We start from the raw sequence: 48,148 nt of genomic DNA on the forward strand, positions 1-48,148 counted from the left end.
GGGGTTGGAGAAGGTCGCCGCCCGGTTGCTGGCGGATCTGGATCCGGATGGGGTGGCCCCCGATGAGCGGGAGGCCCGCCACGACGAGGTGCGGTTGGTCTCGCGCCGTGACGGGACGCTGTGGATGACCGCGGTGATCGCCGACGCCGTCGGGGCGGAGATCCTCCGGGAGGGGTTCGACGCCGGGTCGACCCCCGCCGGGCCGGACGACGACCGGACCCTGGCCCAACGCCGGGCCGCGGCGTTGGTGGAGGCCTTCACGCCCCCACCCTGGATCGACCCCGAACGACAACGAAGACCCGGCAGACGACCCCGCATTCCCACCTGAACACGGGGATGCTCCGATCTCCGAAGCATCCCCGACCGGTGCGACGCTCCCGCGCACCGATCGACAAGAGCGCCGTCCTCAGCTGAGCGCCGCGAGCCGGTTATCGACGTGCGCTGACTCGGCTCGAGGATTCGCGTTCGTCCGTGTCGTGCCCCGAACCGCCACGGTCGGTCTTGCGATCCGACTCGTTGTGGTCGGACTCGTTGTGGTCGGACTCGTTGCGGTCGGAGAGGGCGCGCTCGGATCGGTTGTCCGCCGAATCGTCGCGGTTCGAGTCGGGGCGGTCGGAGTCGGGGCGGTCGGAGTCGGGGCGGTCGGAGTCGCGACGGGCCGAGTCGCGACGGGCCGAGTCGCGACGGTCGGAGTCACCGCGGTCCGACGCGCTGGGCTCCGACCCGTCGCGGTCCGACCCGTCGCGGTCCGACCCGTCGGGCTCGTACCGGTCGCGCTCCGCGCTGCGGTCGGACTCCGCGCTGCGGTCGGACTCCGCGCTGCGGTCGGACTCCGCGCTGCGGTCGGACTCCGCGCTGCGGTCGGACTCCGCGCTGCGGTCGGACTCCTCGCCGCGGTCGGGCTGCGCGGTGCGGTCGGGCTGCGCGGTGCGGTCGGGCTGCGCGGTGCGGTCGGGCTGCGCGGTGCGGTCGGGCTGCGCGGTGCGGTCGGGCTGCGCGCCGTCGTCGGACACCGACCGGTCCTCGGACGCGTCGTGATCCGACGTCGCGTCCAGCGACGCGTCCCGCTCGGCGGCGCGTACCCACCGAGCGATGTCCCGGGACGACACGTCCCGCGACGGCTCGGCCTCGCGCCACTCCGACGGACCGGACACCTGCTCCTCGGTCTCCGACGAGTCGGTCGACCGGTCCTCCGCCGTGGAGGTGTCAGGGCTCGCCCGCTCCGGGGCCGCGGGGGCCCGGCCGTGCTCGAGGGTCCACGCCCGGAACCGCACCGTGCTGGGCTGCGCGAGGACCGCGTCCCGGTGGAGGCCGACCTTCAGGTAGCTCTGCTGGCCCGGATAGAGGGTGCCGCCGCTCGGGTGCTCGTCGTCCACGACGGAACGGCCGTCCCGCCAGACACTGACGCCGGCCTTGTCGGGGTCGGCGGAGAAGCGCACCCGCACCCGCAGCTCGCTCCACTCGCCGACCGGCGCCGGTCCGAGGGCGCGGGAGAAGGTGCGCGGGCCCGAAGGGTGGCCCTCGCCGCCGTGCAGGACGAGCTCGCCGTCGCTCACCCGCAGGTCGAGGGGCCCCTGCCCCGGTCCGTCGTTCTCCCACCGGGCGATGACCTGACGGGTCCCGGGGATCGCGGGGAAGGCGCCGTCGAGCCGGACCGCGACGGTCACGTCGTGCTGGTCGCCCTCGTGCACGGCGGGAAGGTCGGGCTCGAGCTCGCTGCGCTGTCCGCGGCCGTTCAGGTGGAACGCCACCTCGCCGCCGTCCACGCTCGGCCGGGCGGCGCCCACCGTGTTCCACGGTGTGCGTAGGAAGGCGGCCGGCCCGTCGGGGCGCCACACCGTCGGCGCGGGAGGCTCCGCCACCGGCGACGGTTCGACGGCCGGCGCGGCGACGGCCTCGGAGGGCGTGCGGGTGCTCTCGGCCGGCACGGGGGACACCGGGGGACCGCCGCCCTGTGCCCCGGGCGACCCGCCGGGGCGGGCCTGCGGCTGGTCCTCCGGGGCGTCCCGCGACCACGGCCCCGTCGTGCCGGCGACCGCGATCCCGCCGGCCAGGGCGCCGACGGCGACGGCGGAGATCGCGCGGTTCCGCACCACGCCCGGTGGCCGACGGTGCGATCGACTGCCGGCCGCGGGCAGCTCCGGCCGGGTGCCGGCACCGGTGTCGCGATGGCGTCCCATGATCGTGCCGTCGGCCCCCCGGATGCTCGTGCGCAGTCATCAGGAGCGTTGCCGGGAGGCCGTCGAGGAAACGCCCTACCGGCGAGCTTGCTGCCCGCGACCCAGCGGATTGCGCCGCCTGCGCCGCGACATCGGGCGGGGGTTTAGCAGGGAGCTCCGGCAGGCAACACGGCCCCGCCACGCGGTGGACACCCCGGCCGCGCCGGATGCAGCACGGCCGCTGGAGGTGACGTCGGTGTCACGTGGACGACGGATCGGGCAGGGCGGGTCGGGCCTCACCACGGCGCTCGGGGTGTTCAGCCTCGCGCTGGGGTCCGCACAGGTGATCAGCCCGGGCGGGCTCTCGCGGGTGATCGGCGTGCAGGGCAGCAGCCCGGTCGTGCAGACGGCCCAGCGCGTGCTCGGCGTGCGGGAGATCGTCCAGGGCACCGGCATCCTGGCCTCCTCGCAGCCCCGCGGCTGGGTGTGGAGCCGCGTGGCCGGCGACGTCCTCGACGTCGGACTCTTCCTGGCCGCGGCCCGGGCCACGGGCCACGACCGCCGCCGCATCGCGATCACCCTCGCCGCGCTGACCGGTGTCGGCGCCGCCGACCTCGTCGCGGCCCTGCAGCAGAGCGGCGGGGGCCAGACCGACACCGGCCTCTCCGCCCGCGCGTCGATCACCGTCAACAAGGCCCCCGACGAGGTGTACCGGCAGTGGCGCGACCTCGAGCGCCTGCCCGAGTTCATGGCGCACCTGCGTTCGGTGCAGGCCGCCACGGACGGGCGCTCGCACTGGGTCGCCGAGGGCCCGGCGGGCCGGACCGTGGAGTGGGACGCGGAGATCGTCGAGGACCGGCCCGGCGAGCAGGTCTCCTGGCGCTCGGTCCCCGGTGCGGACGTCGACAACCACGGCTCGGTCCGGTTCACCACCGCGCCCGGCGGGCGCGGTACCGAGGTCCACGTCGAGCTGCGCTACCGGCCGCCCGGGGGGCCGTCGCCACGCTGCTCGGCGAGGAGCCGAACCAGCAGCTGCGTGACGACCTGCGCCGTTTCAAGCAGGTCCTCGAGATCGGCGAGGTCGTCCGTTCCGAGGGCAGCCCCACCGGCCAGAGCACCCGCCAGCAGGTCGCCCAGCGGCCGGCCCAGCCGCAACGATAGGAGACCGGACGATGCGAGCGACCTGTTGGACCGGCAAGCACTCGGTGTCGGTGGAGACCGTCCCCGACCCGCAGATCCTCAACAGCCGCGACGCGATCGTGAAGATCACGTCGACGGCGATCTGCGGGTCGGACCTGCACCTCTACAACGGCTTCATCCCGACCATGCGCAAGGGCGACATCCTCGGCCACGAGTTCATGGGCGAGGTCGTCGAGGTCGGGAAGGGCGTGCGGGACCTGGCCGTCGACGACCGGGTGGTCATCCCGTTCCCCATCGCCTGCGGTGTGTGCGGGGCGTGCGAGCGCGGACTCACCGCCTCGTGCGAGAACTCCAACCCCAACGCCGGCATCGCCGAGAAGCTCATGGGCCACTCGCCCGCGGCGCTGTTCGGCTACTCCCACATGCTCGGCGGCTATCCCGGCGGCCAGGCCGAGTACGCGCGCGTACCGTTCGCCGACTTCGGGGCACTCAAGGTCGAGTCGGACCTGTCGGACGAGAAGGTCCTGTTCCTGTCCGACATCTTCCCCACCGGCTACATGGGCGCCGACATGGCCGAGGTGGCGTACGGCGACGTCGTCGCGGTCTGGGGCGCGGGCCCGGTCGGGCAGTTCGCCGTCGCGAGCGCGTTCCTGCTCGGCGCCGAGCGGGTCGTCGTCATCGACCGGTTCGACGACCGCCTCGAGCTGGCGCGTCGGCACACCGGCGCCGAGACGCTGAACTACGAGCGGGTCTCCGTGCCCGAGGCGCTGAAGGAGATGACCGGGGGCCGCGGACCGGACAAGTGCATCGACGCCGTGGGCATGGAGGGCCACCACGCCAACCCCGCGCTGCACGCCTACGACCGCGCCAAGCAGGCCACGATGCTCGAGACCGAACGCCCGCACGCGCTGCGCGAGGCCGTCATGACCTGCGCCAACGGCGGCATCGTCTCGGTCATCGGCGTCTACGGCGGGTTCACCGACAAGTTCCCGATGGGCGCGTTCATGAACCGGTACCTGACGATGCGCGCGGGTCAGTGCCACGTGCACCGCTACATGCCGAAGCTCCTCGACCACATCCGCCACGGGGACATCGACCCGAGCTTCGTCATCACCCACCGCATGTCGCTCGAGGACGCCGCCGAGGGCTACCGCAAGTTCGTGGAGAAGGAGGACGACTGCGAGAAGGTCGTGCTCACGCCCTGAGCGACGCTCAGACCCGTGGCGGTGACTCGACCACCGGCAGGCCGACGGCCTGGGCGAGACCGAGCATGCCCAGCAGCTCGGCGCAGTCCTCGACCCCGGTCGAGCGCGACGCGATGACCCGCGCGGCCATGAGCTGCTCGTGACGGTGCGACTCCACCGCCGACTCGTGGGCGTCGGTGACCCGGTTCGTGGGGCGTCCGGTGACGGGGTGGCGCGGGGACGGGTCGGGCATGACGGCTCCCTGGGGGTGGCGAGCACCGGCGTGGATCGCGCCGAGGAGCGCGCATCCCTTCCGTGGGTCCCAGAGGCGACATCCGGGGCTCTGCCCCGGGCCGGGTCGTCCGGGACGTTACTCCGTCCCCGGTCGGTACGCCGCCGGCCGGGTGGGCTCACTCCGCACGACGAGCAGCGCCACGTCGTCGCGGAGCCGGCCGCCCTGGAACTCGGAGACCGCGGCGAGGACGCCGTCGGCGATCCGGTCGGCCGACGCGCCGGCGAGGGACGCGAGCAGGTCCGCGAGCCGGTCGTCGCCGAACCAGCCCTCGGGTCCGCGGGCCTCGACCACACCGTCGGTGTAGAGCAGCAGCGCGTCGCCGGGCGCGAGCCGCACCTCGGTCTCGGCGAGGTCGACGTCGGGGAAGACCCCGACGAGCCGGCCGGGCACGTCGACCCACTCGACGCGGTCGCCGCGCAGGACGAGTCCCGGCGGGTGACCCCCGTTGACGAGCCTGATGGTGGCGCCCTCCGGGTGCACCGTCATCGCCGCGTGGGCCAGCGTCGCGAAGCGGCTGCGGGCGCCGCCGTGGTGACGCAGCACGGCGGCGTTGACGCGCCGCACCACCTCTGCCGGCGCGAGCCCGTGGCCCACCTCGGCGTGCACGGTGTGCCGGATGAGCGCGGTGAGGGCGGCCGCCTCGGGTCCCTTGCCGCAGACGTCGGCCACGGTGAGCGCCCACCGCCCGCGCTCGGCGTCCTCGTGCACGTCGTAGAGGTCACCGCCGACGTAGACGTCGGCGAGGTCCGGGCTCGGCGGGCGATAGCGCCCGGCGCAGGCGACGCCCGGGACCATGGGCAGCGCGTGCGGCAGCAGCGCGTTCTGCAGCGTGCGGGCGATCAGTCGCTGCTGCTCGTAGAGCGCGGCGTTGTCGAGGGCCAGGGCGGCGGTGGCGGCGAGCTGGCCGACGAAGGTCAGGTCCTCGTCGACGAAGTGCTCGCCGGACTCGGCCTGCACCAGCGTCAACGCCCCGAGGCTGCGCCCGCGCACCAGCAGCGGCACCACGATCGCCGAGCGCATCCCGATCGCCCGGATGAGCTCGAGGTGGGTCTCGTCGACGGCGTTCTCGACGAGCAGCTCGTCGGGCACCTCGTGCATCACGACCGGCACCCCGGTGCGGGCCACCTCGACCGCACCGCCCGGGGCGTCCGGATTCGGCGGGTAGCGCTGCTCGAGCCGCTCGACGAACTCCACCTTCGCCGGGTCGAGGTGCGCCACGGTGACCTTCTCGACGCGGGACCCGCGCACGAGGTGCACCGCGGACCAGTCGGCGACGCCCTTGACGGCGAGGTCCGCGAGCTGGCGCAGGCGTTCCTCCACCGACAGCGGCGCCTCCATGAGCCGGCTGGCCTGCGCCAGGAACGCCATGCGGTCGCGTTCGCGCTCGGCCGCCGCGCGCGCCTGGTGCTCGGCGGTGTACAGGCGGGCGCGGTCGAGGGCCTGGGCGCACAGCGCGGCGACGGCGACGAGGAACTCGCGGTCGTCGGGGTCGAACGCGCGGGGCCGGTGGAACCTGAAGACGACGGCGCCAAGGTCGCGGTCGTCGACGCGCAGCGGCAGGCAGGCGCAGGCCTCGTGACCCTCGGACACGCCGACCGGCGCCATCTCCGGGTACCGCGCCCGCCACTGCGCGGCGTCCTCCAACCACACGGGCTCGCCGGTGAGGACCGCGTCCGACATCGGCCGTCCGCGGCGCAGCGGCACCCGCGCGTACCGGTCGGCGGTGCGCCCGGGCACGCCGTTGTGGTGCAGCACCTCGAGGACGTCGGAGCCCTCGCCGCGGCGGTAGGCGGCGCACGCGTCCGCGCCGATCAGCGCCGCGGCCGTCGTGGCCGTCAGGCGGCCGATCTCCTCCGGGGTGGCGGCGGAGGAGAGCTGCTCGGTGAGCTGCTGGAAGCCCGCGGCCCGGGCACGGTCCCGGTCGTCCTCGGCGCGCAGCAGGAGCCCTGCGTCGCCCAGCGGGGAGCACCGGACGCCGGCGGCCCCGATCGGCTCGCCGGTGCGGCGGGCGGTGTCGAGGGCGTCGAGGAGCTCCGGCACCACGGTGCCGCGCAGGGGCCGCCCGACCGCGACCGCGCTGCCCAGGAGCGGCGCTCCGCGCGGGTCGAGCGCCTCGACGACGTGATCGGCGCCGGAGGTGACGGCGACGGCGCCGGGAACCACGTCCAGTAGCTCCCGGGCGGCGACGTGCACTCCAGGGAGTCTAGGCGCCGCGTGACACGCCGCACACCTCGCCTCGGATCGTGACCGGCCGTGGTCACGAGGCTGCGACGGCCCGGGGCACCTCCCGGCCGCGCAGTGACGCGCCGCGCGTCTCCGGGGTGAAGCGCAGGGCGATCATCCCGACCACGAACGCGACCATCATCGTGTAGGCGGGGACGAGGTTGCTCCCGGTGACCGTGATCAGCCCCTCGTTGATCGCGGGCGCGGTGCCGCCGAAGAGGGCGGTGGCCACGTTGTAGGACGTCGCGAACCCCGCGTAGCGCACGTGGGTGGGGAACATCGCGGGGAACATCGCCGAGATCGTCCCCAGCTGCAGCACGTAGACCAGGCCGAGCACGGCGAAGCCGATGATCGCGCCCACGAAACCCTGCGCCATCAGCAGGTACATCGGGACGACCAGGACGAACAGGCCCACCAACGACACCCACCACACCGGCTTGCGACCCACCCGGTCCGACGCGAGCCCCGCCAGCGGCAGGAACACGATCATCGCCGCCTGCCCGACGGCGATCAGCACGTCGGTGGACACCGAGCCCATGCCCAGCGTCTCCTGCAGGTAGGTCGGCGTGTAGGCCAGCAGCGTGTAGTTCGCGACGTTGAGCGCGATCGTCAGGCCGCCGAGCGCCAGCAGCGGTCGGCGGTACTCGCGCAGCAGGGTCCGCAGGCCGGCGCCCGCGCTGCTCTCGAGCCCGTCGGAGGCCTCGAGCTCGCGGAAGACGGGGGTGTCCTGCAGGCGCCGGCGCAGGTAGAGGCCGACGAGCCCGAGCGGGGCGGACACGAGGAACGGGATGCGCCAGCCCCACTCCGCCATGGCCTCGCTGCCGACGACCTGCTCGGTGAGCGCGACGACGACGATGGCCAGCGTGAACCCGGAGATCGTGCCGACCTCGAGGAAGCTGCCGTAGAAGCCGCGGCGCCGGTCCGGGGCGTACTCGGCCATGAAGGTGGCCGCCCCGCCGTACTCGCCCCCGGTGGAGAACCCCTGCACCATGCGCAGCAGCACCAGCAGGATCGGGGCGAGCACGCCCACCGACGCAGCGGTGGGCAGCAGACCGATGCCGACGGTCGCCGCCGTCACCAGGAAGATCGTCAGAGTGAGGACGAAGCGGCGCCCCCGCCGGTCGCCGACGGCGCCCCAGAAGACGCCGCCCAGGGGTCGCAGCACGAACGACACCGCGAACACGAGCAGCGCCGAGAGGGTCTGGTACTCGCCGGGGAAGAAGTTCGCCCCGATCTCGGTGGCGACGTAGGCGTAGACGCCGTAGTCGAACCACTCGGCCGCGTTGCCGATGGCCGAGGCGCCGATGGCCCGGCGCAGCACCTTCGGCGGCGGTCCTCCGTCCGGGGTCGACGCGGGAGGGGCGTCCTGCGGCTCGGACACGACGGCCCCCGGTGTCTCGGCGACGAGCGGTCGCCGCTAGCTGCCCGAACGCGCCGCCGGAAAATCTTGCGGTCACCTGTCGATCCGGGCGTCCCCCCGTTCGACCCGGGGGTGAGAGGGTCCGGACGAGGACCCTGACGAGGCAGGGAGACGACGATGAAGTACATGCTGATCATGCGGGCCACCGACGAGGGCTGGGCGTCGCTCGAGAACGCCGACATGGACGAGATGCTCGAGACGATGGGCCGGTTCAACGACGAGCTGATCCGCGCCGGCGTGCTGCTCGCCGCCGAGGGGCTGGAGGACGCGGCCGAGACGGTGGTCGTGGACCACTCCTCCGAGCCACCCGTGGTCACCGACGGCCCCTACGGGGAGACCCACGAGCTCTTCGGCGGCTTCTACATCCTCAACGTCTCCTCCAAGGAGGAGGCCGTCGAGTGGGCCAAGCGGATGCCCGGGCAGGGCAAGGGCTTCAAGACCGAGATCCGCCGCGTCCCCTCGATCGACGAGTTCCCGCAGGACAACGAGTACGTCCAACGGGAGCGGGCGTGGCGCGAGGCCACCGGCCAGCTCTGAGCCGGGTCCGCTCTCCCGATGGCCGAGCACACCGGCCGTGAGGCCGTCGCCGCCGTGTGGCGGATCGACTCCGCGCGCATCGTCGGCGCCCTCGCGCGCTACACCGGCGACTTCGCCCTGGCCGAGGACCTCGCTCAGGAGGCGCTGGCCGAGGCCCTCGTGAGCTGGCCGCGCGACGGGGTGCCCCACAACCCGGCGGGCTGGCTGCTCACCACGGGGCGGCGGCGCGCCATCGACGCCTTCCGCCGGCGTTCCGCCCTCGACGACCGGTACGCCGCCCTCGCCCGGGACCTGGGCGAGGGCGGCGTGGTCACCGGCGCGATCACCGGCGCGGACCCGCGCGAGGAGGCGGGCGACGTGCTCTGGGACCCGGACCAGATCGACGACGACGTCCTCGCGCTGATCTTCACCTCGTGCCATCCGGTGCTCTCCCGCGAGGCGCGCGTGGCGCTCACGCTGCGGGTGGTGGGCGGGCTGACTAGCGACGAGATCGCCCGGGCGTTCCTCGTCCCCACCGCCACCGTGCAGGCGCGGATCACCCGGGCGAAGAAGACGCTCGCGGCGGCCCGGGTGCCGTTCGAGGTGCCACCGGCCGCTGACCGGGCCGAGCGTCTCGGCACGGTGCTCAGCGTGGTCTACCTGGTCTTCACCGAGGGGTCGTCGGCCACGTCCGGCGACCGGCTGCTGCGCCTCGACCTCGCGGCCGAGGCGCAGCGGCTCGCGCGCGTGCTGGCGCGGTTGGTGCCCGACGAGCCCGAGGTGCACGCGCTGGTGGCGCTCCTCGAGCTCACCGCGGCGCGCTTCCCCGCCCGCACCGGGCCCGACGGCGGGCCGGTCCTGCTCGAGCACCAGGACCGGCGCCGCTGGGACCGGGCGGCCATCGGGCGGGGACGCGCCGCGCTGGCCCGGGCCGAGCGGGCGGGCCGGGGTCTCGGCCCCTACGGCCTGCAGGCGGCGATCGCTGAGTGCCACGCGGTCGCCGCCTCGGTCGACGACACCGACTGGTCGCGCATCGTCGTGCTCTACGAGGCGCTCGGCCGGCTCGCCCCGTCGCCCGTCGTCGACCTCAACCGGGCGGTGGCCGTGGCGATGGCCGACGGCCCGGCGGCCGCGCTGGAGATCGTCGACGGGCTCGCCGACGCCCTGGCCGGCTCGCACCTGCTGCCGAGCGTGCGCGGCGAGCTCCTCGCGCGTCTCGGTCGTCCCGACGAGGCGCGCGAGGAGTTCGCGCGCGCCGTCGAGCGCTGCGCCAACGTCCGCGAGCGGGCCCTGCTCGAGGGCAAGATCGCGGCCCTGGGGTGATCAGGCGAAGTCGAGCAGCGGCTCGCGGTGCGCGGGCGGGTAGGGCGCCGGGCCCTGCCGGCGCGCGCGGGCCTCGAGCAGCGCGGTGTACTGCTCGCGGGGCGTCGGGCCGTGGTGGGCGTAGGCCTCGGCCGGGGTGGACACCACCGGCAGGACCGGCGGGGTGCCCCGCAGCACCGGCTCCACCACCGGCACCGTTCGCGGCGAGGCGGCGCGGAGCAGGGCCAGCTGCACGGCGGTGCTGCGTGCCACGACGCGGATCGCCGGGCGGGTCAGCGCGACGGCGAGGGCGTCGACGACCCGGGGCTGCGGCGTCCCGCCGAGACGGCGCATCCACCGGGGCAGGGTCGCGATCACCGCGCGGCGCGTCACCGCGGTGAACAGCCTCCGCAGCGGCGCGGGCAGCTCGGGCGGCAGCACGATCGTGTCGGCGTCGAGCAGGAAGTCCATCATGCTCTGCGCGCTCTCCGAGGCGATGAGCCGCGGGCGGTAGGCCTCGAAGTACGCGCGGACGCCGTCGCGGGAGCGGGGGACGTCGGCGGGGTCGATCGTCTGGAACTCGGCGGCCCGCGCGCACTCGGCCCAGTACTGCTCCTCCTCGACGGCGGTGAGCTTGCCCGGGCCGAAGACCTCGTAGGTGTAGAGGATCGAGTGCCACGCCGTGAGGTGGATCCACAGCTGCGAGTCGGGGTCGTTGGCGTCGTACTGCCGGCCGGTCACCGGGTCGACGCCGATCGCCCGCGCGTGAATCTTCATCAGGGTGTCCGCGGCCGCGAGTACGGACGCGGTGTCCCCGAACTTGATCGTCGCGAAGTACTGCATCGTGCGGTCGTAGCGCAGCCGCGGACGGGCCTTGACCTGTCCGGACTGCTCGACCGACGCGAGCAGGAACGGGTCGAGCTCCTCGATCACCACGGCCCGCAGGAAGCCGAGCGCGAGCGAGGTCGGGTACGACCACACCTTCCACGTGACGGACTCGGGCCCGAAGAACCCGTAGTCGGCGTGCTGCGCGTCCTTGCGCATCGACCGCACGACACCCATGCGGAGCTCCCCTCCGGTCAGCAGTGCGACGGAAGGTAACAGTTACCGCAGGTATGGGATACCTCGTGTCCGGTCAATCGCCGGGGAACCACCGCGACGGGTGATCCGGACGCGGATCAGGCGCGGCGGGGTGGCCCGCCGTCCCGCTCGCGCACGGCGATCGGGGCCCCGGCGAGGTCCTCCTCGTTGCACAGGATCGTCAGATCGAAGTACGGCGAGCCCTGGGTCTCGTCGTGGTCGAGGTGGACGGCGATGACGTCGGGCGCCTCACCGAGCCACTGCTCCACCTCGCGCAGCCAGGTCGCCGCACGCTCGAGGGCGCTGGGGAGGTCGTCGTCGAGGAACTGCACCGGCCGGTAGGGCACGCCGAGGATCTGGTCCCGGCCGCCCGGGCGGGGCAGGGCCGTCGCGACGCCGAGGTCGTCGAGCTCCAGGGGTGTCACACGCTCACTCACGCCGATGAGCTTCCAACCCCGGGTTCCGGGCCCGCAAGCGGACCCGCCGTCAGGGGTTCGGGAGGGGGAGGGGCGGCCGCGTTCCGGGAGGCGTTCCTGAGGGAGCGGTCAGGGGGTCCGCGACGTCGTGGCCAGTCCGACACCGAGGCCGACCATCGTCACGCCGCCGGCGGCACCGAGGGCGGCGAGGCGGCGGGGTGAGCGGGCGAACCACGCCCGGGCGGTGCCGGCGGACAGGGCCCAGACGCTGTCGAGCACCAGGCCGAGGGTGACGACGACCAGGCCGAGGGTGAGGATCTGGGCGCCGACCGCGCCGCCGGGGTCGGCGAACTGCGGCAGGAAGGCGACGAAGAAGAGCGCGCTCTTCGGGTTGAGGGCCCCGACGACGACGCCGTCGACGATGCAGCGCCGCCATCCGGGCAGGGCCTCGGGGCCCGGGGCCGCCAGCACGGCGGCGGCACGGTGGCGACGGCGGATCGCCGTGACCCCCAGGATCACCAGGTAGGCCGCGCCGGCGAGCTTGACGACGGTGAAGGCGACCGCCGACCGCTCGAGCACCGCGCCCAGGCCCACGGCCACGCCGACGACCTGCAGCCCGATCCCCGCCGTGTTGCCGATGACGGAGCACAGGGCCCGGCGGCGGCCCGCGATCAGCGCTCGCCCGATCGCGAAGACGACGCTGGGCCCGGGGACCGCGATGAACACCACCGCGGCGACGAAGAACGCGACGAGACGCTCGGACACGCGCGCAGCGTCTCCTCGCCGGCTCCGGGTGTCGAGCGGATTGCGTCAGGAGACCCGCGGACGTCCCCCACCCCCGTGACCGGCGACACCGCCGCCCCGGGGTCCCGCTCGGATGGGCGGGGGACCCCGGGGTGTTGATCCTGGTGCCGGGCCGCGACCACACCGGGCCGCGACCGGCACGTCCGGACGACGAGGTCCGGGAAGGAGGCGTCGTGCATCGCCACCCGAATCACGAGAGCCCAGTCCTGATCACCGGCGCGGCCCTCTCCCCCGCGGAGGAGTTCGCGGCCCGCCGGCGCCGCTACTCCCTGATCATGTCGATGCGCATCCCCTGCCTGGTCGCCGCCGGCGTCCTGGCCCTCGGGTTCGGCTGGACGATCGCCGCGGCCGTGCTCGTGGTCGTGTCCGTGCCGCTGCCGTGGATGGCGGTGCTCATCGCCAACGACGCCCCGCCGCGCAAGGCGGAGAACATCGCCAGGATGGGCGGCGACCGCGTCGTCGAGGCACGCCCGGTCCGCGCTCTCGAGCCGGCGGTCGTCATCGACGCACCGTCCGACCGAACGGCCTGACGCGTGGCCGGCGAGGGCACGGGCACGTGGGCGCAGATGCTCGCCCCGCAGCACCGCGGCGCGGTCGCGGTGCTCGCGGGCGGCACGCTCATGTTCGCGATCGACACCTACGTCACCGCGAGCCTGCTGCCCTCGGCGGTCGCCGAGATCGGCGGCCAGGCGTTCTACGCCTGGCCCACCACCCTCTTCCTGCTCGCCGCCGTCGTGGCGTCGTCGCTGACCAGCCGGGTGCTGGCGACCGTCCCGGCGGCGCGGGCGTACCTCGTCGCGCTCGCCGTGTTCGCCGCCGGCGCGCTCGTCGGCGCCCTCGCCCCGTCGATGGCCGTGTTCCTCCTGGGGCGCGCCGTCCAGGGCGCCGGTGGGGGCCTGCTCGCCGGCATGGGCTACGCCCTCATCCGCATCGCGCTGCCCCGGACGCTCTGGACCCGCGGCAGCGCCCTGATCGCCGCGATGTGGGGGGTCGCGCTGATCGTCGGCCCCGGGCTGGGCGGGCTGCTGGCCGCGGCCGGGCAGTGGCGCTGGGCGTTCGGCGCGCTGGTGGTCGGGAGCCTCGTGATCGGCGCCCTCGTGCCGGTGGCCCTGCACCGCGCCCGGTCGGACACCTCGCCCGGGCCGTTCCCGCTCGGCTCGGTCCTGCTCGTCGGCGCCGCGGCCGCCGTCCTCAGCGTCGCCGGACTCGCCGGCGACGTGCTCGTCGCGGGCGCGGGCCTGCTCGTCGCCCTGGCGCTGCTCGTCGGTTTCGTCGTCCACGAGCGCCGCACGCGCGCCGCCGTGCTCCCGCGCGCGACCTTCCGCCGCGGGTCGCCGCTGCGCTGGGTCTACGGCCTGAGCGCCGTGCTCGTCGGCGTGTCGGGGCTGGAGGCGTTCGTGCCGCTGGTCGGGCAGCAGGTCGCGGGCCTCTCGCCGGTGCTCGCCGGCTTCCTCGGTGTCGCGCTGGGCGCGGGCTGGGTGGCCGGGGAGATGGTCAGTGCCTCGGCGCACCGACCGCGGTGGCGGGTGCTCGCCGGGCCGGGGCTGCTCGCGGGCGGCACCGTGCTCGTCGCCGTCACGCTGGTCGCCCTCGACGGCCCCGCCGCCACGGTGCTGTGGGCCGTCGGCCTCGTGGCGGGCGGCCTCGGGATCGGGACGGCCTGGCCGCACCTGGCCGCGTCGGCCATCGGCGGCGCCGAGACCGGCGAGGGCGCCCCCGGCGACGACGCCCCTGACGAGGGCGAGGCCGACAAGGCCTCCGCCGCGGTGACGACGGTGCAGATGCTCGCGGTGTCGGTGGGCACCGCGCTGGGCGGGGTCGGCCTCGCCCTCGGCGGGACCGACCCCCTGGCCTCGGCGCGCTGGCTGTTCGCGGTGTTCGCGGTCGTCGCCGTCGTCGGTGCGCTCGCGGCCCGGCCGGCGGCGCGCGGGGTGCCGACGCGGGCCTGAGCTACTTCGTCCCCCAGACGACGAGCAGTTCGCACGGTCCGGTGAAGCCGTCCGCGTCCTCGTACCGCTGCAGCTCCGTGAGGATCTCGTCCCACGCCTCCTCCCTCTCCGACGGGGTGAGGCCGGCCAGCATCTGGTGCAACGCCCCGAACGACTCGCGCTCGAAGCGCACGCAGTCCGCCGCGGTCGACAGCCGCAGGGGCGCCGGCACGGCCTGCGCGCCGACGTCCCGGAAGCCCGCGAGGCGGAACGCCTCCTCGGCGATCCCCGGTGCGCCGAGCGTGAACGGACCGGGCTGCCCCGGCGCGGGCGCGGGGAGCTGGGCGCGGCGGCGGATGACCGACACCGGCACCGCGAAGAACGCGTTGCGGTCGGCGGTCGAGTACACGACGGCGGCGGCCCGGCCGCCGGCGCGCAGGGCCCGGTACTGCCCCGCGAGGGCGGTCGCCCGGTCGGGCAGGTAGATCAGCCCGAGCCGCGAGATCACCGCGTCGTACGCGGCCTCCTCGACGTCGAGGCGCTCGCCGTCGACCTCGCGGGTGGTCACGGTGCCGAGTCCGGCCGCGCGCGCGGCCGCCGCGGCGTGCTCCAGGATGGCCGGCGCGATGTCGGTCGCCAGCACCGATCCGGTCGGGCCGACGCGACGGGCGGCGGCGAGGCTCTGGCCGCCGGCGCCGGCGGCGACGTCGAGGACGGCGCTCCCGGTGGTGACGCGGGCGCGGTCGAGCATGAGGTCCGTGGCCTCGCCCAGCCACGTCTCGAGCGTCGGACCCCAGGCGTGCCACGCCGCGGCGGCGTCCTGCCACTGCGCACGTGTGGTCGTCTTGTACATCACGGGGTCGAAGGTGGTGGTCATCGGGTCCTCCCGCCTCGGGTTCGCTCTCCGGCAGAGAAGGCGCCAGATCGGGACGCGCACCCGCCAGGTCGCGGCACGCGGTTCCGCGCGACGGGGTGCTGCGGCACGATCCGGGCGCATGGCCTTCGTGGGCCGGACCCGAGCGCTGGGCCGTCTGTCCGCCGTGCTGGACGAGGCGGCGCACGGGCGCGCGCGCCTCGTGCTGGTCACGGGTGAGGCCGGGATCGGCAAGACCTCGCTTGTCGCCGAGGCGGTCTCGCGCCTCGGGTGGTCCACGGGCTGGGGGACGTGCGCCGACGCCGATCGCCGCCCGGCGTTCTGGCCCTGGACCGCGGCGCTGCGCGGGCTCGTGGCCGACGATCCGGACGCGGTCGCGGACCTCGCCGGCGCCGACGCCGACGAGCTCGCCCGGCTGGTGCCCGAGCTCGGGGAGGGCACGCACGACACGGCGCCCGAGGACGCCGGTCCCGCCCGGCTGCGGCTCTTCGACGCCGTCGCCGGCTTCCTCGAGCGGTGGGCGCGCCGGCATCCGTCGATGCTGGTGCTCGACGACCTGCAGTGGGCGGACACCTCGTCCCTGGCGTTGCTCGGGCACCTCGCGCGCCCACACCGGCCCGTGCCCCTCGTGGTCGTCGGCTGCTACCGCGACGACGAGCTCGGTGACGCGGTGGCGCGGGCGCTGGGCGACCTCGCGGGGTCGGCCGAGCCGGTGGCGCTCCGGGGTCTCGGCGCGGAGGAGGTCGACGCCCTCTTCCGGGCGGTCGCCGGTGATGCCGCCGCCGACCGGTGGGCCGCCGACGTCCACCGCCGCACCGCGGGCCACCCCTTCCTCGTGCGTCAGCTCGGCGCGGCGCTGGCCGAGGCGCCCGACGCCGCGCCGAGCCTGCCCGTGGCGGTCCGGGGGCTCGTGCTGCGCCGGGCCGCGCGGCTGTCACCGCCCTGCCGGGTCCTGGTCGACGTGGCCGCCGTGGCGGGCGGCGACCTCGTCCCCGACGTGCTCGGCGACGTGTGCGGGCGGACGCCGGCGGAGGTGACGGCGCTGGTCGAGGAGGGCGTCGCCGGCGGTGTGCTCGCCCGCCACGGCGAGCGGACGGTCCTCGCCCACGACCTCGTCCGCGAGGCGGTGATCGATGCGCTGACCCCGCAGCGTCGCCTCGCCCTGCACGGGCGTCTCGCCGATGCCCTGGAGCGGCGGGTCGGCGCGGGCGCGGCGGTGGTGCCCGCGGACCTCGCCCGCCACACCGCGGCCGCGGTCCCGGTGGAGGGCGGCGCGCGGGCGATGCGTTGGGCCCGCACGGCGGCCCGCGCCGACCGTGCACGGTTGGCCTTCTCCGAGGCCGGCGACCACCTCGCCCGGGCCCGCCACGCGGTGGAGGCCGCCGGGCCGGGCGGGATGGGCGGCGAGCTCGTCGATCTGCTGGCGGAGGAGGCCGACGCGCGGGCGCGGTCCGGGGCGCTCGAGGCCGCCCGCGCGTTGCTCGAGGACGCCGCGGCCCGGGCCCGCGCCCTGGACGACGCCGAGCGCCTGGCCCGCGTGGCCCTCGGCGTGCAGCGGCTGGGATCGCGCTTCGCCATGCCGCGCGACGCGGTCGTCACGACCCTCACGTCCGCCCGCGCGGCGCTCGCGGGCCGGGGCACGGCGCTGGAGGCCCGCCTGGTCGCGGCCCTCGCCCGCGAGCTGCGCCACTCGGTGCCCGCCCATCGGGCCGCGGCGCGCCCGCTGTCCGAGGAGGCCATCGCCCTCGCCCGCGCGGTCGGCGACGACGAGACCCTCGCCGACTGCCTGCTCGCCCGCCACGACGTGCTCTGGTCCCCGGGTCGCGGCGCCGAGCGTCTCGCGATCGTCCGCGAGCTCGCCGAGGTGACTGGCCACGATCCCGAACGACGGGCGGAGGCCCTGCTGCTGGCGGCCAACGCCGAGCTGGAGACGGGGTCGCCCGCGTTCCGGGCATCGGCGTCGGCCTACCTCGAGGCCACCGACCGGCTCGCCCAGCCACGTCACGGCTACCTCGCCCTGACCCGCCGGGCGGCGCTCGCGCTGGTCGACGGGCGCCTCGGCGACGCGGCGGCGCTGATCGACGCATCGGTGCGCGCGGGCGAGCGCATCGCCGAGCCGGACGTCGGCAACGTGCGGATGTCCCAGCTCCTCGGCCTGGTCCGCGCCCGGGGCGATCCGGGGGAGCTGCGGGCGACCGCCGCCGAGGCCGTGCGGTGGTGGGTCGGGGTCCCCGCGCACGCCCATGCCGTCGCCGCCGGGCTGCTGGCCCTGGCCGGCGAGCCCGACGACCTCGCCGCCGCCCGCCGCGAGCTCGACACCGTCCTCGCCCTCGGCACCTGGCGCGAGGACCGGTCGTACCTGTGGTCGGTGTTCGTCGGGGCCCTCGCCACGGCCTCGGCGCGCCTCGCCGACCGCGCGACGGCGGCGGACCTGCTCACCGAGATCGCCCCGCTCGCGGACTCGTGCGGCGTCAACGGTGCCCTCGTGTGCTTCGTCGGCAGTCACGCGCACGCGGCGGGCGTGCTCGCGGCGTGCCTGGGCCGCGAGGGTGAGGCGCGCGCGTGGCTGGGCGCGGCCCTCGAGGTCCACCGCCGGCTCGGGGCGCGGGCGTGGGAGGCGGAGAGCGCCCTCGAACTCGCGCTGCTCGACGGTGATGCGGACTCCCCGCACGCCTGGCGCGCGGCGGAGCTCGCGGCCGAGCTGGGCCTGCGCGGCGTCGCCCGGCGGCTCGCGACCGTGGGACCGCAGGAGCCCGACGCCGAGCTGCGGCGCGAGGGTGAATCGTGGCGGGTGCGCTGGCACGACCGGTCGGCGTCGCTGCACCACCGCAAGGGGCTGGCCGACCTCGCCGCCCTCCTGGCCCGACCGGGTGCCGACGTGCACGTCCTCGCGCTTGCCGGGGCGGGGGTGAACGCCCCGGACACCGGGCCCCTGCTCGACCCCGCCGCGCGCACGGCCTACCGCGCGCGGCTCGGCGAGCTCGACGCCGAGCTGGAGGCCGCCCGCGAGGTCCACGACCTCGCGCGCGAGGCGCGCCTCGACCACGAGCGCGACCGCCTGCTGGCCGAGCTGCGGCGCGCGGCCGGGCTCGGCGGGCGGGTCCGGTCGTCGGGCTCGGGCACTGCCGAGCGCGCCCGCAAGTCCGTGAGCGCCCGGCTCCGTGACGCGATCCGTTGCATCGAGGCGGTGCTCCCCGAGCTCGGCGCGCACCTCGACCGTTCCGTCGTCACGGGCACGACCTGCCGCTACGACCCCGTCGAGCCGCTGCGCTGGCGCGTCGACGCCCGCGGAGCTAGCGCAGGATCTCGACCAGCAGCGCCCAGGCGTTGACCAGGCCCCCGATCAGCGCGAACGCGACCGCGAGGGGCAGCCAGTACAACCCGCCGAGCGTGCCCGTGAGCAGGCCGATCCCGGCGAGGGCGGGGGCGAAGGCCAGGACCGCGGCCGGGACGAGGCTGGTGCCCACCCACGACACGACCGGCTGCTCGGGGGCGCGGTTCGCGGGCCGGCTCAGCCACGCCAGGGACGGGCCGGCCACGCCCGCGACGACGAACAGCTCGACCGCCAGCGCCGCCGCCGGCTGCGCGGGGACGAGCAGGGCCAGCGACACGAAGACCGGCGTCGCCAGGAGGATCAGGGACTCGGCGGCCCGGCCGGCGATCGCCCGGTGGGCGAGGACGGCCTGGATGTTGATCGAGACGGCCACGAACAGCAGGCCGGCGAGCGCCGCCGCGGCGCCCGCCATGCCGGCCGCGAAGTCGGACCACGGCGCCGCGTCGTAGGCGGCGTCCACAGCGGGGCCGACGGCGGCGCCCACGCGGTCAGGCCAGCTTCTCGCGCATCGCCGACGCCACCGCCTGCAGCGCCGACAGCGGCCGGATCATCACCGTCAGCCGGTCGATCGCGCCGGCGGCGTCGTGGTGCAGCAGGTCGACGCCCTCGAGCTGCCGGTCCCGGACGTGCGCCCGGAAGACCAGGACCTTGTCGACGCCGTCCTCGCCGCCGCCCACCTCGCTGACGTAGCGGAAGTCCTCGAACACCTCGGCCACCGCGTGCAGGATCGGCGCCACGGCGTCCCGGCCGCGATAGGGCGAGTGGACGACGGGGCTGTGGAACTCCACCTCCTCGGCGAGCAGCGCGACCGCCGCGTCCATGTCGCCGGCCTCCACGGCGGCACGGAAGGACGTCACTGCGTCCCCTCGACGATCTCGTCGCCCACGCGCAGCGGCGGCAGCGACCGGGCGATCTGTTCGCGGTCGGGTTCCAGCCACGGCGGCAGCTTGAGGTGCCGGCCCAGCTCGAGCAGGGGCTCGTCGACGTCGAAGCCCGGCCGGTCGGTGGCGATCTCGAACAGCACCCCGCCGGGCTCGCGGAAGTAGATCGAGGTGAAGTACTGCCGGTCGAGGATCGCGGTGACCTTCAGCCCCGCGTCGACGAGGTGCTGGCGCCAGCGCTCCTGCGTCGGGCGGTCGGGCGCCCGGAACGCGATGTGGTGCACGGTCCCGCCGGCCTGCAGCCCCTGGTAGACGGCGGTGGTCGCCTCGACGTCGAGCACCGTGCCCGGCTCGTCGCCGGCCATGCCGAAGCGGCTCCGCGCCCCACCGCCCTCGGGTGCCATGTGGAGCAGGTCGGTGAGCAGGGCCGCGGTGGGCTCGAGGGCGCGCTCGGTCAGCGTCACCGAGTGCAGGCCGCGCACCGCGTGCTCGGCGGGCACCGCGGCCACCCCGTCCCAGCCCGAGCGGGTGTCGCCGGGGGAGGCGACGAGGTCGACGACCAGCCCGTCGGGGTCGCGCAGCGTCAGGACCTCCTCGTCGTCGTCCCCACTGGTGCGGTCGCGCGGCGGGTCGGCGTCGACGCCGAGCGCGCCCAGGTGCTGCTGCCACCAGCCCAGCGAGCCGGGCGGCACGCTGAACGCGGTGGCCGTGGTGAGTCCGGTGCCCTGCCGGCCGGCCGGCACGTCGCGCCACGGGAAGAAGGTCAGGATCGTCGACGGGCGACCGGCCTCGTCGCCGTAGTACAGGTGGTAGGTGCCGGGGTCGTCGAAGTTGACGGTGGTCTTGACCAGGCGCAGGCCGAGGACCGTCGTGTAGAAGTCGACGTTGCGCTGCGGATCGGTGGCGATCGCCGTGACGTGGTGCAGGCCGTGCGGAGCAACGTCTTCGGCGCGGTGGGTGACGGCAGGCCCGGGGTCGTTCACCCGGGCGGCCGGATTGGTCTCGGCGTCCACCGGGAACAGCCTACGGCCGGGACAAGGTCGCGAGGGGACGAGGCGGACGCGCGTGGCAGAGGTGGACGAGGCGCTGCACCTCGAGGTGCCCGCGACTCCCGAGCACGTCGGGCGTCTGCGCCGGGCGGTGCGCCGGTGGCTGCGCGGCGTGCTGGGCGACGAGGACGAGGACGCCGTCGACAACCTCACGCTCGCCGCCAGCGAGGCCCTGGAGAACGCGGCCGAGCACGCCTACGCCGGCAGCGACGAGGTCGGCACCATGATCCTGTCGGCGCGCCGCGAGGACGACGACGAACGCGCCGTCGTGATCACCGTGTCGGACACCGGGCGCTGGCGTGCCCCCGCCGACAGCACCGGCTACCGCGGGCGCGGGCTGGCCCTCATCGAGGAGCTCACCGACGCCCACGACGTGCGGCCGGGGCCGACCGGCACCACCGTGACCTTCCGCCACGCCTGCTGACGACGCCTCACGCCACGTCGGGCCGGCGCAGGTCGATCCGGAACCCCCGTGACCCGTACGCGATCACGCCGCGGCACCGCACGGGCCCGGCGACCTCGACGAGGGAGCGGTAGCGGGCGCTCATCGCCCTCGTCAGCTCGCCGACCCGGCGCCCGTCCAGCCGGACCTCGACCGCGTAGTCCCCGCCGTACTCGCCCCGCGTGTCCGTCGACGACCACAGCTCGACCACGACCGGCGTCGGGCCGGCACCCGGGCGGTGGTGGAAGGCCAGCACGTCCTGGTGGTCCTCCTCGCGCGTCACGGTGACCTCCCTGTCGGGGGCGAGGATCCCGCCGGACCGGGCCGGTGCACTCGGGGGGACGACGGCGAGCGGTTTCGGGAAGGTCGGCGGACCCACGCGCGGGGCCACGGGCCGCCCGTGCGGCGGGGCGGGCACCCGGGCGGGCGTGGCCGCCGGCGTGCCACGGCACCGGTACCGGCACTGGGGTCGCGAGCGCGGTCGACCGCCGGCGAGAGCGATCGACCAGCCACCAGGCACCGAAGGGCACGACGAGGATCGCCGCGGTCATCAGCAGCCACTTCAGCACCAGGAGCGCCAGGCCCACCACCAGCAGCCAGCCCACCACCTGGACGCCGACCGCTGGGCGCCGTCCACCCGCCATGCGCGTTCCCTCCGCCCCGGACCCGCCCACCGCGAGCCCGTCGCAGCCCTCATCGTCGGGAGCGGGCGTTTCGTGACGACCCGATCCGCTGCGTAACGAGGGGGACCCGCCGCCCGACAAGCGCTCGACGATCAACGCCGGCCTCGGGGGGACCTCGACGTGCGCAAGGCCCACAAGGTGTGGACCGGCATCGCCGCCGGTGTCTTCTGCCTCGTCGCGGTCACCGACCTCGCCGGACCCGCCACACCGTCCGCCGGCACCGTCGCGAGCTCCTCGTCCCTGCCGACGACCAGCACCGCCGCGCCGGCGTCGGCGCCCCCCGGTGGAGCGGCGGCCGCGCCGGCGGCGACGTCCGCGCGGGCCGTCGAGGTCATCGACGGCGACACCTTCCGCCTGGCGTCCGGCGACGAGGTGCGCGTGCTGGGCATCGACTCCTGCGAGGCCCTGACGCCCGGCGGGCAGCGTGCCAGCGCCGCCGCCCGCAGCCGTCTGCTGGTTGCGCCCGTGGAGCTGACCGCGGAGCCCGGCGTCGACCGCGACCCCTACGGCCGGCTCCTGCGCTACGTCGCCGTCGGCGGTGCCGACTACGCGTCGGCGATGGTCACCGAGGACCACACCGCGATCTACACCCGCGGGCGCAACGACGCCTCACCCACGGTCCAGGCCGCCCTGCGCCGTCTCGACACCGATGGACGCGTGTGCGGCACCGCGGAAACGACGACCACGACCTCGCCCACGCCCGTGCCCGACCCGGACCCCGACGTCGACCGGCCGCGCACCCCGCGACCGGTCGCTCCGCGCACCGCGGCGCAGGAGCCGTCCGGCGGTGGCGGCGCGGCGTACTACAAGAACTGCGCGGCGGCGCGTGCAGTCGGCGCGGCGCCCATCCGCGCCGGCCAGCCGGGGTACCGCGCGGCGCTCGACCGGGACGGTGACGGCACCGCCTGCGACACCTGAGCGGCTCCCGCCGACGGGAGTGCGCGGGTACCGCTCGTCGGCGCGGTGATCCTCGTCCACGCACCCTCCGGGTCGGACCTACGACTGCGCCGAGCGCTCCGTGCGACGGCTGGTGCGCCGGGAGACGCGCGGGCCGCGGGCCCCACGCGGCGGGGTCGACCGCGATAGGGAGGACCGCGGCTCGGGCGCGGTGGCCGGGAGCTCGAGCAGCTCCAGGGCGGAGTCCGGGATGAGGGCCAGCTCCCGATTCTTGATCATGTTGCGGCCCCTTCCTGTGGGATGCGGGCGTCCTGGTCGGCCCGGGTGGCTTCCCCCAGTGAACGTCGTCACCCAGGCTGTGGTTCGCCGATGGGGCACCGGATCGATCAGGTGGCCGGTCCGGGGCGGCAGATGGTCGTACGGGGCCGACGAACGGGCGAGCTACAGCAGGGGCCGCAGGTGCGCCGCGGCCCAACCCTCGAGGGTGCTCGGCGTCGTGGTGACGGCGGTGCGCGGCTGCTCGGGGACGAACCCGTCGCGCAGCCCCGCCGACATGCCCACGATCGCCTCGACCTGCGCCTCGCCGAGGCCGATCTCGGCCAGCGCGGCGCGCAGGTCGTCGCCGGCGATCCGCTCGGCACGCACCGGTCGCCCGAGCGCGCCCGTGAGCACCTCGGCCACCCCGGTGAACGTCAGGTCGCGCGGCCCGTGCACCGCCTGCACGCCACCCGTGCTCCAGGGCGCGAGCAGGCGGGCGGCCGCGATCTCGGCGATGTCCCGCGGGTCGACCCACGGCAGCGGCACGTCGAGGGGCATGGCGGTGCGCAACACGCCCTCGCGCAGCGCGTCGAGCCCCATCACGAGGTTGCTGAAGAAGTAGCCGGCCCGCAGGTGCAGCACCGGGGCGCCGGTGGCGTCGAGGGCCTCCTCGGTGCGCGCGAGCCCGTCGATCTCGCCCGCGCCCCGCCGCTTCTCCGCCCCGACGCTGGAGAGGAAGACGGTGCGCGTCACACCGTGCTCGGCGACCGCGCGCGCGACGTGCCCGCCGAGGCGGGCGTGTGCCGCGACCGGGTCGGCGTCGGGCACCGACGGGCTGATCCACAGCAGCGCCTCGACCCCCGCGGTGGCGGCGAGCACGGCGTCGCCGTCGTCCTGATCGCACGCCACCGCGTCGACGTGATCGCGCCACGCGTCGTCCAGCACGCCGGGGTCGCGCATCAGCACCCGCGGGCGCACCCCGGCCTGCACCAGCGTCCGCAGGACGTGCGACCCCACGTGCCCCCGTGGGGTGGTGACGGCGATCGTCATCGGCCCTCCCGTCGTCGAGGGCTCCACGATGGCGCAGGACCCCGACAGCGATCGGCCGGTTCGGACCACCGACCGCCCGGGAGTGCGACCAGGCGCCGGTGCGCTTCCCCGGCGGAGACGTCAGGGCAGCACGGCGGTCGCGTCGACCTCCACGAGGAGGTCGGGCTCCGCGAGTGCGGTGACGCCGACCAGCGTGAGCGCGGTCGCCACCTCGCCGAGGTCGGCGGCGGCGCGCATCGCGCCCTCGACCAGGGGTTCGAGCTTCTCCGGCGTCAGGTCGACGACGTAGATCGTCAGCTTGGCGACGTCGGCGAACGTGCCGCCGACCGCGGCCAGCGCGGTCGCCACGTTGCGGTACGCCTGCTCGGTCTGGGCGGCGAGGTCGCCGGCGCCGACCGGCGAGCCGTCCGCGGTCCGGGCCACCTGGCCCGCGAGGTGGGCGGTGCGGGTGCCGGTGGCCACCGCCACCTGCCGGTAGATCCCGGGTGCGGGCAGGCCGGACGGGTTGATGCGGTCGACGGGCACGGTGACCTCCGGGGAGTCGGTGGAGCTTCGCTGTCGCACAGGTCTACGCCGCCACCTCGATCTGCGGTGGTCAACGCCGCGGGGGACCCCGGAGCGCAGCGCGGGGCCCGGGGTGGTGAGGTTCCGCGGGTGGACGCCGCCGCACTCGTCGCCGACACCCCTCGTGCCCAGGCCGCCGCGCTGCGCGACGGGCACGTGACCGCCGTCGACCTCGCCGCCGCCACGGTCGCGGCCGCCCGGGAGGTCGACGCCCGGCTCAACGCCTTCGCCGAGATCGACCCCGACGCCGCCGGCACCGCCGCGCAGGATGCGGACCGGCGGCGCGCGGCGGGGGAGGACGGGCCGCTGCTCGGGGTGCCGATCGCGCTCAAGGACGACCTCGACGCCGCCGGCCACGTCACGTCCTGGGGCACGCGGGCCCGGCGCACCGCGGCACGCGCCGACGACCTCGTCGTCACCCGGCTGCGCGCCGCGGGCACGGTCCCGATCGGGCGCACGACGCTCCCGGAGCTGGCGCTCTACGGCATCACCGAGTCCGCCCGGTTCGGCGTCACCCGCAACCCCGCCGACCCGACGCGCACGCCCGGCGGCTCTTCCGGTGGCTCCGCGGCCGCGGTGGCGGGCGGCGCGGTGGGCATCGCGACGGCGAGCGACGGCGCGGGCTCGATCCGCATCCCCGCGTCCTGCTGCGGGCTCGTCGGCATCAAGCCCTCGGCCGGCCGCACGCCCGGCGGCGGGTGGAACGGGCTGTCGGTGCAGGGCTGCCTGACGCGTCGCGTCGCCGACTCCGCGCTCTACCTCGACCTCGTCGGGGAGTTCCCCTCGCCGCTCGCCGAGGCGGCGGCCCAGGACCCGCCGCCGCTGCGCATCGGGCTCGACCTCGCCTCGCCCGTCGTGCCGGCGCTGCCACTGGACCACGAGCTGGAGGACGCGGTCGGCGACACCGCCGAGCTGCTCGCCGCGCTCGGCCACGACGTGCGCGCGGTCCGCGTGCCCTACGGTGCGGCCTCGCTGAGCTTCGTCGCGCGCATGCTCGACGGGCTGGCGCAGGCCGCGGCCGATGTCGACGACCCCGAGCTGCTCGAGGCCCGTACCGCCGAGGTCGCGCGGATCGGGCGGGCGATCCCGCACGCGCTGGTGGCCCCCGCGCAGCGGCAGGGCGAGGCGTTCGGGCGCCGCGTGCTCGCCGACCTCGGCCTCGACGTCCTCCTCACCCCGCCCGCGCGCGGCCCGGCGGTACCGATCGGCCACTGGGACGGACGACGCGGGCTGACCACCATGCTCGGCATGGCCCGTCACTACGCGCACACGCCCGCCTGGAACCACACCGGCCAGCCCGCCGCGGTGGTGCCGGCGGGGACGTCGCGCCACGGCCTCCCGCTCGCCGCCCAGCTCGTGGCCGGGCCCGGCGAGGACGCCCGGCTCGTGTCCCTGGCCGCGCAGCTCGAGCGGGCGCGTGACGGGCGGGACACCGGGCTCCGCGTCGAGCGCGGGTGAGCGTGGTGATCTTGGGGTAGCCCCACCGCGTCCTGCAGGTCCGCGCCCAGCACGGCGCGCGGGCGTCCGCCACGAGGAGAGAGATGACCCCACGCGAGGCGGTGCGCCCCGTCCTGGACGCCTTCCGCATCGATCCCTCGCCGCGGGGTCAGGGCCGGACCCGGCACAACCTCGGCGTGCTGGCCGCGGCCGCCGCCGACGACCTCGACGTCGCGAGGCTGGCGGAGGCCCACCTCGATGCGCTGACGATCCTGGGCGAGCTCGACGGCACCCCGGCGCCCGCGGGCTCGTGCTGGGGCGTGTGGGCCGCGGAGTCCTCGACCGACCGGGTGCGCGCGAAGCCGGTCGCGGGGGGATGGCGGCTCACCGGGCGCAAGCCCTTCTGTTCGGGCGCCGCGGGGCCGTGCACCCACGCGCTGGCCACCGCGCACGCCGACGACGGCCGGCGCCTGTTCGCGCTGGACCTGGGCGCCGAGGGCGTCGCCGTGCGCCCGCAGGAGTGGCGGGCGCTGGGCATGCGCGGCAGCGCCGCGGCCACCGTCGACCTCGACGACGTCCCCGCCGAGCCGGTCGGCGGGCCCGAGGCCTACCTCGAGCGACCCGGCTTCTGGCACGGCGCCGTCGCCGTCGCGGCCGCGTGGTTCGGCGGTGCGGTCGGGGTGGCGGCGCCGCTGCGCCGGGCGGGCGTCGACGGCCGCCTCGACGCCCACGGGCGGGCCCACCTGGGGGCGGTCGACGCCGACCTGGCGGCCGCCCGGGCGGTGCTGCGCGAGGCCGCCGGCGCGCTCGACGGGCCGGCGGCCGAGAGCGTGCCCGCGGCCCGACGCCGGGCGCTGCGCGTGCGGGCCGTCGTCGAGTCCGCCGTGGAGAGCGCGCTCCAGCGGACCGGGCGGGCGTTGGGTCCCCTGCCGATGGTCCGCGACGCCGGGCACGCGCAGCGCGTCGCCGACCTCGAGGTCTACGTCCGCCAGAGCCACGCCGAGCGGGACCTGGCGACGCTCGGGGAGCTGGTCGACGCCGAGGGCGAGCTGCTGTGAGCACGCCGTCCCTGCGCGGCGCCGGCACCCCCGAGGACGTGTGGTGGGCCCCCGATGGCCTCGGCACCGTGCCCGCCCGCCAGCCGGTGGCGGTGCGCCCGTCCGGTCGGGTCGTCGTGGTCGCCCCGCACCCCGACGACGAGGTGCTCGGCACCGGCGGCGCGCTCGCGGCGTGGGCCCCCGCCGGTACGGAGGTGGCCGTCGTCGCCGTCACCGACGGCGAGGGCTCGCACCCCGACAGCCCGACGCTGACCCCCGCCGACCTCGCCGAGCGCCGCGTCGACGAGCGGACGCACGCCCTGGCCGCGCTCGGTCTCGGGCGCCCGACGGTGCACCGGCTCGGGCTGCCCGACGCGGGTGTGGCCGCCGACGACGTCGCCGCCGGCCTCGGCCCGCTGCTGCGCGAGGGCGACACCGTCCTCCTCCCGGTCACCGGCGACGGACACCCCGACCACGACGCGACGGCCGACGGCGGGTCCCGGGCCGCCGCCGGACTGACCTGCTGGCGCTACGCGGTGTGGCTGTGGCACTGGGCGCGGCCCGCCACGGTCTCCTTCGACGGCGCGTGCCGCCTGCTCCTGCCCGACGCCGCCGTCCGGGCGAAGGCCGCCGCGATCGGCTGCTTCACCACGCAGATCGCGCCGCTGTCGCCGGACCCGCGCGACGCGGCGATCCTCCCGGCCACGGTGCTGGCGCGCTTCCACCGGGACACCGAGATCGTCTGGGGGCCCCGGTGAGCCTGCCCGCCGAGCACTTCGACGACATCTACGCCCGCGAGGACGACCCGTGGGGCATCGAGCACGGCTGGTACGAGGAGCGCAAGCGCGCCTGCGTGCTCGCCGCGCTGCCCCGGGAGCGGTACGCGCGTGCCTTCGAACCCGGCTGCGCCGGCGGCGCGCTCTCGGCGGGCCTGGCCGGGCGCTGCGACGCGCTCGTCTGCTGGGATCCGGTGACCCGCGCCGTGGAGGCCGCCCGAGCGCGGCTCGCCGAGCAGGGGCACGTGCGTGTGGAGCAGGCCGCCGTGCCCGCCCGCACCCCTGACGGCACCTTCGACCTCGTCGTCGTCTCCGAGCTCGTGTACTACCTCGACGCCGACGACCGCGAGGCGTTCTGGCGCGTCGTCGAGGACGCCCTGCGTCCGGGCGGCCACCTCCTCGCGGTGCACTGGCTGCGGGAGGCGCCCGAGTACCCCGTCGAGGGCGCGGCCGTGCACGACGAGCTGGCCTCGCGGTCCGCGTTCGCGCGCACGGTGCGCCACGAGGAGGCCGACTTCCGGCTCGAGGTCTACACCCGCGTGCCCCCGGCGCCGCGATCGGTCGCCGAGGAGACGGGCCTGCGGTGACGGAGCTCGACCTGGTCGTGCCGCGCGGACGCCCCGTGCTCGGCGTGGTCGTCCCGGCCCACGACGAGGAGGACCTGCTCGGCGACTGCCTGGCCGGGCTGCGGACGGCCGCGCGCGCCGTCGGCGACCGCGCCCGGGTGGACGTGGTCGTCGTCGCGGACGCGTGCACCGACCGCACCGAGCGCGTCGCCCGGCGCCACCACGTTGGCGTGCTGCGCCTGGCGGCCCGCAACGTGGGACGGGCCCGGGCGGCGGGTGCGGACCTGCTGCTGTCGCGGCGCGAGGAGCCGGCGACGTGGATCGCGACCACCGACGCCGACTCCGTGGTGCCCCCGGGATGGCTCGTCGCGCAGCTCGACGCGTGCGAGGCCGGCGCGGACGCGTGGGTGGGCACCGTCGAGGTGGAGGACTGGTCGGGCCTGGCGGGCCCGGTGCGGGCGCGCTACGGCGACCTCTACGCGGACGGCACCGTCGGCGACGGCCACCGTCACGTGCACGGCGCGAACCTCGGCGTCGCGGCCCCCGCCTACCGGGCGGTGGGCGGCTTCCCGCCGCTGGACACGGGGGAGGACGTCACCCTGGTCCGGCGGCTGGACGACGACGGACGGCGCGTGGTCCGCGACCGGGCGCACCCCGTGCGCACCAGCGCCCGGACGGTCGGCCGGGCACCCGCCGGCTTCGCGTCCCATCTGCGCGTTCTGTCCGAGATGCATGTGATCCCCACCTCCCCGGGTACGTTGCCCGCGGAGCCCCGCTGCAGCCGTCGGCGGGGACACGAGGGCGGGCCGGCGGCCCGCATCTCCTGACGGGCGCAGCGCGTCCGTCCTGACCGCTCGAGACCGCGGCGGTGGCCAGCGACAAGCCACGCGCGCTCGATGCCGGGCGCGCCCCGTCACCGGGAGCCGCCCCATGAGCGCCGACTCCGCCGCCTGGCGCGCGCACGTCGACGCCGCCTTCGATCCCCGCTTCGAGCGCGCGTTCGCGATCCTCGACGCGGTGCACGCCGAGCGGCAGCGACCGAGCAGCGCGCGCGGCGCGTCACGGATCCTGCAGCTGCGCCGCGAGCTCGCCGTGCTGCTCGCGGAGGTCGACGGCCACCGCGCGCCGCCCGACCCGCGCAGCGCCGGGTGAGTGTCGACGCGGCGCGAGCGCGGTGCGCCGGCCCGTCGCAGCGGGTAACCTGCTCGTCACAGTATTCGGCGGTTGAGACCTCCACGCCGCCACGGACTGCGTGGGCCATCCTGCGGGGTGGCCGCCCGTGGTGACCTGAGGAGGCACGATGACCATCGACTCCGACGCACCGGTCCGGGCACGGATCGCCGACGTCGACCTGCCGGCCGATCTCGCGGAGCGGCGGCGCGCGGCCGTGGCCGAGGCGGTCACACACGCCGAACCCGCCGGTGGCGGCAACCGCCGCGCCGCGGTCGGTGTCCGGCGCTACGGCCCCGGGTGCGTCGCGCTCGCCCTCCGGGGGCGCTTCGACCGCGCGGGGCGCGAGCGGCTGCGGGCGCTGGCCACCGAGGTCGAGCGTCAGGCGCGCACCGAGCTCGTCATCGACCTCTCGGGCCTCGACCACTGCGACGCCGCCCTGGCCCGGGTGCTCGCGCGGCTGCGGATCCGTTGCCTCGCGCGGGAGGCCCGCGTCGAACTGCACGACCCACCGGAGGCCCTGGCGGCGGAGCTCGGCCAGTTCCGCCTCTGACCATCCCCGGCCCGACACCAGGAGGACCGTTGACGGACCGCGACGACATCCGCGTGCGCAAGGCTCTGCAGGGCATGGAGTTCCCGGCCGACCGCGATCAGGTGGTCTCCTATGCCACCGGCCGCGGGGAGGACGACACGCGGACGCTCGCCGCGCTGCGCGCGCTGCCCGACCGCACCTTCTCGACGGCGGACGACGTCGTCGACGCGGTGCCGCACAAGCCCGGGCAGGGCTGAGGGCCCGGCTTCTGAACACGACGACGGCCCGACGCCCGTGACCGTGGTGGTCGCGGGCGCCGGGCCGTCACCATGTGAGCGAACTTCGCCGGGTACAGCCGGGAGCTCCGCTCACATGGGGTCAGAAGCCGTTCGGGTCGGTGGCGGTGGTCTCGTAGGTGCCGTCGGCGTCGGTGTCGACCGCCGCGGAGTCGAAGTCGCCGTCGTCGTCGGTGTCCATGAGGATCGTCTCGCCGTAGCCGTCCGCGTCGGTGTCGACCATCGCGGACTCGAACGTCCCGTTGTGGTCGAGGTCGGCGACGACCGTGTCGATGGAGCCGTTGCCGTCCTCGTCGGTCGAGACGGAGTCGACGGTGCCGGCGTCGCTGACGGTGTAGGTGCCCACCACGGAGCCGTCGGCGGAGTAGACGTTGCCGTCGGCGGCGAAGTAGCGGTCGCTGGTCTCGGTGCTCATGGCGGGGCTCGCTCTCGGTGTGTGCTCGGTGCCCGTGGTGGGCGTTCGGCACTGTGACGGTGCGAGCGGGCGCGGATGTTCCCCGCCCGAGCAGGGAATTCCGTGGGCTACCGGATCGTCACCGCGCGTGCGGCTCAGTCGTCGTCGCCGTCGTCCCGGTCGCGGTCGATGCCGCCCTGCGCCGCCTCGGCCGCGGTGACGACCTCGACCGAACCGAAGGCGCCGGTGGCGTCGACGACGACCTCGGGCAGTGTCGGTGCGCCCGCCGGGATCGCGCAGGCCTGCGCGCACTCGGTGCTGCCGAAGATCATCGTGCCGGTGGTGCGCGCGACGACGCCCGGCGGGACCACGACCCGGGTGCTGCCGAAGAGCACGGCCACCTCGACCTGCGGGTCGTCCGGCATCACGGTGACCGTGCGGCTGCCGAACACGGCGCCACCGTCGTCGGCGGTCACGAGGTGCCCGCCGATGAACAGGGCCACCCCGGCCAGGACGAGCGGAACGATCGCCTTGCCGATCCGCTCTCCGAACGGTGGTCGCGACGGCGCCGGTGACGTGTCGGCCGCCACCACCGTGGGCGCGTCAGCAGGGCCGGCGGGCGGGGGGAGGTCGACCACGAGGGCGTCGAGCTCGCGCTGGGTGCGGGCGGCCCAGCACTGCTGGGTGCGCTCGTCGTACTCCACGACCGTCAGCACCCCGTCGTCGAGGGCCGCCCGCAAGCGGTCGTCGCAGGCACGACGCTCGCGGTCGCCGATCCGCATCTCGGGCGCGGGGTCCTGCGCGGTCATGCCCCCATCCTGCCCGTCCCGGCGCCCGCTCCTCAGCCCCGGCGGGCCTCGAGCAGGGCCCGGTCGTCGGGGTCGTCGGTGCGCGCGAGCGCGGCGTCGAGCGCGGCGCGGGCCTCGTCGTCGCGCCCGAGGCGTCGCAGCAGGTCGGCGCGCACGGCGTGCAGCAGGTGGTAGCGGTCGAGCCGTTCGGCGAGGTCGTCGACGATCGCCAGCGCCGCCGCCGGCCCCTCGGTCTCGGCGAGGGCCACGGCCCGGTTGAGCGCCACGGTCGGGCTCGGCGCGAGGGCGAGCAGCTGGTCGTGCAGCGCGACGACCTGGTGCCAGTCGGTCGACGCGGCGTCGGGCGCCGACGCGTGCACCGCGTTGATCGCCGCCTGGACCTGGTACGGCCCCGGCCGGTCCCGCCGCAGGCAGCGCCGCACGAGCTCCAGGCCCTCGCGCACGAGGTCGCGGTCCCAGCGCGTGCGGTCCTGGTCGGCGAGCAGCACCCGCGTCCCGTCCGGCCCGGTGCGGGCGGGCCGCCGGGCCTCGGTGAGCAGCATGAGCGCGAGCAGCCCGAGCACCTCGGGCTCGTCGGGCATCAGCTCGGCGAGGAGGCGCCCGAGCCGGATCGCCTCGGCGGCGAGGTCGGTGCGGGTGGCGGTCGCGTGGCCCTCGGTGAAGACCAGGTAGACCACGGCGAGCACGCCGGGCAGGCGCTCGGGAAGGTCGGCGTCGCGGGGGACGCGGTAGGGGATGCGGGCGGCGCGGATCTTGTTCTTCGCCCGCACGATCCGCTGGGCCATCGTGGCCTCGGGCACGAGGAACGCCCGCGCGATCTCGGGGGTGGACAGGCCGCCGAGCAGGCGCAGGGTCAGCGCCACGCGCGCGGGCAGGGCGAGGGCGGGGTGGCAGCACGTGAAGACGAGGCGCAGGCGGTCGTCGCGCACCGGTCCCTCCTCCTCCGGTTCGTCCTGCTCGGCGGGTGTCTCCCGGACCGCGCGCGCCTCCTTGTCGCGCCCCACCGCGTCGCGACGCAGCCGGTCCAGTGCGCGGCGACGGGCGGTGGTGACGATCCATCCGCCGGGGTTCGGCGGGACGCCCTCGGCGGGCCAGCGGGTGAGGGCGACGGTGACCGCGTCCTGCACCGCCTCCTCGGCGAGGTCGATGTCGTGCAGGACGCGGGTCAGGGTCGCGACGCACCGCCCGTACTCCTCGGCGAAGATCCGGGAGATCCCCGCCGAGGACGGCGCGGCCGTCACGGGCTCCACTGGAAGGGGCGCACCTCGATCGGCAGGCCGATGGCCTCCGTGGACCGCCGGCCCCAGTGCAGGGCCGCGTCGAGATCGGGGGCGGCGATGATGGTGAGGCCGCCGAGGTACTCCTTGAGCTCGACGAACGGGCCGTCGGTGACGAGCACGTCGTCGCCGCCCTGCGCCAGCACCGTCGCGGTGTCCGGGGCCTCGAGCCCGCCGGAGAACACCCACACCCCGGCGTCCTGCATGTCCTGCTGGAGCTGCGCGACGCGCCCCATGATCTCCTGCAGCTCGGCGTCGGACGGCGGCTCGCCCTCGGCGGGCTGGTAGACGCTGAGCAGGTAGTGGGCCATCGGGTCCTCCTCGGGTCCGTCGCGCGGGCACCGTGCCCGCACATCCTCTCCACGAACGGGCCCGACGCCGATCGACAGGTCGGGGCGGAGGTTTCCGACGGGGATCCGTGGCGAGCGGTCGGCGGGCTCGGGACCTGCGGCCCTGCCCCCGCCGTCCGCAGCCCTGCAGACTCGGCGGTGGCGCTCGAGGGAGAGGGGGGCGGGTGCTTCGCAGGTTCCGGGCACCGGTCCGCGGCAGGGCCGCGGCCGCCCTGCTCGCCGCCGTGGTGGTCGCCCTGCTCGCGACCGGCCTGCTCGCGCTCGTCTCCTCGGTGCCGGCGCGCTCGACGACGCCGCCGTCGACGGTCCCGCCCCCCGCCGCGTCGACGACCCCGGTCCCGTCGGCGGCCCGCCCGGCGGCGTCGTCCGTGGTCGGTCTCAGCGCCGTCTTCGACGACGGGTCCCGGGCGGTGGGCAGCGGCATCGTGCTGACGTCGACCGGGGAGGTCCTGACCTGCGACCACCTCGTCGACCAGGCCCGCTGGGTGACCGCGTGGTCGTACGCGACCGGCCGGAGCTACCCGGCCACGCTCGTCGGGGTCGACCGCACCGCCGACGCCGCGGTGATCCAGCTGCACGACTCGCCCGCCCACCCCACGGCCTCCGGCCTCACCCCGGTCCGGCGGGGCGACCCGGCCGACCTCCTCGCCGGGGACGCCGTCACCGCGGTGAGCAGCAGGGGCAACGGGGCTCCGACCGTGACCCCGGGCGCGGTGACCGCCCTCGGGCGGGGCATCACGCTGACCGACAGCGCGGGCGGCACGCACCGACTCGAGGGCCTGATCGAGTTCCGTGCCGCCCTGCGCCACGGGGACTCCGGCGGCGCGCTGGTGAACGAGGGCGGCGAGGTCGTCGGGATGGTGGTGGCGGCGTCCCGCGACCCGGACGACCCGCTGGTCGCGGCCGTGCCCCTCGACCGCGCGACGGCCACGGCCGGAGGCCGGGCCGGCGCGGAGGTCACGTCTCCCGGAGGAAGGCGCTGATGTCGGCGGCGACCCGGGCGGGTCGCTCCCAGTTGGGGCAGTGCCCGGTCTCCGGGTAGAGGGTCAGCCGGGCCCGGGGGATCGCGGCAGCGACCGCGGTCTGCTCGGCGATGGTGAAGAGGGCGTCCTGCTCGCCGCCGAGGACGAGGGTGGGCGCCGCGATCCGCTCGAGCTCGGCGGCGTCGTCGACCTCCAACAGCCCGGCCAGCGCGGCGCGCCACACGCGGGTGGGGGCCTTGCGGCTCTCGTCGACGAGGGTGTCGAAGAACTCCTCGGGAACGGGCAGGTGCAGGGTGCTGGCGGCGAACTCCCGGGTGAAGTCGGCGGGGACGGGGTCGGGGAGGTCGCGGACGAGGTCGGCGACCTCGCGCAGCACGGCGTTGTCGGCGCTGACCGCGGTGCCGATGAGCACGAGCCGGCGGACCAGTTCGGGACGCTGCGTGGCGACCCGGCGGGCGACGAAGCTGCCCATCGAGTGCCCGACCAGGGTGACCCCCGCCAGGCCGACCGTCTCGACCAGTGCCGCGACGTCGGCGGCGAGGTCGTCAATGGCGTAGCCGCCGGGCGGGCGGTCCGAGTCGCCGAAGCCCCGCAGGTCCATGGTGACCGCGCGGTGCTCGGCGGGCAGCTCGGCCAGGACACGGTGGTGGGAGTACGCCGAGTCCGGCCAGCCGTGCACCAGCACGACGGTCTCCTCGGCCACGGGCGGGCCCTGGTCGACGTAGTGCAGGCCGACCCCGGTCGGCAGCCAGGCCCGCGTGGCGGTGGTGTCCATGAGACGGCTCCTCTCGTGGTGTGCGATGACGCGGCCCAGCGTGCGGGGGTCGCCTGCGCGAACACTGTCGTCCGGCTGTCGGCTGACCCGTCGCCGCGGCGGGGTTACGGTCCGCACGTGCGGATCCGGGTGCTCGGATCACTCGAGCTGGTCGACGACGCCGGTGCGGTGACGGCGCTGGGCTCACCGACCCGGCGCCGGCTGCTCGCCCTGCTGGTCGTGCACCGGGGCGCGGTGGTGTCGGCGGACCGGATCGCGGAGGTGCTGTGGGGACGGCGGCGCCCGACGCATCCCGCCAACGCGCTGCAGGGTCAGGTGTCGCGCCTGCGCCGGGCCCTCGGCACCGATCTGCTCGAGACCCGCGCCCCGGGCTACCTGCTCACCCTGCCGGACACGGCCACCGACGCCGGGGAGTTCGAGGAGCTCGTCGCCCGGGCCCGGGACGCCGTGGCCCGCGGCCGGCCCGACGACGCGACCGCGCTGATGGACCGGGCCTCGGGGCTGTGGCGCGGCCGTGCGTACGCGGAGTTCGCCGACGAGGAGTTCGCCCACCCCGAGGCCGCGCGGCTCGACGAGCTGCGGATCAGCGCCGAGGAGGACCGTGCCGAGATCGATCTGGCCCTCGACCGGCCGACGGCCGTGATCACCAGGGCGGAGCTGCTGGTCGCCGCGCACCCGTACCGGGAGCGGGGGCACACCCTGCTCATGCTCGGGCTCTACCGCGCCGGTCGTGTCGCCGAGGCGCTCGAGGCGTATCGCCGGTACCGCGCCCGGCTCGACGACGAGCTGGGCCTCCTGCCCTCCGCGGAGGTGGAGGCGCTGCACGGGCGGATGCTGCGCCAGGATCCCGACCTGGACCGGCGGCGTCCGCCGGCGCCGGCCGACGAGCCGTCCGAGCACCCGTCCGAGCAGGCCCCCGAGCCGGCCGGGGGACGCCGGCCCTCGCTGCCAGCTTTGATCGGGCGGGGGGACGACCTCCCCGAGCTCACCGGGACACTGCGGCGTGCCCGGCTCGTGACGCTGGTGGGTGCCGGCGGTGTCGGCAAGACCCTGCTGGCGCGGCACGCGGCCGCGCAGTGCGCGGGCAACCACCACGACGGCTCGGCCCTGGTCGAGCTGGCCGCGGTCCGCGACCCGGCCGCCGTGATCGACACCGTGAGCACGGCGCTGGGGGTCGTGCAGCGCGCCGGCCTGGCGCCGGCCGAACGGCTCGTCGAGTTCCTGCGTCCCAAGACGCTGCTCCTGGTGCTCGACAACTGCGAGCACGTGATCGAGGAGGCCGCCGCGCTCGTGGTGGACGTGGTCGGTGGCTGCCCCGGGGTCACGGTGCTCGCGACGAGCCGCGAACCGCTCGGCGTCATCGGCGAACACGTGTACTCCCTGCCCCCGCTGGCCGTCCCGTCGGCCGCGCTGACCGACCCCGGCGAGGCGGCCGCCGTGCCCGCGGTGCGGCTGCTGCTGGACCGGGCCGCCGAGGCCGCACCCGGCTTCGCGTTCGGGCCCGCCCACGTCGCGTCGATCGCCGAGATCTGCCGTCGCCTCGACGGGCTGCCGCTCGCGATCGAGCTGGCCGCGCCGCGCCTGCGCGCCATGAGCCCCGCCGAGGTCGCCGCGCGCCTCGACGCGCGCTTCCCGCTGTTGCGGGGGGTGCGCCGGGGCGTGGCCGAGCGCCAGCGGACCCTGCGCGCCGTCGTCGACTGGTCCCACGAGCTGCTCGACGAGGCCCAGCAGCGGGTGTTCGCGCGGCTCGCGGTGTTCGCGGGAGCGTTCACGCTCGTCGCCGCCGAAGAGGTGTGCGCGGACCTGGTGGCCGACCGGTCCGAGGTCGCCGGGATCGTGCTCGGCCTGGTCGACCGGTCCCTGGTCGTCGCGCAGGCACCGGGAGACGACGGCGACGGCCGGTACGCGCTGCTGGAGACGATGCGCGCGTACGGCCGCGACCGTCTCGCCGAACGCGAGGAGACCGACCGTGCGTCCCGCGCCCATGCCGCGTGGGCCGTCGCGCTCGCCGAGACCGCTGAGCCCGGGCTGCAGGGCCCCGAGGAGGCGCACTGGGTCGCGACCGTCGCCGCGGCCACCGACGACCTGCGCGTGGCCCACCGCTGGAGCCTCGACCACGACCTCGACCTCGCCGTTCGGCTCGTCGCGTCCCTGTTCTGGTACGCGGAGTTCCGCAGTGCGGAGATGCTCGACTGGGCCGGCCGCACGGTGGAGGCGGCGCAGGACGCCGCGTCCGCCCACCCGCGGCTGCCGGTGGTGTACGCGATGGCCGCGGTCGCGCACCGCTTCCGCGGCGACCTCGCCCGGACCGCGACCCTGGCCGCCACCGGGGTCCGGCTGGCCGACGGACCACGCGCCGGCTGCCCCCCGCGCAACATCCTCGCCGACGTCGCGTTCTTCGAGGGTCGCCTCGACGAGGCCGAGGTGCAGTTCGCCGACCTCGCCCGCGACACCGAGGCCGCCGGGGACCGCTACGCCTTCGCGGTCGCCCTCTGGATGCGGGCGCTCACCCGTGCCTACGGTGGCGACCGTCCCGGAGCGCTCGCGTTCGCCCGGCGGGCCCGGGCCGAGGCCCACGCCCTCGGGAACCCCTCCATGACCGCCTGGGCCTCCTACGCCGAGGCCGAGGCGCTGCTGGACACCGACCCGGACCGGGCCCTCGACCGGCTGGAGAGCGCCGCGACGGTGGCCGCGACCGTCGGCAACCGTTATCTCGACGGCGTCGCCCGCATCTCGGCGGCCAGCGTCCGCGCCCGGCACGGCGACCCCGTCCTGGCGCTGCGCCAGTTCCGCGAGGTCCTGGTGCTCTGGCACGACGCCGGCGGGTGGACACAGCTCTGGACGGCGATGCGCTCGGTCGTCGACCTGCTCACCCGCGTCGGCGCCGACCACGACGCCGCCGTGCTCCACGGCGCGGTGACCGCGAGCCGCACCGCCTCGCCCGTCTTCGGCGCCGACCGCGAACGGTTGCAGGCCGACCTGGACGTGCTCGGCGGGCGGCTCGGCGCCGAGCAGCTCGCGGCCGCGCGACGCCGGGGTGCCGAGCTCGATGACGACACCGCCGTCACGACCGCCGTGGCGGCCATCGACGACGCCACCGCCGGCGGCCCCACCGTCGACGAGGACCGGTCACCAGGGCTTGTGGCCGGCCGGCGAGAGGGGGCGGGGACCGCGCGGCCGCGGTGAGCCGCCGCCACCACCGTCGCCGGGCGGGTCGTCCCCGCTGGAGGCACACCAGAAGCACACCTGGGCGCCGGTGACCGTGCGGGTGTGCGGGCGCGGATCCTGCCCACAGACGACCGCGCCCTCCCGCCGCTCGACACAGGTCTGTCGCGAGCCCGGCGACACGTGACGGGGCAGGAGACCGCTGTCGAGCACGGCGTCCTCGGCAGCCCTCACCGACAGGCCGCTCAACTCGGGCACCTGGGCGTTCGAACGGTGCCGACCCATGACTCAGGATAGCCCCGTCAGGCCGAGCCGACCTGGCCCTCGTCCTGCGGATGTGCCGCCGGTGCGGGGCGGGTGAGCCCGTTCAGCAGCAGCGAGGCGAGGGCTTCGTAGGCCTCGGCGTCGCCCAGGCCGGTGGCCGTCGCGATGCGCCGCTGCTGGATCGCCACCATCGTCACCGTGATGACCTCGGCGGCGAACGACACCGGGACGGCGCGGAAGACGCCGGCGTCGACGCCCTCGCCGATGAGCTCCCCGACGCGGCGGGCGGCCGCCTCGGTGTTGCGCGCGTAGACCTCGGCGGCGGGCGGGAACGCGGCCAGGTCGTCCATGAACCGCGGGGACGCGGCGGCGAGCTCGTCGGCGACGGCGCGCAGGTAGGCGGCGAGGCGCTGCTCGGGATCGGTGCGCGCGGCGACGGCGGCCTCGACCCGGGAGGTGGCCTGCTCGAAGAAATGCACGACCGCCGCGCGCACGAGCTGCTCCTTCGAGCCGGCGAGCGCGTAGAGCGTGCGTTTCGAGCAGCGCAGGCGGGCGGCGAGGTCGTCGAGGGTGAGGTGGGCGAACCCCTCGGTGAGCAGGAGCTCCACCAGCGCGTCGAACAGTTCCGAGTGGCGCGCGGCACCGCGGCGCGACGGGCTCGGGGCGGACACGGGACTACCCTAGCGCTCCTGTGGTCGGTACTCTAGGACCATTATCAGTACCGATAGGAGTGCCATGCCCGTCGACCGGCTGCTGCCCACCCAGGAGGCCGAGGACCTGCTCGACCTCACCCGCGACCTCGCCGACAAGGAGCTCGCGACGCGGGTCGAGGAGCACGAGCGGGCCGAGACCTATCCCGAGGGCCTGTTCGCGACGCTCGGCGAGGCCGGCCTCCTCGGTCTGCCCTACCCCGAGGAGCTGGGCGGCGGGGGCCAGCCGTACGAGGTCTACCTGCAGGTCCTCGAGGAGCTGGCCGCACGCTGGGCCGCCGTGGCCGTGGCGACGAGCGTGCACTCGCTGTCCTGCTTCCCCCTCGCGACGTTCGGCACGGCCGAGCAGCAGCAGCGGTGGCTGCCCGGGATGCTCGGCGGCGGGCTGGTCGGGGGCTACTCGCTGTCGGAGCCCCAGGCCGGGTCCGACGCGGCGGCGCTGCGGTGCCGGGCGTCGCGGGTGGAGGGCGGTTACGCGATCACCGGCACCAAGGCGTGGATCACCCACGGCGGGCGGGCCGACTTCTACGCGCTGTTCGCGCGTACCGGCGAGGGCTCGCGCGGCGTGTCGTGCTTCCTGGCACCCGGACAGGTCGAGGGCCTGGGCTGGGGGCGGCCCGAGGAGAAGATGGGCCTGCACGCGATCCCGACGACGACCGCCAACTGGGACGGCGCCGTCCTCGAGGCCGACCGGCTGATCGGGCACGAGGGCCAGGGCCTGGAGATCGCGTTCTCGGCGCTCGACTCCGGGCGCCTCGGCATCGCGGCCTGCGCGGTCGGGCTCGCGCAGGCGGCGCTGGACGCGGCCGTGGACTACGCGAACGAGCGGGAGACGTTCGGACGCAAGATCGTCGATCACCAGGGGCTGGGGTTCGTGCTCGCGGACATGGCGGCGGCGGTCGACTCGGCCCGTGCGACCTACCTCGACGCCGCCCGGCGCCGCGACCTCGGCCGGCCCTACGGGCGGCAGGCGAGCGTGGCGAAGCTCGTCGCCACCGACGCGGCGATGAAGGTGACCACCGACGCCGTGCAGGTGTTCGGGGGCTACGGCTACACCCGCGACTTCCCGGTGGAGCGATACATGCGCGAAGCGAAGATCATGCAGATCTTCGAGGGCACCAACCAGATCCAGCGCCTCGTCATCAGCCGCGGCTTCGCCCGTTGAGCATGTGCGTGATCTTCTGAGCTATAGCTCAGAAGATCACGCACGTACGTCAGCCGCCCCAGGTGACCTGGCGCAGGCCGTGGCGGTCGGGCGGGCCGGGCTGGGCGGCGCCGTCGGGGGAGACCGGCGAGCCGTGGGACGTGCCGCCGTCGCGGGCCTCCGACTGGTCACCGCCGGAAGGTGTGGCGCCCGCGTCGAGCTCGGCGATCCGCGTCCGCAGCACCTCGAGCACCGGCAGGCGCGAGGAGTGCGCGAGCTCGTGGTCGAGCAGGTCCTGGACCTGGTCGCGCTCCAGCGAGCGGATGCGGTGCTTGACGGTGTCGACCGTGGCGTGGTCGAAGTCCGGGAACGTGGGGGTGTCGGCCACGAGGTACCTCCTGCGATCGGGCCCGCGGACTACCCGCTCACGACGCCGGCGCACCCTCCTCGGGACGTGTGAGCAGTCCGATGACACGCTTCTTGACCAGGACGCCGACGACCAGGCCCACGACCACCGCCACCGCCAGCGCGACCCACGAGCATCGCCGGAGCCAGGTCTCGGCCGCGACGCCGAGCGCGTAGACCGCGGCGGTCGTCCCGAACGTCCACAGCACCCCGCCGACGAGGTTCGCGGGCATGAACTTCCGGTACGGCATCCGCAGCGCGCCGGCCAGCGGGCCCGCGAGGATCCGCAGGATCGCGATGAACCGGCCGACGATCACCGTCGCCACGCCCCAGCGCGCGAACGCCCGCTCCGCGAGGTCGACGTGCGCCGGCCCGAAATGCCTGGGGAACCGCCGGCCGGCCGCGTGGAGCAGGGTGATGCCGTATCGGCGCCCGACGGCGAAGCCGATCGAGTCGCCCACGACGGCGCCGAGGAGCGCGGCCAGTGCGACCCACACCGCCGACACCGCGAGCTCCGGCCGCGTGGCCATGAGCGTCGCGCTGATCAGCACGACCTCGCCGGGCAGCGGGATCCCGAAGCTCTCGATCCCGACCACGCCCAGCACCGTGAGGTAGACCGCCAGCGGTGGGACGGTCTGCAGCCACTCCGCGATCACCGCGTCCACCCTCCGCCGGCACCGGGGCCGCGGATGAGCATGACGCACCGTGGCGAGCAGCGACAGCCGTTGGGTCGGAAGTGCTACAACGCGGGCCGGGAAGCCGACGCTCCGTGACGGCGACGGTGCGTCCCGTCAGCCGCTGCGCAGCACCCGGCTCCGCCCCCGGAACTCCGCGATCACCTGGCCGTCGCGCGGACGGGCGACGGTGACGTCGTAGACCCCGCTGCGCCCGAACGCCACGCGCTCGGTCGCCACCGCCTCCAGCACGTCCCCCGTGCGCGCCGACGCGACGAACACGATGTCCGCGGCCGCCGCGACCGCCACCGGCCCGGGGCTGTTGCACGCGCACGCGAACGCCGAGTCCGCGAGCAGGAACAGGTAGCCGCCGTGGCACATGCCGTGGCCGTTGACCATCTCGTCGGTGACGGTCATCGTCAGCCGCGCCCGGCCGTCGACGGCCTCGTGCAGCTGCATGCCGAGCTTCCCCGAGGCCGCGTCGTCGTCCCACATGCGCTGGGCGGCGGCGCTGATGTCACCCACGGGAGCCCTCCCGCTGGTCCGATCGCTTCGCCACCAGCGTCAGCACGTCGTAGCGCGCGACCGGGTCGCCGGCGGCGTTGGTGACGTCGGCGTCCCAGCGCACCTCGCCGTAGGCGGCCGACGCCCGCGGCGAGATCTCCTTGGCGGTCAGCGTGATCGTCAGCTCGTCGCCGAAGCGCACCGGCGTCAGGAACCGCAGGTTGTCCACGCCGAAGTTGGCGAGCACGGGTCCCGGCGCCGGGTCGACGAAAAGGCCGGCGGCGAACGAGACGACGAGGTAGCCGTGGGCCACGCGCTCGCCGAAGAACGGGTTCGCGGCGGCCGCCTCGGCGTCGAGGTGGGCGTAGAAGGTGTCGCCGGTGAACTCGGCGAAGTGCTCCACGTCCTCCTCGGTCACCCGCCGCGGGCCGCCGACGACGGTGTCGCCGGGGCGCAGGTCCTCGAGGTGCTTGCGGAACGGGTGGACGTCGGTGACGGTGCGCCCGCTGCCCGGCACCCAGCGCCCGGTGATCACGGTCAGCATGTCCGGGCTCGCCTGCACCGCGCTGCGCTGCATGTGGTGGGCGATGCCGCGCAGGCCACCGAGCTCCTCACCGCCGCCGGCCCGGCCCGGCCCGCCGTGCACCAGCTGCGGCATCGGCGAGCCGTGCCCCGTGGACTCCCCCGCGTCGTCGCGGTCGAGCACGAGCAGCCGCCCGTGCCACGGCGCGACGCCCAGCACGACCTCGCGGGCGAAGTCCGGGTCGGCCGTCACCACCGAGCCCGCCAGCGACCCCTGCCCGCGCGCGGCGAGGGCGATTACCTCGTCGGTCGAGGTGTAGGGCAGCACCGTCGACACCGGCCCGAACGCCTCGACCTCGTGCACCGCCGCGGCGTCCGCGTCTCCCCGCAGCAGCACCGGCGAGAGGAACGCGCCGCGCTCGGCGTCGCCGCCGCGGACCGCGACGTGCTCGGGGTCGCCGAAGGCCACCTCGGCGGCGTCGGTGAGCGCCTTGAGCGAGCGGCGCACCTCCTCGCGCTGCTCCAGCCCGGCGAGCGCGCCCATCGTCACCTCGGGGTCGGACGGGCTCCCGACGACCACCTGCCCCAGCCGCTCCCGCACCGCCTCCACCACCGCGTCGGCCTGCTCCGCGGGCACGAACGCGCGCCGGATCGCCGTGCACTTCTGCCCGGCCTTCACCGTCATCTCGGTGACCAGCTGGGTGACGTACAGGTCGAACTCCGGGGTGCCGGGCGTGGCGTCCGGGCCGAGGATCGAGCAGTTCAGCGAGTCGGCCTCGGCGGTGAAGCGCACGGCCCGCGCCGAGAGCACCGGATGGGTGCGCAGCCGCCGGGCCGTGGACGCCGAGCCCGTGAACGAGACGAGGTCCTGCTCGGTGAGGTGGTCGAACAGGTCGCCGCCAGAAGAGGATGTGAGAGAGCCCGCCAGGAACTGCAGCGCGCCGTCGGGCAGCAGCCCCGAGTCGACGATCAGACGGACCAGCTCGGCGGTGAGGAACGCCGTCGGCGACGCCGGCTTCACGATCGACGGGACACCCGCGAGGAACGCCGGCGCGAACTTCTCCAGCGGCCCCCAGCAGGGGAAGTTGTAGGCGTTGACCTGCACCGCGACCCCCTGCAGCGGGGTCAGCACGTGCTGGCCGACGAACGTGCCGCCCCTGCTCATCGGCACCAGGTCGCCGTCGAGCAGCACCCCCGCCGACGGGAGCTCGCGCTTGCCCAGCGACGCGTAGGCCGCCAGCACGCCGATGCCGCCGTCGACGTCGAACTTGCTGTCGCCCTTCGTCGCGCCCGTGCGCGCGGACACGGCGTAGAGCTCCTCGCGGTGCTCGCGCAGGTACCCGGCGAGCGCCTTGAGCAGCGACGCACGCTGGTGGAACGACAGCTCCCGCAGCGCCGGTCCGCCGACCCGCCGCCCGTGCTCGGCCACCGCCGCCATGTCGATGCCGTCGGTGGCCAGGCGGCCGACCTCCTCGCCGGTGACGGCATCGTGCATCGGCCGCCCCGCGGTGTCGGCGGCGGACGGGGTCACCCACCCGCCGCGGACGTGGCTGGACAGGACGCTCATCGGGCGGACCTCCGGCTAGCTGTCGTAGTCGACGGTGACCTCGTCGGACACCGGCAGGGACTGGCAGGTGAGCACGAAGCCGGCGTCGACCTCGTCGGGCTCGAGGGCGAAGTTGCGCCGCATCCGCACCTCACCGGCGGTGACCTGGGCGCGGCACGTACCGCAGACGCCGCCCTTGCACGCGAACGGGAGGTCCGAGCGCACGCGCTGGGCGGCGTCGAGGATCGGCTCCGTGCGGGGCAGCGTCAGCACGCTCTCCCGGCCGTTCACGACGACCCTCACCGTCGCGCCCGTCCCGTCGTCGGTGTGCTCGTCCTCGGCGCGGTGCACCTCGGGCGGGGGCTCGTCGACGTAGAACAGCTCGCGGTGCACCCTCTCGCGCGACACCCCGAAGCCCGACAGGACCTCGCCGGCGGCCTCGACCATGCCCAGCGGCCCGCACAGCCACCAGTGCGCGACCTCACCCACCGGCACCAGCGCGCCCACCAGCGTGCGCAGTCGGTCGGCGTCGAGGCGCCCGTTGAACAGGTCGGCGGCGGTGGGCTCGCGGGAGAGCACGTGCACGAGCTGCAGGCGGGGGCCGTAGGCGTCCTTGAGGTCGGCGAGGTCCTCACCGAACATCACCGTGTCCGAGCGCCGGTTGCCGTAGAGCAGCGTCACGCGGGTGTCCGGGTGCGCGAGCACCGTCGCCGCGATCGAGAGCACCGGTGTGATGCCCGAGCCGGCAGCCACGAGGACATGGTGGGCCCCGAGCGAGCCGTCCGTCGGCGGGGTGAAGCGGCCCTGCGGCGGGCCGACCTCGACCTCGTCGCCCGGCGCGAGGCGGTCGACCAGCCACGTGGAGAACAGGCCGTCGGCGACGCGACGCACGCCGATCCGCGGCGCCTCTCCTTCGGGAGCACAGATCGAGTACGAGCGGCGCTCCTCCCCGGCGGGGGCCTCGCGCCGCACCGTCAGGTACTGCCCGGCGCGGAACCGGTACTCCTCGCGCAGCTCGTCGGGGACGGTGAAGCGCACGGCGACCGCGTCCTCGCAGAGCCGCTCGACGTCGGCGACGCGCAGGCGGTGGAAGCCGGGAGCCGCCTCGGTGGGGCGGTCCTGGGTGGCGGCGGCCGTCATCAGATCTCCTTGACGTGCTCGAAGGGCTCGGCGCACGACCGGCAGCGGCGCAGCGCGGTGCAGGCGGTGGGCCCGAAGCGCGAGACCTCCTCGGTGTCGCGCGCGCCGCACTGGGGGCAGGCGACGGTGCGCGACGGCGGTGCCAGGGTCAGCGGGACGGCGCCGCCCGCCGCCTGCGGACCGATGCGGTCCGGCGGGGCCACCCCGGCGTCGGCGAGCTTGCGGCGGCCCTCGTCGGAGATCCAATCGGTGGACCACGGCGGGCTGTAGGTCGTCCGGACCTCCACGCGCTCGTGACCGGCTGCGTGCAGCGCCCGCCGCAGGTCGGCACGCATCTCGTCCAGGGCCGGGCAGCCGGAGTACGTCGGTGTCAGCGTGACGACCACGGTGCCGTCCTCGGCGGTCTCGACGCCGCGCAGCACGCCGAGATCGGCGAGGGTCAGCATCGGCATCTCGGGATCGACGACCTGCTCGGCGGCCGCCCGGGCGTCGAGGATCGCGGTCACCATGTGGCCTCCGGGTGCGCGCGGGCGAGCGACTGCATGACGGCCAGGACGGCGCCCAGGGCCTCGGTGTGCACGCCGTCGCGCCCGCCCCGACCGCCGACGAGGCCCACCGCCGGACGCCCCGGGCGGGTGAGCCTCGCCGCGGGCAGGACCTGGTCGAGCACCGCGTCGACGTCGGCCCGCAGCGCGGCGGGGTCGACCGCGACGCCGGCCGCGACCAGCCGCTGCTCGACGGGGTGGGCGAGGAAGAGCTCCTCGACGAACGGCCACACGGCGTCGAGGCCCGCCTGCATCCGCGCGTGCGAGAGCTCGGTGCCATCGCCCAGGCGCAGCACCCACTGGGCGGCGTAGTCGCGGTGGTAGGTCAGCTCCTTGACCGCCTTGCCGGCGACCGCGGCGAGCACGGGGTCACGCGAGCCGGTCAGGCGCTGCATCAGCGCGAGTCGCCACGACGCGAGGAGGAGCAGCCAGGCGATCGTCTGCCCGAAGTCCCCGAGGTCGGTCTCGACGAGGGTGACGTTGCGGAACGCGCGGTCGTCGCGGAAGTACGCGAGCACGTCCTCGGCGTCCTGCGGTCCGTGGCGGAAGGGCTCCGCGGCGCCGAGGTGCCCGGCACGGGCGAGCAGCACCCGGGCCTGCCCGAGCAGGTCGAGCGCCGTGTTCGCGAGCGCCACCTCCTCCTCGAGCTCCGGAGCCTTCGTCGTCCAGCCGGCCAGGCGCTGGGACGCCACCAGGGCGTCGTCGGCGAGCATGAGGCAGTAGGTCGCGAGGTCGTCGCGGTCGGCGCCCTCGGGCGCCGGCGCGTCGATCGCGGAGGACCCAGCGGTGCCGGCGTCGAATCCGGTGCCGAACGCCCAGCGGCCGTCGTTATCGGCCGTGGCCAGGGCGTCGTAGACGTTCTCGTCGGCGTGCAGGTCGTGGCCGTCCATGTGGCGAGCCATCACAGGTGCGGGACGTCGTCGGGGATCGCGTAGAACGTGGGGTGCCGGTAGACCTTGTCCCCGGCCGGCGCGAAGAACGGGTCCTTCTCGTCCGGGCTGGACGCGGTGATCGCGTCGCCGCGCACGACCCAGATGCTCACGCCCTCGTTGCGCCGCGTGTAGAGGTTGCGGGCGTTGTGCAGGGCCATCGTGTCGTCCGGGGCGTGCAGCGACCCGACGTGCACGTGGTTGAGGCCCCGCTTGCCGCGCACGAACACCTCGTACAGCGGCCAGGTCGCCTTCGGCGTGCCGTCGAACCGCGGCTCGCCCTCGACGTGCGCGGTGGTGTCGTCGGCCATGCTCATGCCGCCGCTCCCTCCGTCCGACGGGCCTGCTTGGCGGCGTAGGCGCTGGCCGCGTCGCGCACCCACTGCCCGTTCTCGTGCGCCGCCCGGCGGTGGGCCAGGCGCTGGGCGTTGCAGGGCCCCGCACCCTTGACGACCTGCGCGAACTCGTCCCAGTCGATGTCGCCGAAGTCGTGCGCCTGACGCTCCTCGTTCCACCGCAGCTCGGGGTCCGGCAGCGTGACGCCGAGCGCCCGCGCCTGCGGGACGGTCATGTCGACGTAGCGCTGACGGAGCTCGTCGTTCGTGTGGCGCTTGATCCGCCACGCCATCGACTGCTGGGTGTTGGGCGAGTCGCCGTCGGCCGGCCCGAACATCATCAACGACGGCCACCACCAGCGGTCCACGGCGTCCTGGACCATCGCGCGCTGCGCGTCGGTGCCGTCCATCAGCGTGCGCAGCAGCTCGTAGCCCTGCCGCTGGTGGAACGACTCCTCCTTGCAGATGCGCACCATCGCCCGGGCGTACGGCCCGTAGCTCGAGCGGCACAGCGGGACCTGGTTGACGATCGCGGCGCCGTCGACGAGCCAGCCGATGACCCCGATGTCGGCGAAGGTCAGGGTCGGGTAGTTGAAGATCGACGAGTACTTCTGCTTCGAGTCGATCAGCTTCTCGGTGAGCTCGGCGCGGTCGACACCGAGGGTCTCGGTGGCCGAGTAGAGGTACAGCCCGTGGCCGGCCTCGTCCTGCACCTTGGCCAGGAGGATGGCCTTCCGCCGCAGACTGGGGGCGCGCAGGATCCAGTTGCCCTCCGGCTGCATCCCGATGATCTCGGAGTGCGCATGCTGGGCGATCTGGCGGATCAGCGTCTTCCGGTAGCCCTCGGGCATCCAGTCGCGCGGCTCCACCCGACCCTCGGCGGCGACCGTGCGCTCGAAGTCCGCCTCGAGGTCGCGGGTCTGGTCCTCGGACACCGTCATCGGCGGCCACCTCCGTACCGAATGTTCGTTCGGTTGCGATGGTGACGCATCGGGGTGGGGTCTGTCCAGCGAGCGGGCGGGTGGGGAGCGAGGGTCACCCTGACTGCCTGCGCTGCCGCTCGGGCGCCCCGCACGCCCGCGGGCCGGGTCGCTGGTGGTCGGCCCGAGGTGACATACGCACAAGATCGCGTCGGGACCGACGAGGTCGATGGCTGGGTGACGAGGCGTCGGTGGTGCCCGCGGCGAGGCGGCCGGCCGGTTCGACGGTCGGGCCTCGGGCTCGGCCTCGTCCGGGCCCGGGCCCGCGGCCGGGTCCACCCGTACCGACCTAGTGCCGCGGCAAGGAACGTCGACGTCGTAACACGGCTTGATCAGGATCTTGAAGGGTTGGAGGCTGTCGCCCGAGGAGGTGGGCGATGGCAC

51 protein-coding genes and 1 pseudogene are annotated in these 48,148 nt (G+C 75.6%); 21 read left to right on the forward strand and 31 right to left on the reverse strand.

The features are described from left to right. Positions 1-328, forward strand: a 328-nt coding sequence (locus C8D89_RS27120) for a DUF222 domain-containing protein (RefSeq protein ID WP_116711265.1), incomplete at its 5' end; no start/stop codon positions are given. Between the two features lie 100 nt (positions 329-428). Here C8D89_RS27120 and C8D89_RS27125 read toward each other — a convergent pair. Next, positions 429-2,096, reverse strand: a complete 1,668-nt coding sequence (locus tag C8D89_RS27125; RefSeq protein ID WP_165825964.1) for a heparin lyase I family protein — start codon at positions 2,094-2,096, stop codon at positions 429-431. A 322-nt stretch (positions 2,097-2,418) separates the two neighbouring features. Beyond that, positions 2,419-2,916: a hypothetical protein gene (locus C8D89_RS30600; RefSeq protein WP_243418421.1), complete on the reverse strand. Its 498-nt coding sequence runs from the start codon at positions 2,914-2,916 to the stop codon at positions 2,419-2,421. On the opposite strand from C8D89_RS30600, the pseudogene C8D89_RS31265 reads away from it, so the two are divergent. Next, positions 2,866-3,096 (forward strand): annotated as a pseudogene (locus C8D89_RS31265) (SRPBCC family protein); the annotation flags it as partial. The gene C8D89_RS30600 and the pseudogene C8D89_RS31265 overlap by 51 nt on opposite strands. 235 nt (positions 3,097-3,331) lie before the next feature. Then, positions 3,332-4,504: a zinc-dependent alcohol dehydrogenase gene (locus C8D89_RS27135; protein WP_116711267.1), complete on the forward strand. Its 1,173-nt coding sequence runs from the start codon at positions 3,332-3,334 to the stop codon at positions 4,502-4,504. 7 nt (positions 4,505-4,511) lie between these two features. Here the strand turns inward: C8D89_RS27135 and C8D89_RS27140 are convergent, their stop codons facing one another. The 3 genes from C8D89_RS27140 to C8D89_RS27150 all read right to left on the reverse strand — a co-directional run bounded on the left by C8D89_RS27140 (position 4,512) and on the right by C8D89_RS27150 (position 8,382). Next, positions 4,512-4,736 (reverse strand): hypothetical protein, encoded by a 225-nt coding sequence (locus C8D89_RS27140; protein ID WP_116711268.1) that lies wholly within the window; start codon positions 4,734-4,736, stop codon positions 4,512-4,514. Between the two features lie 117 nt (positions 4,737-4,853). Then, on the reverse strand, positions 4,854-6,971 hold the full coding sequence (locus C8D89_RS27145) for a SpoIIE family protein phosphatase (RefSeq protein WP_116711269.1): 2,118 nt from the start codon (positions 6,969-6,971) through the stop codon (positions 4,854-4,856). Positions 6,972-7,035: 64 nt separating this feature from the next. Continuing rightward, positions 7,036-8,382: an MFS transporter gene (locus tag C8D89_RS27150; protein WP_116711270.1), complete on the reverse strand. Its 1,347-nt coding sequence runs from the start codon at positions 8,380-8,382 to the stop codon at positions 7,036-7,038. A 156-nt stretch (positions 8,383-8,538) separates the two neighbouring features. Between C8D89_RS27150 and C8D89_RS27155 the strand changes: the two genes are divergently transcribed. Both C8D89_RS27155 and C8D89_RS27160 read left to right on the forward strand, forming a co-directional pair. Next, complete coding sequence (locus C8D89_RS27155; protein ID WP_116711271.1) at positions 8,539-8,958, forward strand: YciI family protein; 420 nt, start codon at positions 8,539-8,541, stop codon at positions 8,956-8,958. Between the two features lie 18 nt (positions 8,959-8,976). Next, complete coding sequence (locus tag C8D89_RS27160) at positions 8,977-10,260, forward strand: RNA polymerase sigma factor (RefSeq protein WP_116711272.1); 1,284 nt, start codon at positions 8,977-8,979, stop codon at positions 10,258-10,260. Here the strand turns inward: C8D89_RS27160 and C8D89_RS27165 are convergent, their stop codons facing one another. The 3 genes from C8D89_RS27165 to C8D89_RS27175 all read right to left on the reverse strand — a co-directional run bounded on the left by C8D89_RS27165 (position 10,261) and on the right by C8D89_RS27175 (position 12,500). Then, positions 10,261-11,301 (reverse strand): oxygenase MpaB family protein, encoded by a 1,041-nt coding sequence (locus tag C8D89_RS27165; RefSeq protein WP_243418422.1) that lies wholly within the window; start codon positions 11,299-11,301, stop codon positions 10,261-10,263. Between the two features lie 116 nt (positions 11,302-11,417). Next, the gene (locus tag C8D89_RS27170) at positions 11,418-11,756 is read right to left on the reverse strand and encodes a hypothetical protein (RefSeq protein ID WP_116711273.1); all 339 of its coding nucleotides are present in this window, start codon (positions 11,754-11,756) and stop codon (positions 11,418-11,420) included. 108 nt (positions 11,757-11,864) lie between these two features. Continuing rightward, a complete protein-coding gene (locus C8D89_RS27175) occupies positions 11,865-12,500 on the reverse strand; it encodes a LysE family translocator (RefSeq protein ID WP_116711274.1) in 636 nt (211 codons plus the stop codon). A 212-nt stretch (positions 12,501-12,712) separates the two neighbouring features. Here C8D89_RS27175 and C8D89_RS27180 point away from each other — a divergent pair, with 212 nt between their 5' ends. Together C8D89_RS27180 and C8D89_RS27185 are read left to right on the forward strand one after the other, a co-directional pair. After that, positions 12,713-13,069, forward strand: a complete 357-nt coding sequence (locus C8D89_RS27180; RefSeq protein ID WP_116711300.1) for a DUF3099 domain-containing protein — start codon at positions 12,713-12,715, stop codon at positions 13,067-13,069. 3 nt (positions 13,070-13,072) lie between these two features. Next, on the forward strand, positions 13,073-14,488 hold the full coding sequence (locus C8D89_RS27185) for an MFS transporter (RefSeq protein WP_207787460.1): 1,416 nt from the start codon (positions 13,073-13,075) through the stop codon (positions 14,486-14,488). A 1-nt stretch (position 14,489) separates the two neighbouring features. On the opposite strand, the gene C8D89_RS27190 is transcribed toward C8D89_RS27185, so the two are convergent. Continuing rightward, positions 14,490-15,344 (reverse strand): class I SAM-dependent methyltransferase, encoded by an 855-nt coding sequence (locus tag C8D89_RS27190; protein ID WP_116711275.1) that lies wholly within the window; start codon positions 15,342-15,344, stop codon positions 14,490-14,492. Positions 15,345-15,462: 118 nt separating this feature from the next. On the opposite strand from C8D89_RS27190, the gene C8D89_RS27195 reads away from it, so the two are divergent. Continuing rightward, positions 15,463-18,672, forward strand: a complete 3,210-nt coding sequence (locus C8D89_RS27195; RefSeq protein ID WP_116711276.1) for an ATP-binding protein — start codon at positions 15,463-15,465, stop codon at positions 18,670-18,672. Here the strand turns inward: C8D89_RS27195 and C8D89_RS27200 are convergent. From C8D89_RS27200 to C8D89_RS27210, 3 genes are read right to left on the reverse strand one after another with little or no spacing between them, the layout of a single operon-like run. Beyond that, on the reverse strand, positions 18,635-19,159 hold the full coding sequence (locus C8D89_RS27200) for a hypothetical protein (protein WP_243418423.1): 525 nt from the start codon (positions 19,157-19,159) through the stop codon (positions 18,635-18,637). The genes C8D89_RS27195 and C8D89_RS27200 overlap by 38 nt on opposite strands. Before the next feature lie 4 nt (positions 19,160-19,163). Then, on the reverse strand, positions 19,164-19,532 hold the full coding sequence (locus C8D89_RS27205) for a nuclear transport factor 2 family protein (RefSeq protein ID WP_116711277.1): 369 nt from the start codon (positions 19,530-19,532) through the stop codon (positions 19,164-19,166). Further along, a complete protein-coding gene (locus C8D89_RS27210; RefSeq protein WP_116711303.1) occupies positions 19,529-20,539 on the reverse strand; it encodes a ring-cleaving dioxygenase in 1,011 nt (336 codons plus the stop codon). The genes C8D89_RS27205 and C8D89_RS27210 overlap by 4 nt, the downstream gene beginning before the upstream one ends. Positions 20,540-20,621: 82 nt before the next feature. On the opposite strand from C8D89_RS27210, the gene C8D89_RS27215 reads away from it, so the two are divergent. Continuing rightward, on the forward strand, positions 20,622-21,029 hold the full coding sequence (locus C8D89_RS27215; protein ID WP_165825965.1) for an ATP-binding protein: 408 nt from the start codon (positions 20,622-20,624) through the stop codon (positions 21,027-21,029). Between the two features lie 7 nt (positions 21,030-21,036). On the opposite strand, the gene C8D89_RS27220 is transcribed toward C8D89_RS27215, so the two are convergent. Then, complete coding sequence (locus tag C8D89_RS27220) at positions 21,037-21,330, reverse strand: hypothetical protein (RefSeq protein ID WP_133252086.1); 294 nt, start codon at positions 21,328-21,330, stop codon at positions 21,037-21,039. A gap of 520 nt (positions 21,331-21,850) precedes the next feature. On the opposite strand from C8D89_RS27220, the gene C8D89_RS30605 reads away from it, so the two are divergent. Further along, entirely contained in the window at positions 21,851-22,648 is a 798-nt protein-coding gene (locus C8D89_RS30605; RefSeq protein WP_243418424.1) for an excalibur calcium-binding domain-containing protein, read from the forward strand. Positions 22,649-22,726: 78 nt separating this feature from the next. Here C8D89_RS30605 and C8D89_RS27230 read toward each other — a convergent pair whose 3' ends face one another. From C8D89_RS27230 to C8D89_RS29595, 3 genes are all read right to left on the reverse strand, one after another. Further along, the gene (locus tag C8D89_RS27230; protein WP_116711279.1) at positions 22,727-22,906 is read right to left on the reverse strand and encodes a hypothetical protein; all 180 of its coding nucleotides are present in this window, start codon (positions 22,904-22,906) and stop codon (positions 22,727-22,729) included. Between the two features lie 162 nt (positions 22,907-23,068). Further along, the gene (locus tag C8D89_RS27235) at positions 23,069-23,935 is read right to left on the reverse strand and encodes an NmrA family NAD(P)-binding protein (protein ID WP_116711280.1); all 867 of its coding nucleotides are present in this window, start codon (positions 23,933-23,935) and stop codon (positions 23,069-23,071) included. Between the two features lie 120 nt (positions 23,936-24,055). Further along, positions 24,056-24,460, reverse strand: a complete 405-nt coding sequence (locus C8D89_RS29595) for a RidA family protein (protein WP_165825966.1) — start codon at positions 24,458-24,460, stop codon at positions 24,056-24,058. A gap of 129 nt (positions 24,461-24,589) precedes the next feature. On the opposite strand from C8D89_RS29595, the gene C8D89_RS27240 reads away from it, so the two are divergent. The 8 genes from C8D89_RS27240 (at position 24,590) to C8D89_RS27275 (ending at position 30,274) form a co-directional block, all read left to right on the forward strand. Next, complete coding sequence (locus C8D89_RS27240) at positions 24,590-25,957, forward strand: amidase family protein (RefSeq protein WP_165825967.1); 1,368 nt, start codon at positions 24,590-24,592, stop codon at positions 25,955-25,957. 83 nt (positions 25,958-26,040) lie between these two features. Next, complete coding sequence (locus tag C8D89_RS27245) at positions 26,041-26,994, forward strand: acyl-CoA dehydrogenase family protein (RefSeq protein WP_116711282.1); 954 nt, start codon at positions 26,041-26,043, stop codon at positions 26,992-26,994. Next, the gene (locus tag C8D89_RS27250) at positions 26,991-27,731 is read left to right on the forward strand and encodes a PIG-L deacetylase family protein (protein WP_116711283.1); all 741 of its coding nucleotides are present in this window, start codon (positions 26,991-26,993) and stop codon (positions 27,729-27,731) included. The genes C8D89_RS27245 and C8D89_RS27250 overlap by 4 nt, the downstream gene beginning before the upstream one ends. Then, entirely contained in the window at positions 27,728-28,336 is a 609-nt protein-coding gene (locus C8D89_RS27255) for a class I SAM-dependent methyltransferase (protein WP_116711284.1), read from the forward strand. Before C8D89_RS27250 ends, C8D89_RS27255 begins: the two co-directional genes overlap by 4 nt. Continuing rightward, entirely contained in the window at positions 28,333-29,142 is an 810-nt protein-coding gene (locus tag C8D89_RS27260; RefSeq protein WP_207787461.1) for a glycosyltransferase family 2 protein, read from the forward strand. Before C8D89_RS27255 ends, C8D89_RS27260 begins: the two co-directional genes overlap by 4 nt. A 103-nt stretch (positions 29,143-29,245) precedes the next feature. Then, on the forward strand, positions 29,246-29,467 hold the full coding sequence (locus C8D89_RS27265; protein ID WP_116711285.1) for a hypothetical protein: 222 nt from the start codon (positions 29,246-29,248) through the stop codon (positions 29,465-29,467). A 148-nt stretch (positions 29,468-29,615) separates the two neighbouring features. Further along, a complete protein-coding gene (locus C8D89_RS27270) occupies positions 29,616-30,038 on the forward strand; it encodes an STAS domain-containing protein (RefSeq protein ID WP_116711286.1) in 423 nt (140 codons plus the stop codon). A 29-nt stretch (positions 30,039-30,067) separates the two neighbouring features. Beyond that, the gene (locus tag C8D89_RS27275; protein WP_243418425.1) at positions 30,068-30,274 is read left to right on the forward strand and encodes a DUF2795 domain-containing protein; all 207 of its coding nucleotides are present in this window, start codon (positions 30,068-30,070) and stop codon (positions 30,272-30,274) included. Positions 30,275-30,395: 121 nt separating this feature from the next. Here C8D89_RS27275 and C8D89_RS27280 read toward each other — a convergent pair whose 3' ends face one another. The 4 genes from C8D89_RS27280 to C8D89_RS27295 all read right to left on the reverse strand — a co-directional run bounded on the left by C8D89_RS27280 (position 30,396) and on the right by C8D89_RS27295 (position 33,104). Continuing rightward, entirely contained in the window at positions 30,396-30,728 is a 333-nt protein-coding gene (locus C8D89_RS27280) for a hypothetical protein (RefSeq protein ID WP_116711287.1), read from the reverse strand. Between the two features lie 134 nt (positions 30,729-30,862). After that, positions 30,863-31,516, reverse strand: a complete 654-nt coding sequence (locus C8D89_RS27285; RefSeq protein ID WP_116711288.1) for a DUF1707 SHOCT-like domain-containing protein — start codon at positions 31,514-31,516, stop codon at positions 30,863-30,865. A gap of 32 nt (positions 31,517-31,548) precedes the next feature. After that, the gene (locus C8D89_RS27290) at positions 31,549-32,766 is read right to left on the reverse strand and encodes an RNA polymerase sigma factor (RefSeq protein WP_423717295.1); all 1,218 of its coding nucleotides are present in this window, start codon (positions 32,764-32,766) and stop codon (positions 31,549-31,551) included. Continuing rightward, a complete protein-coding gene (locus C8D89_RS27295) occupies positions 32,754-33,104 on the reverse strand; it encodes a YciI family protein (RefSeq protein ID WP_116711309.1) in 351 nt (116 codons plus the stop codon). Before C8D89_RS27295 ends, C8D89_RS27290 begins: the two co-directional genes overlap by 13 nt. 203 nt (positions 33,105-33,307) lie before the next feature. On the opposite strand from C8D89_RS27295, the gene C8D89_RS27300 reads away from it, so the two are divergent. Next, positions 33,308-34,126: a S1C family serine protease gene (locus tag C8D89_RS27300; protein WP_116711289.1), complete on the forward strand. Its 819-nt coding sequence runs from the start codon at positions 33,308-33,310 to the stop codon at positions 34,124-34,126. Here the strand turns inward: C8D89_RS27300 and C8D89_RS28865 are convergent. Continuing rightward, entirely contained in the window at positions 34,101-34,901 is an 801-nt protein-coding gene (locus tag C8D89_RS28865) for an alpha/beta fold hydrolase (RefSeq protein ID WP_133252087.1), read from the reverse strand. The genes C8D89_RS27300 and C8D89_RS28865 overlap by 26 nt on opposite strands. 117 nt (positions 34,902-35,018) lie before the next feature. Between C8D89_RS28865 and C8D89_RS27305 the strand changes: the two genes are divergently transcribed. Next, positions 35,019-38,087: an AfsR/SARP family transcriptional regulator gene (locus C8D89_RS27305; protein WP_165825968.1), complete on the forward strand. Its 3,069-nt coding sequence runs from the start codon at positions 35,019-35,021 to the stop codon at positions 38,085-38,087. A 281-nt stretch (positions 38,088-38,368) separates the two neighbouring features. On the opposite strand, the gene C8D89_RS27310 is transcribed toward C8D89_RS27305, so the two are convergent. Further along, the gene (locus C8D89_RS27310; RefSeq protein WP_243418426.1) at positions 38,369-39,001 is read right to left on the reverse strand and encodes a TetR/AcrR family transcriptional regulator; all 633 of its coding nucleotides are present in this window, start codon (positions 38,999-39,001) and stop codon (positions 38,369-38,371) included. 64 nt (positions 39,002-39,065) lie between these two features. Between C8D89_RS27310 and C8D89_RS27315 the strand changes: the two genes are divergently transcribed. Next, positions 39,066-40,205 (forward strand): acyl-CoA dehydrogenase family protein, encoded by a 1,140-nt coding sequence (locus C8D89_RS27315; RefSeq protein WP_116711291.1) that lies wholly within the window; start codon positions 39,066-39,068, stop codon positions 40,203-40,205. A gap of 49 nt (positions 40,206-40,254) precedes the next feature. Here C8D89_RS27315 and C8D89_RS27320 read toward each other — a convergent pair whose 3' ends face one another. The 9 genes from C8D89_RS27320 to paaA all read right to left on the reverse strand — a co-directional run bounded on the left by C8D89_RS27320 (position 40,255) and on the right by paaA (position 47,725). Then, positions 40,255-40,572: a DUF8129 domain-containing protein gene (locus tag C8D89_RS27320; protein WP_116711292.1), complete on the reverse strand. Its 318-nt coding sequence runs from the start codon at positions 40,570-40,572 to the stop codon at positions 40,255-40,257. A 37-nt stretch (positions 40,573-40,609) separates the two neighbouring features. After that, the gene (locus tag C8D89_RS27325) at positions 40,610-41,245 is read right to left on the reverse strand and encodes a DedA family protein (protein ID WP_165825969.1); all 636 of its coding nucleotides are present in this window, start codon (positions 41,243-41,245) and stop codon (positions 40,610-40,612) included. 135 nt (positions 41,246-41,380) lie between these two features. Further along, the gene (gene paaI, locus C8D89_RS27330; RefSeq protein ID WP_116711311.1) at positions 41,381-41,758 is read right to left on the reverse strand and encodes a hydroxyphenylacetyl-CoA thioesterase PaaI; all 378 of its coding nucleotides are present in this window, start codon (positions 41,756-41,758) and stop codon (positions 41,381-41,383) included. 22 nt (positions 41,759-41,780) lie between these two features. Beyond that, positions 41,781-43,856: a phenylacetic acid degradation bifunctional protein PaaZ gene (paaZ, locus tag C8D89_RS27335; RefSeq protein WP_116711294.1), complete on the reverse strand. Its 2,076-nt coding sequence runs from the start codon at positions 43,854-43,856 to the stop codon at positions 41,781-41,783. A gap of 15 nt (positions 43,857-43,871) precedes the next feature. Then, positions 43,872-44,975, reverse strand: a complete 1,104-nt coding sequence (gene paaE, locus C8D89_RS27340; protein ID WP_116711295.1) for a 1,2-phenylacetyl-CoA epoxidase subunit PaaE — start codon at positions 44,973-44,975, stop codon at positions 43,872-43,874. Then, complete coding sequence (paaD, locus tag C8D89_RS27345; protein WP_116711296.1) at positions 44,975-45,484, reverse strand: 1,2-phenylacetyl-CoA epoxidase subunit PaaD; 510 nt, start codon at positions 45,482-45,484, stop codon at positions 44,975-44,977. Before paaD ends, paaE begins: the two co-directional genes overlap by 1 nt. Then, positions 45,478-46,410: a 1,2-phenylacetyl-CoA epoxidase subunit PaaC gene (paaC, locus tag C8D89_RS27350; protein WP_116711297.1), complete on the reverse strand. Its 933-nt coding sequence runs from the start codon at positions 46,408-46,410 to the stop codon at positions 45,478-45,480. The genes paaD and paaC overlap by 7 nt, the downstream gene beginning before the upstream one ends. An 11-nt stretch (positions 46,411-46,421) precedes the next feature. Beyond that, on the reverse strand, positions 46,422-46,760 hold the full coding sequence (gene paaB / locus C8D89_RS27355) for a 1,2-phenylacetyl-CoA epoxidase subunit PaaB (RefSeq protein WP_423717296.1): 339 nt from the start codon (positions 46,758-46,760) through the stop codon (positions 46,422-46,424). 2 nt (positions 46,761-46,762) lie between these two features. Beyond that, entirely contained in the window at positions 46,763-47,725 is a 963-nt protein-coding gene (paaA, locus tag C8D89_RS27360) for a 1,2-phenylacetyl-CoA epoxidase subunit PaaA (protein WP_116711298.1), read from the reverse strand. Between the last annotated feature and the right edge of the window lie 423 nt (positions 47,726-48,148).

The sequence above is a fragment of the Actinomycetospora cinnamomea genome, from assembly GCF_003096675.1.
Classification (GTDB): Bacteria; Actinomycetota; Actinomycetes; order Mycobacteriales; family Pseudonocardiaceae; genus Actinomycetospora; species Actinomycetospora cinnamomea.

What these genes read in the sequence shown, in the direction of transcription:
- paaD (WP_116711296.1), bottom strand. Translation starts at nt 45,484, where the DNA reads ATGGTGACCGCGATCCTCGACGCCCGGGCGGCCGCCGAGCAGGTCGTC.
- C8D89_RS28865 (WP_133252087.1), bottom strand. Translation starts at nt 34,901, where the DNA reads ATGGACACCACCGCCACGCGGGCCTGGCTGCCGACCGGGGTCGGCCTG.
- paaZ (WP_116711294.1), bottom strand. Translation starts at nt 43,856, where the DNA reads ATGAGCGTCCTGTCCAGCCACGTCCGCGGCGGGTGGGTGACCCCGTCC.
- C8D89_RS27165 (WP_243418422.1), bottom strand. Translation starts at nt 11,301, where the DNA reads ATGGGTGTCGTGCGGTCGATGCGCAAGGACGCGCAGCACGCCGACTAC.
- C8D89_RS27270 (WP_116711286.1), top strand. Translation starts at nt 29,616, where the DNA reads ATGACCATCGACTCCGACGCACCGGTCCGGGCACGGATCGCCGACGTC.
- C8D89_RS27245 (WP_116711282.1), top strand. Translation starts at nt 26,041, where the DNA reads ATGACCCCACGCGAGGCGGTGCGCCCCGTCCTGGACGCCTTCCGCATC.
- C8D89_RS27315 (WP_116711291.1), top strand. Translation starts at nt 39,066, where the DNA reads ATGCCCGTCGACCGGCTGCTGCCCACCCAGGAGGCCGAGGACCTGCTC.
- C8D89_RS27140 (WP_116711268.1), bottom strand. Translation starts at nt 4,736, where the DNA reads ATGCCCGACCCGTCCCCGCGCCACCCCGTCACCGGACGCCCCACGAAC.
- paaA (WP_116711298.1), bottom strand. Translation starts at nt 47,725, where the DNA reads ATGACGGTGTCCGAGGACCAGACCCGCGACCTCGAGGCGGACTTCGAG.
- C8D89_RS27280 (WP_116711287.1), bottom strand. Translation starts at nt 30,728, where the DNA reads ATGAGCACCGAGACCAGCGACCGCTACTTCGCCGCCGACGGCAACGTC.
- C8D89_RS27160 (WP_116711272.1), top strand. Translation starts at nt 8,977, where the DNA reads ATGGCCGAGCACACCGGCCGTGAGGCCGTCGCCGCCGTGTGGCGGATC.
- C8D89_RS27265 (WP_116711285.1), top strand. Translation starts at nt 29,246, where the DNA reads ATGAGCGCCGACTCCGCCGCCTGGCGCGCGCACGTCGACGCCGCCTTC.
- C8D89_RS27230 (WP_116711279.1), bottom strand. Translation starts at nt 22,906, where the DNA reads ATGATCAAGAATCGGGAGCTGGCCCTCATCCCGGACTCCGCCCTGGAG.
- C8D89_RS27155 (WP_116711271.1), top strand. Translation starts at nt 8,539, where the DNA reads ATGAAGTACATGCTGATCATGCGGGCCACCGACGAGGGCTGGGCGTCG.
- C8D89_RS27235 (WP_116711280.1), bottom strand. Translation starts at nt 23,935, where the DNA reads ATGACGATCGCCGTCACCACCCCACGGGGGCACGTGGGGTCGCACGTC.
- paaI (WP_116711311.1), bottom strand. Translation starts at nt 41,758, where the DNA reads ATGTGGGACGACGACGCGGCCTCGGGGAAGCTCGGCATGCAGCTGCAC.
- C8D89_RS27195 (WP_116711276.1), top strand. Translation starts at nt 15,463, where the DNA reads ATGGCCTTCGTGGGCCGGACCCGAGCGCTGGGCCGTCTGTCCGCCGTG.
- paaB (WP_423717296.1), bottom strand. Translation starts at nt 46,760, where the DNA reads ATGGCCGACGACACCACCGCGCACGTCGAGGGCGAGCCGCGGTTCGAC.
- C8D89_RS27295 (WP_116711309.1), bottom strand. Translation starts at nt 33,104, where the DNA reads ATGGCCCACTACCTGCTCAGCGTCTACCAGCCCGCCGAGGGCGAGCCG.
- C8D89_RS27135 (WP_116711267.1), top strand. Translation starts at nt 3,332, where the DNA reads ATGCGAGCGACCTGTTGGACCGGCAAGCACTCGGTGTCGGTGGAGACC.
- paaE (WP_116711295.1), bottom strand. Translation starts at nt 44,975, where the DNA reads ATGACGGCCGCCGCCACCCAGGACCGCCCCACCGAGGCGGCTCCCGGC.
- paaC (WP_116711297.1), bottom strand. Translation starts at nt 46,410, where the DNA reads ATGGACGGCCACGACCTGCACGCCGACGAGAACGTCTACGACGCCCTG.
- C8D89_RS27190 (WP_116711275.1), bottom strand. Translation starts at nt 15,344, where the DNA reads ATGACCACCACCTTCGACCCCGTGATGTACAAGACGACCACACGTGCG.
- C8D89_RS27285 (WP_116711288.1), bottom strand. Translation starts at nt 31,516, where the DNA reads ATGACCGCGCAGGACCCCGCGCCCGAGATGCGGATCGGCGACCGCGAG.